The organism is Paraburkholderia humisilvae (genome assembly GCF_902859855.1).
Taxonomy (GTDB): Bacteria; Pseudomonadota; Gammaproteobacteria; order Burkholderiales; family Burkholderiaceae; genus Paraburkholderia; species Paraburkholderia humisilvae.
In genome coordinates, this window is sequence record NZ_CADIKH010000040.1 from 1 (window position 1) to 57,671 (window position 57,671).

A 57,671-nucleotide genomic window follows, 5' to 3' on the forward strand; every position below is an offset into this window, starting at 1 on the left:
CTGATCAACGTTCAGGTTGGCGCGAACGTCGGTCAGTCGGTTACGCTCGACCTGAGCCAGGGCGTGTCGGCGGCTTCGCTCGGCACCGGCTTCGTGCAGTCGGGCGACACGTTCGGCGCAATCACGGGCCTGAACCTGACGGCGAATGGCGCGGAAAATACGACTGGCAAGGCGGGGGCGATCACGCAGATCAACATTCAGTCGAACGGCACGGGCGGCTTCACATTCACCGACCAGAATGGCAACGCGCTCTCGACGGCTGCATCGGCGGCTCTGTTCGCGGTCACGGTCACCAACGGTGTCTCGAAACTGTCGCTGAACGGGGCCACAGGGAATCCGCTCACGCCAGCTGGCGACCTCAACTCGATCAGCACCGCAGTCACCGCCGGCCGCACTACGGCGACCACCGGCCAGGTGTTCGGCGTGATTTCGGGCATCAACATCGACGGCGCGACGGGTAAGGATGCAGCGGCAGGTGCTACGAACACGATCACGTCGGTCGCAGTGGAATCGGACGGCAAGGGCGGGCTCAAGTTTGTCGACCAGCACGGCAACCAGCTGTCGTCGGCCGCGAGTGCCGGCCTATTCAGCGGTGGTAGCACCACCCCTCTCGCATTCGTTACGGTCCCGACCAGCGCAATCGGCAGCGCATCGACGGCCGCTCAACCGAACGGCACGATCCTGGCAAGCATCAACACGCTGAACACGCCCACGTCGGTGTCGCAGATCGACATCAGCACGACGCAAGGCGCGAACAACGCGATCGAATCGATCGACAACGCGCTGGCCACGGTCGCCAACATCCAGGCGGCGCTCGGCGCCGCGCAAAACCGCTTCACGGCAATTTCGCAGTCGCAGCAAAACGAGTCGACCAACCTGGCGAGCGCGCAGTCGCAAATCACGGACGCGGACTTCGCGCAGGAAACGGCGAACCTGAGCAAGGCGCAGGTGCTGCAACAGGCGGGTATCTCGGTGCTCGCACAAGCGAACTCGCTACCGCAGGCCGTGATAAGGCTGTTGCCGCAGTAAGTGCGGAGATCAACCGGTAGCAGACCAAGATCTGCTACCGGTTTGTAGAAAGATCGAACGATTTTCAGACGTCCGAAGCGCTTCGCGTGATGCGGGAGTTGGAGCGACGCGATCGCGTCGCCGAAGTGGTCAAGCCGCTGAAGTCACGTACTTGAGGGGCTTTGGGAAGGCTACGGGGCGCCCGGCAGCGCCCCTTCCACTACTACGCCGCTACTGCCACCTCCCGGACTCTGTCGTGGACGCTGCGTGGCGCCGCTTGCCGCTGCGAGTCCGCGAGATAGTCATAGGCGACGTGACCCATACCCAGCGTAAGATCCGCGAGAATATGCGCGCCCGACACGATTTCGAGCACCGGCAGGTCTTTCACGGGAGCGAGTGCGTGAGAGCACAACTCGAGCCCGACCGGACCGCTCCATGCGCCTTTGATCTCAACGTCCTCGCAACGGTACTCGACGAGCTCAAGCGCGCGCAGACTGCCATCGACGTGCGGAGAGATTTTTAGCAGAAACCCGGGTGCTTCAAGGGTGGCTTTCGCGGCGGACTTGTCCAGCGATTCGAACTTGTAGCCCATCGTCGCGGTCGCGACCAATACTTTGCCGTAGCGAAGTTCGCCGACGATCGTATCAGCATCGACGGTCAAGCACGGATGTCCCATCTTTTTAGGGAAGCCCCAGATCTCACGACCACCCGCCGTTGGTGCGTGGTCGTCGAGATACATCGAGTGCACATAGGCGCCGCGGCGCCCCTGGAAAGTGACCGGAATCACCTGACCGGATTCGGTGTAGTCGCCGAATCCCGACGAATCCGGCATCCGGATGAATTCATATTTGACGAGCGGATTCTCCATATCGACTTCGAGCGGTTCCGGAACGAGGTCGCGCAGCTTCTTCGGGTCCGTGCGGTACGTCACGATCAGGAATTCCCGATTGATGAAGCGATACGGGCCACGCGAATAGGTCGGGCTCGTCAACGGTATGGAATGCGCGTTGTTTTTCACATCGTTGATATTCATGGTGGGTCCTTTAAACCTGCTATTTGGGAAAACGGGCTCATCACCCCGCACAGGCCTTTTCCGGAAATCACTCCGTGCGAGCGGAGCAAGCATCGGCTGGCGCTGCGAGTGACGGACTACAACGTCTCCCACCATGTCTTATCGTTAAATGCTAACCAGAGACTCAAGTGATCTATTTCGAAAGGCGTGAAAGACCGTTTATCGAAAGGAAACGGACCGGAGTATAAGGACGACCGCGCACACGATTTGACAACAATTGTGAACTCTCACCGCTCGCGTATCGCGATGAAGCGCGAGGACAAAAAACAGCTCGGGAAAATCGGGGACTTCCCCGCATGGCTATCAGGATCTGCGCGACCGTCCGCGGATTCGAGTAACAAGATCGTCACGCATGACCAAGACGCGCCTTGACGATGCCATGCATTCCCGCTGCATCAATCGCGCTAACAACAGTCGCCGCGGGGAAATTTGACAATTCTCACCCTGTGAAGCACCGTTATTGCTAACGGCGAATTCTCGAATTCAGAATGAATAGTCGTTGCGGTCAACAATCCGAGTCTTCCTCGAGCGGCCGCGGATCGACGCTTTCGTGAGGTCGCTCCCGGTTTTACGCGATCGTCCCTTCGTGCTTTTTCGGGGCGCTTACGCGGCGAATCGTTCTGGCGGTACAAGGAGGTCACGTGGCGATCAGGCTGACAGTTCGTGAGGCATCCTGTTCCCGGCCGGTTCAGACTGCCAGGATAGCGTGGGGAAAGCTCGCGTGCGTGGCGCTGGTTGCGGCCACGTTCGCAGGCTATCTGCCGGAGAGCGCCGCAGCCGTGTCGATTCTGCGCCCGCCGCGCGAAGCGAGATCGGATGAACCGCTGGTCGTGACCATCGTGTACGCCGGGGACGCGCCTTCCGGCACATCGTTCGACGTGCCGCGCACATTGAACATTACGCTGACCAATGGCGAGGCGTTGCCCGAGACTGTGCTGCTCACCCGCGACTCGGGTGCGCCGGAACATCTGCGGCTCGGGGCCGGCGAAATGAAGGCGGTCAGCTATAGCGCGGCGTGGCCGAAATCGGCGCGCGGTGCGCTTAGAATCGATGTGCCCGGTGTCGACGTTTCGCCTTCGGTCGTGCTGCTGACGCGCGTGCCGGGCAATGCAGTGACGCCGGCCGCGACCGCAAGCGCCGCACCGCCTGTGGTTGCATCGGCACCGGGCGCCACAGCCGCAGCCGCATCGACAACGGCATCGGCAACTTCAGCCGCATCAGCAACCACAGCCGAACAACCGGCGCCGGGCAATGCGGCGCTCGCAGCGGCGATGCCCCCGTCGACCGTGCATCCCTCGAATGATTTGATTCCCGACCTCGGGAGCTTCCTCAGAGGCCGGATTTCCGCCTACGAACCCACGTTCTTCGCCGACGGGTGGGATTCACACGGTGACAATCTCGCGAGGTTCCAGGTCAGCTTCATGTTCCGCTTCGTACTGCCAGACGATCCACGTTCAAGAGGTTTCCTCGACAATCTCTATTTCGCGTATACGCAGATCTCGCTATGGGACCTCGGCAAGTATTCCGCGCCGTTTCGCGATACGAGCTATATGCCCGCGCTGTTCTACTATCTGCCGGACACGGGATGGAAAAGCAAATGGTTCACCAGGATGGGCCTGATGGCGGGCTACGAGCACGAGTCGAACGGACGTGACGGAGACGAGTCGCGCGGCATTGACATCCTGTTCGTGAAGCCGATCTGGGAATTCGGCGACATCACCGCCAACCATTTCAAGGTCGAACCGAAAGTCTACTGGTACGAGCATATCGCCGGGGAGAACTCGAATATTGCAGACTATCGCGGCTATGTGGATCTGAAGGTGACATACGGCAGCCCGGATGGCTGGCAGCTCGCGACGACACTGAGAAAGGGCACGAAATCGACTTACGGGAGCGTCGACACGCAGTTTACCTATCCGCTCGCCAAGCTGTTCAGCAGTGCATGGGGCGGCTATCTGTTTGTGCAGTACTTCAACGGTTATGGCGAAGACATTCTCGATTACAACCAGCATCGCTGGGTCGCGCGCGTCGGCTTCAGCGTAGCGCGCTGATCGTCCGGGGTGCCCGCGGCGTCCACCTATGCGCGCTTGTATTTGAGGAGCCACGCACTATACTTCGGCGGTTGGCAGTGGAACACCGAATCTTGCTAGAACGTACATTTCGACAGGCACACATGTAAGTTGGATATAACGAGTCATGTGCAGTTACGTTCGAATATGAAAAAACAGGCAATTTTTCCCATTGCAAGCTCAAGTCTTCTCGTGATAGCGGGAATTGTCTGCATTGTTTTTCCACTGGTGACCCGCTCTTTTATCGGCACGATTTTTATCGCGCGGGTGCTGCTATTCTGCGGCTTCGTGCATGCGTTGAATCTCTTTGCAACGAGCGGCTGGAAATTCGTCAGGCGGATTCCGCCGGTCGTTGTGCCGATTCTCATCGGCATCCTGATGCTGTCAAATGACAGCGCGCGTGCGCAAGGCCTGACCGTGATGCTGATGATATTTTTCGTGCTCGACGGTTTCTTCAAGGTCATCGCGGCGATCGAGCAGCAGATGACGATCAACATCATGGGCCTTGTCAGCGCAGGGCTGTCATTCCTGCTCGCTGTCTATCTTGCCGCGCACTTTCCGAGTGTGCCGGTGCCCCTGCTCGCATTGTTTCTCGGCCTGGATCTGATTTCGATGGGCATCGCGCTGCGTGCCGGACGAGAGCGTACGAGCAGCCGTGCCTGACGCGTGCGGAGCGCATCGCGACGCTGCGACCGGGACCATCAAAAGAGACGCACTGTCGACCGTGCTCTTATAGCGTCAAGGAAGTTTCCTCACGCAACCGATGGAGAGCATCCATGATTTTAACAAATGGCTTCACGTTTTCCGGCTTCATTATCGATGTCTTTTCGATATTCATGTTCATATTGTGGTTCTGGCTGTTCATCACGATAACGGGAGACCTGTTCACTCGCCACGATATTTCAGGATTTCTAAAAGTCATATGGGTTATTTTTCTTATCGTTCTGCCTTATATCGGCATATTCGCCTATATCCTGACGCAAGGCAGAAACATGGCGGTCCGCAACCAGGAGCGGGCGCAAAAGGCCCGCGAGGAATTGCGCCACGTCGTCGGCTACAGTGTCGCGGACGAAATCGAGAAGCTCGACCGTCTGAAATCGACAGGATCACTGACGGAAGATGAGTACAAGCGTCTGCGCGCCAAGCTCGTCGATTGAAAAACGCACAGACAGGGCGTCCGCCCACGCTAGAACGAGCGTGCCGGCAAGCTGGCAAATCAGCGCGGGCGGCGTCGATAGCGTGGCCGAACCGATGTGAGATTGACAGGCGTGCTGCTGGGTGCTCCCTCACGCCGGCCGTCGATCGCTGTCACACTGTTATCACTCAGCGCCCGGAACGATTTTCGCTATCTTCCAGTTGCTTGTACGAACAAGCACGTAATCGCCGTTGACCCCGAGCCATTGCTGACCGCGCGCCGGGGCATCGAGATTGTGGGACTTCCAGTCTTTCATGACGAAATTGTAGTGCCGGTATTTCGACGGGACCTGCTGGCCCTCCTTCCAGTCGCGATGCGGCATGGTCGGCATCACTTGCTGGCGACCGGTGCCCTGGCTTTGATCAGGAGCGGATGCGTCTTGCGCGAACGCGGAAGAGGTAACACCGACAAGGAGTGCAGCGATGGCAGAAAGAACGAGTTTGCTTTTCATAGTCCGATCTCCTGAGGCAAGAAGATAATTGACGTCGCACATAACGTATGGTTTCTTCGGCCGTGAAACTACCCGAAAAGCTGTGTATCCCGACTGCGTGAACGTGCCCTTAGGAATGGTGGAAATGGCTCGAAATTCAGTAAATTTAGATATGCAAATTGTGTGAATTGTACGAAGTCTGCGAATTGTCTATCAATAGTAGTAGAGGGAATGGCGACTTCAAGAAGTTTTACGATCGACCACAGGCGCATACGCGTGCGTCACGCGGTCCTTTTCTTTCAGGACCATTCACACGTCAGTTCCGCTCAGACTCCACACTTCCAAGCGCATTAGCATCTTCCCCCACGACCTTGATCGTCTTGCCTGCCGGCGATACCAGCACCTCGGGGTCCCACGATCCGTGACCACTCATCACACGATGCTGCGCGACCAGCAGCGAGCCCAGATATTTGCCCTTGTTCACGACAGAAAGCATGTTGCCATCGGTCACGTATCGCTGCGGGCCGCCTGCGGTGGATACCGCATGAACCGCTGCCGACGACGCCGAAGCGGCGGTCAGGAAATAAACGGTCGCACCATCCGGTGAAAAAATCGGCTGGTCGATATCGGCAAGCACCCGTTCCGGTTTTTCATTGCCCTGCGGCTTGCCTGTAACGAGTCGAATCGCCTTGTGATCCTTCAGGTGAATGACCCACAGATCCCTAACCGCGGGACTGTCGTGCGCCTCGTCGACACCGCGTGTAAGCCTGGTGAAGGCTATCGTGTCGCCGGTCGGCGACAGCGCCGGTGCATCGTCCGCGCCCGTTTCGGTTAGCGCTTCGGTGGCGCCGCCAGGGGCGGTGTAGACGATGTTGCCCTCCTGTACCGCAACGGCGCCGAGCGGCGCGGCAGCCCATGATGCACGGGATGCGAACGCGACACAGCAAAGCGCAGCGATCCCGGAAAACGCTGGTTTCATGAAGGATTTCCTGTCTGATAGGCGGATGGTGAATTGCCGAAATTTCGATATCGGCTTATATCGGCCGGAGCGCCGTTCGCCTTGAGGGTGACAGGTGATTTTGTGCGAGCGTTGCTGTTTTTTTATGAGCGGCGACCCGGCGCGCGCCGGATCGCCCCATCGCACAACCTGAGTTATTTGACCGGAAATTCCTTATGCCCGCCAAACCCAAACCGCATCGCTGAAAGCATCCGTTCAGGAAATGCCTCGATATCGCGCGACCGGAAACGCGTGTAAAGCGCGGCCGACAGCACCTGCGCCGGCACCGCTTCTTCGATCGCGGCCTCAATCGTCCAGCGCCCTTCCCCGCTATCGGCAACTTCAGTCGAGAAATGCTGGAGCGAGCTGTCCTGCGCGAGCGCGCCGGCCGTCAGATCGAGCAGCCACGACGACACCACGCTGCCGCGCCGCCATACCTCCGCGACATCCGCAAGGTCGATCCGGTATCGCTGGTCTTCCGGCAGTTCGGCCATGTCCTTATGCTCGAGGATATGAAACCCTTCCGCGTACGCCTGCATCAGCCCGTACTCGATGCCGTTGTGCACCATCTTCACGAAATGTCCTGAGCCAACCGGACCCACGTGCATATAGCCCTTCTCGACGCGCGGGTCACGGCCGTCGCGATCCGGCGTGGCCGGAATATCGCCGCGGCCCGGCGCCAGCACCGACAGAACCGGATCGATGCGCCGCACAACATCGTCTTCGCCGCCAATCATCATGCAATAGCCACGCTCGAGCCCCCAGATGCCGCCCGATGTCCCGACATCGACATAGTGCAAACCCTGCTCGCGCAACTGCGCGGCACGACGGATATCGTCCTTGTAGAACGTGTTGCCGCCGTCGATCACCACGTCATCCTTGCCAAGCAGCTTGCGCAAATCATCCAGCGTGTCCTCGGTGATCTTGCCGGCCGGCAGCATCAGCCAGACCACGCGCGGCGCCGTCAGCTTCGCGACCAGATCGCCCAGGTCCTTCGCGCCGGTCGCGCCTTCGTTCGCAAGCGCTTCGGTCGCCTGAGGATTGTGGTCGTAGACGACGCACTTATGCCCGCCGCGCATCAGTCGCCGTCCGATATTGCCGCCCATGCGTCCCAACCCTACGATTCCAATCTGCATGATGTGTCACTCCTTGCCGTTGGATTTCACTCGCTCGATCTGTTTCTTCGCTTCATCGTAGACGCGCTCCGGCGTAAAGCCGAATTTCGTTTTCAGCGCCTTCAACGGTGCGGACGCGCCGAACGTATGCATCACGATTTGCGAGCCGAGGCGGCCGACGTAGCGGTCCCATCCAAGCGTCGCGGCCTGTTCGACGGCGACGCGTGCATGCACATCAGGTGGCAGCACGGAGTCCTTGTACGCCTGGTCCTGATTTTCGAAGATGTCCCAGGATGGCATCGACACGACGCGCGCCGCAATGCCTTCGGCCTTCAGCTTCTCGTACGCCTCGACGCATAGCGACACCTCGCTGCCAGTCGCAAGCAGCAACACCTGCGGCTTCTTGCCGCCTTCCGTATCGGCCAGCACGTACGCACCACGCCGCACGCCTGCGGCCGGCGCATATTTCTTGCGGTCAAAGGTCGGCAGCGGCTGGCGCGTCAACACGATGCAGGCCGGATTGTGCGGCCGCGATAGCGCGACCCGCCATGCTTCGCCCACTTCGTTCGCATCGGCCGGACGCAGCGTCGTCAGCCCCGGTACGCCGCGCAGCGACGCGAGTTGCTCGATCGGCTGGTGGGTCGGTCCGTCCTCGCCGAGCCCGATCGAATCGTGCGTGAACACGTAGATGACCGGCACTTCCATGATCGCCGACAGGCGAATCGGCGGCTTCATATAGTCGCTGAAAATCAGGAACGTCGACCCATAGGGTCGCAGGCCCGATACCGCGAGCCCATTCGCGACCGCGCCCATCCCGTGCTCGCGTATGCCGAAGTGCAGGTTGCGGCCGGCGTAGCTGTCGTGTTCGAAACTGCCTGCTCCTTCGAACTTGAGATTTGTTTTAGTCGACGGTGAAAGATCGGCCGCACCGCCAATCAGCCAGGGAACGCGCTGTGCGATTGCGTTCAACACTTTGCCCGACGATTCGCGCGTTGCAATACCCTTTGGATCAGCCTCGAACGTCGGAATATCCGCATCCCAGTTATCGGGCAACTTCGATTCAAGCATCAGCGTCAATTCTTTCGCGAGCTCCGGGTACTGCTTGCCGTATGCGTCAAAGCGCTTCGTCCATTCGTTATGTGCGGTCTTGCCGCGTGCGCCCATGCCTTGCGCGAGATGCTGCATCACGCCATCGGGAACGAGGAATTGCGCATCTTCCGGCCAGCCGTATGCGCGCTTGGCGAGTTTGATTTCCTCCACGCCGAGCGGCTCGCCGTGCGCATCCGACGTGTCCTGCTTATGCGGTGCGCCCCAGCCGATAATGCTCCTGACCACGATCAGCGTCGGTCGGTCCGTGGTCGACTTGGCCCGTTCGAACGCGGCCTCCAATGCCGCGCCGTCGTTCGCGTCATCGACGTGCATCGTGTTCCAGTTGTAGCCGCGAAAGCGCGCTTCGACTTCGTCGCTATAGGCGAGATCCGTGTGGCCTTCAATCGTCACGCGGTTGCTGTCGTAGATCCACGTCAGGTTCGACAGCTTCAGATGCCCCGCGAGCGACGCGGCTTCATGCGAGATGCCCTCCATCATGTCGCCGTCGCCGCACAGCGCGTAGACGCGGTAATCGAATAGCTGCGCATCGGGCTTGTTGAAGTGCGCCTCCTTCCACCGCGCCGCCATCGCCATGCCAACGCTATTGCCGACCCCCTGGCCGAGCGGGCCCGTGGTCGTCTCAACGCCGGTGGTCATACCGTACTCGGGGTGGCCCGGCGTTTTGCTATCGAGCTGGCGAAACTGCCTGATGTCGTCGAGCGACACCGCGGGCTTGCCGGTTGGCTTGCCATGCGCATCAAGCTCTTTCACGTCATACAGGTGTAACAGTGAATAAAGCAGCATCGACGCGTGCCCGACCGATAGCACGAAGCGGTCGCGGTTCGGCCAGTCGGGTGCGCCAGGGTCGTAGCGGAGATGGTTCTGCCACAGATGAAAGACGACCGGGGCAAGCGCCATCGGTGTGCCCGGGTGACCGGAGTTGGCTTTCTGGACGGCGTCCATCGATAGCGTGCGGATGGTATTGATCGCGAGGCGGTCCAGATCGGATGCGGAGGACATAAGCGACGACTCCTTCTGAAGAGTGGAGTGCAATGCGGCACACCAGATGCCGCGGCGGGCAACCAGGTCGATTGAGCAAGTGTAGTGCCTTCGTGGCGGCACTGCAGTTCTCGTACGCTGCGGCAGTCTCCATGGTCTGTTTCACGAGACTGTCCGGGTTCATTTGGCGCGTGGTATTCGCACATGCTGCTAACATTAGCCGCTTGAATCTCGCATGGACGTCCGCATTAGCCTGTGCTGAAGGCTGAATGCGGACGGGAAAATAGGGACATCAACGGAAATGGAACGCGAATTCACCGAATCAACGCGTGCGCGAGCGGAACTACTATGCTTTCTCGTCGCGATTGCGGCGGCATCGTATGCGCTCACGCAGGAATGGCGCGTCGATCATGTCGTGCAGTGCTGCCGGCAGTGGCTCGTCAGGAATGAAACGAAATTGCACTGGCTCGAGCGCGTGCGCACAGGACAGCTCGCGTTGAAAATTGCCCAGCACGATCTGGAGAGCGCGGGGATCGCCGTGCGTCTGTCGAGTGTGTCCGCGCTCTTCACGGCCGATATGGAACTCAACGAAGCGAGCACGATGGTGCAAAGAATGATGACGCTGTGTCACGACGCGCTGTGAATCACGTAGTCACAATTACATAATCAGGTCTGGTTTCAGATCGGCTGGAAAGCTGACAAAAACCTTCGGGGTAGGCCATGTATAAGATTGCACTGCTTGCTGTAACGGTATCCGCTCTGCTGAGCGGCTGCGACCGCCGTGTTGAAGATATCAAGGACTGTATCGCGGGGAAAACACAAACCATGGATGTCGATCAAGCCGTGTCCGTCGTCAAGGCGGCAGGCTTCGAAGTCACGCGGCCGGATAGCATCGCGACGCCTGCGCCGTCGACACCGGCGTCCTCCTCGTCGCCCTCTGTGACGTCCGCCCATCCGCCGTTTTCACTGCTGTGCAACACGACCGTGCAAGGACAGCGCGTTTCGCAAAGTCTGACGGTCGACCTCGACGCGGATACGGTCAACGGCGCGCGAGCCGAAGTCTCGGACAATGAAATCAAATGGACGACGCAGTCACGCGACCGCACCGGCGCGGCTTTCGCCGGACAGGTCCACACCCTTAACCGACTGAACGGCGATTACCGTTTCTACGACGAAGGCGCGATGTATGCGGCGCCCGTGCCGACCTATCAATGTACGCTCGCCGCGAAGCGCCTGTTCTGACCTGGCGCGTTACCGGTCCGGCGACGCCATCGCGGTATTCAGGGTGAACACGAACGTGCCGCCCCTGCCCGCCCGATCGGCCAGCGAAATCGCACTGCCGTGCAAGTGAAGGATCTGTTGCACGATCAACAGACCGAGCCCGCCGACACGCTGCGCGCCGCCTACGTTGACCGGGCGCAGGAAAAGACTGTCGCGCAGTTCGGGCGGAATGCCCGGCCCCGTATCGCTGAACGTGACCGTCACCTTGTTGCTGCGGAACGCCAGTTCGACTTCGATCATGCCGCCTTCGGGCGTATGGCGAATCGCATTGTCGAGAAGATTCGTCAGCACCCGCTCAATCATGCCCAGGTCCGCATGAACGTCCGGCAGACGGGGGGGAATGTCCGCACGCAAACTGATCCGGCGCGCTTGCGCGGCGAGCTCGAATTTCTCGAATACGTCCTGCAACAGGTCCGCAAGCGAAAAGGCTTCCGGCGACAGTTGCGTTTGGCCATGCTCCAGCCGCGCGAGCTCGAACAGCGATTGCGCAAGCCGTCCGACTTTCGCGCTTTGTCCGAGCGCGATGCTCAGATAGCGGCGGCGTTCCGGCTCACGCAGCATGTCGAATTTCAGCGACAGCGCTTCGAGGTAACCGTGCAATGACGTGAGCGGCGTGCGCAGGTCATGCGAAATATTCGCGATCAGTTCGCGACGTTCCTGGTCGCGGTAAGTTAGCTCGCGCCATTGCTGAGCAATCCGGTTCGACATCTGCACGAACGCGCGCTCAAGTATCGCGATTTCATCGCGCGCATGGCTGGGTGGCAGTGACGACAATTTCGCCCTGGCGCCGATCTCGTCGCCCGCGTCGAAATCGCGCACCGCCTCGGTCAGGCGGCCGAGCGGACGCGTAATCAGGCGAAACGCGATCAATCCTGCAATCAGGCTGCACAGCGCGACGAACGTCATCGACCAGAGCGTCGTACGCAGTACCGAGTTTCCGCCGATGCGCGCCGCCCACTGGTCATGCGCTTCGCCGAGCAATACCACGTAGACATAGCCGGCTGTCGTGCCGTTCGCACCGGGCAGCGCCGCTGCGCTGAATACTTTACGACCAGCGTCGCTGCGCGGGTCGTCGCCGAGAATCGGCAGCGTGTCGCCGGTAAGGAAGCGGCGTATCGGCCGAACATCGACATGATTGCGCTTCACATGACCGGGTGGCGCATCGTCGCCCTTGACCTGGCCGTTGGCATCGAGCAGATAAACCTCGACGCTCGGGTTCACCGCCATCAACTGGCTAAACAGCGCACGCAGCATATCGGCGCGCGGCCCGTGCGCATCGATCAGCGGACCATTCTGTGCGATATGGGACGCGAGGTCGCGCGACACGCTCTGGATCACTTCCTGGTCGTGAAGATCGCTCGCGCGAATCTGCAACCAGGCCGATACGGCGCAGCTCGCGAGCAGCAGTGCGGAAAACACTAATGAAAGGCGCTGAGACAGGTTCACGTATTTATCCTCTCGTCCCGGATCAGCCGGCCGGACCGCTTCGCGCCGCCGTCACGGGGTGCGCGTCGAACCGGTAGCCGCGTCCCCACACAGTGACGATGCGCACCGGCTCGGTCGGGTCCGCCTCGATCTTCGCGCGTAATCTGTTGATATGCGTGTTGACCGTGTGCTCGTAACCTTCATGCCGGTATCCCCACACCGTGTTCAACAGATCCATCCGTGAGAACACTTTTCCCGGATGGCTCGCGAAGTGATAGAGCAAGTCGAACTCCCTCGGGGTCAGCTCCACGCGCCGGCCGTCGATGCTGACGTCGCGAGTCAACGGATCGATCGACAGTCCGAACGAAGTCAGAATGCCCGCCTGCGTGCGCCAATCCTTCGCCATCGCGTCGACCCGCCGCAGCAGCGCTTTCAGACGGGCAATCAGCTCGAGGACCGAAAAGGGCTTTGAAAGGTAATCGTCAGCGCCGAGCTCGAGTCCGATGATCCGATGCACCTCGCTCGAACGGGCGCTGATGATGATGATCGGCGTATAGCTCGTCATGGCCCGTGCGCGCTTGCAGATCTCGAGGCCATCGACGCCCGGCAGCATCAGATCGAGCACCAGCGCGTCCCAGCCCCCCTGCGACAGCAGGCGCAACCCATCGTCGCCGTTCGCGCAGTGCACGACTTCGTACTGCTCGTCACGCAGATGCAGACCGAGCACGTTGGCAATATCGACGTCGTCTTCGACGATCAGAACGCGCTTCGGCTGAACCATGTGAACCTTGAAAAGGCAGTGTCAGTCAACACATTGTGCAGCGTTTCAGGCGAGTCAGTTGTCACGATAAATTTAACTTTCCGTGAGGACTTCGACATCGGGCACCCGTTAATCTGATTGCGTGTTCGGAACGGGGCGGCAAGCGGGAATTCGACGCCATCCTTACTGTTCGGAGACTTGACATGAAATTCCGTAGAAGGATGGTGCTGGCCGGAGCCGGCGCGCTCGCGGCGCTCGCCGCGTTGACGCAGTGGCGTGCGCTGGCCGCAAGCATTTCAGGCACGCCCGATAGCGCGGATGCCGCCGTGCCGGACGAGCACTTCGAAGTGGTACATACCGAAGCACAATGGCGTGCGCTTCTGACGCCCGCGCAATTCGCGGTGCTACGTGAAGCGGCGACCGAGCGGCCGTACTCGAGTCCACTGAATGACGAACACCGTACGGGCCTGTTCGTCTGCGCGGGTTGCAACGCGAGCCTGTTCTCATCGCACACGAAGTTCGACAGTCATACCGGCTGGCCAAGCTTCTACGCACCGCTCGATCACGCAATTGCGACGCACACGGACCATTCCTTTCATATGACGCGCACGGAGGTTCATTGCAGCCGGTGCGGCGGCCATCTGGGTCACGTGTTCGACGACGGTCCGCAACCGACCGGCCTTCGCTATTGCATGAACGGTTTCGCAATGAAATTCATGCCTCAGGCGGGTTGAATTTTCCCGCTACCGTGTGCGCATATGAACATCATGGGTAAACGTTATGTTCATTTTTCTGAAAGTTAGCAATGGTGTCAAAAATTGCCGATTTGATTAGAGCGTAATTACCGGTTACATGTACTGCCAGTCATAACTGGTAGCGCATACAGCGTGGCAATGCGAACCCACATGAAAAGAGGTGCTGAACGGTTCGCATAAAGCCTCATTGGGAGCGAGCCTGATGCAGCGGACCTGCGTGCAGGACTACTGCAATCGGATTGGCTCCTGGTTAAGATCGGCGACCGTACCCACTACGGTACGCCCAGTCCAACTCAATGGAGAGATGTCCATGTCTGCAAAGAAGACTGCTGTTAGTTCCGCCCTGCTCGCAAGCGCAGTGGCCACGCTGCTCGCAACGGCCGCGCAAGCTGCGCCGCTCACCAAGGCGGAAGTCAGTGCGGCAGTCGCCGCTCACAAGGAGAAGTGCTTTGGCGTTGCACTGAAAGGACAGAACGACTGCGCGGCCGGCCCCGGTACGACCTGTCAGGGCACGTCGACGATGGACTTCCAGGGTAACTCGTGGAAGTTCGTTCAGGGCGGCACATGCACGAACATCACGGTGCCAGGCGGCGGCCACGGCTCGCTCACGCCGATCAGCTCCTGATCAGACGTGTCAGGAACGGGGACTATGATGCGCGATTTCACCGGTTTCAGTGTGGCTTTCACCGCGACAAGCGCTGGCATGCGTCCCCGTCGCACGGCATCGGAAATAGCGGGATGCGTCGGCACCAGCTTCAAGCACGAGCATCTCGCCGCCATTCTGGCCGACGGCGTCAAGGATGGCTTTTTCGAAGTCCATGCGGAGAATTACATGGGCGCCGGTGGGCCGCCGCATCGCGCACTGGCGGCGATCCGCGAGTCGTATCCGTTGTCGATTCACGGCGTCTGTATGTCGATTGGCGGCACTGAGCCTTTGAACCGCCCCCACCTCGCGCGCTTTCGCGAGCTCGTCGCCCGCTATGAGCCGGCGCTCGTGTCCGAGCATCTTGCATGGTCCACGCACAGCGGAGCCTTCTTTAACGACCTGCTTCCGTTGCCGTACACCGACGACACGCTTGCGCGCGTGTGCCGGCACATCGACGAGGTGCAACTGGCGATTGCGCGTCCCATCCTGCTTGAAAATCCGTCGACCTATGTTTCCTTCTCGTCATCGACGATGAGTGAAGCCGAATTCATCACGGCAGTCGTGCGTCGCACCGGTTGCAGACTGCTGCTCGACGTCAACAACGTGTTCGTATCGGCGACGAATCACGGCTATTCCGCTTCGGCCTACCTCGATGCATTCCCGCTTGGCAGCGTCGACGAGATCCATCTGGCGGGGTACACCGAACAACGCGACGACGAAGACGCGCCATTGTTGATCGACAGTCACGACGGCGCCGTTGCCGACCCGGTATGGGCGCTTTATGAAAACGTCATCGAACGGATCGGACCGACCGCGACGCTAGTCGAGTGGGACAGCAAGCTGCCTGGCTGGCCCGTGCTACGCGCGCAGGCACTGGCTGCAAGGGAACGCATGGAAGCGCATCGGATGCCGGTTACGGACGGACCTCGGCGATGAAACCTGACAGCTGTCGGACTACGCCTGCAACGGGCTATGCGGCGGCATTCGCGCGGGGCTTGACGGACCCTTCAGTGCAAGCGCCAGCGGACCTGTCCGCGGCGGCGGGAAAAGGCGTGGTGAAGCGCTACAACGTGTATCGCAACAATGTGACGGTGGGCCTGATCGACGCGCTGGCCGCGATCTATCCGGCTGTGCTGCGCATAACCGGCAGTGATTTTTTCAGGGCAATGGCCCGCTTCCATATCCGGGCGACGCCGCCGGTGTCGCCGTTGCTATTCGAATACGGCCGCGACTTTCCGGACTTTATCGAGTCGTACGAGTACGCGCGGCCCATGCCCTGGCTGGCCGATACCGCACGCATCGAACGCGCGTGGCTGGACGCGTATCACGCGGCCGATCTGCCGGTCTTGCCCGCACGAATATTTGCAGGCATCGCGCCGGCACAACTGGCAGCGTTGCGCTTCACGCCGCATCCGGCGACACGCATTGTCCGGTCTGCGTATTCGGCCGTCGCGATCTTTGCGATGAACCGGCGTGACGGCCCGGTCGAACCGCTTCGTTCGAGCGACCGCGAAGACGCGCTGGTGACCCGACCGGAGCACGACGTGATCGTGTCGCGCTTGCCGGACGGCGGCGCGGCCTTCCTGAGCGCGTTGCTCGCCGGTGCGCCATTGGGCGCCGCGGTCGCCGCGGCGTTCGACGAATCGCGTTGTTTCGATCTCCCGATCAATCTGGCGGGAATGATCGAGTCAGGCGCATTCACCGCCCTTCAACCTGGAGATTGAGAACGATGTCCGACCTGCAAAACGTTAAACCTGCATTCGCCGCACGTGTGGCAACGACAATCGGCCAGGCGAGCGGGCTCGTTCAAAAACTGGCGACGCCGTGGCTCACGCAACTGGTATTGCGCATTGCGTTAGCCGTGCCGTTCTGGAAGTCAGGCATCCTTAAATGGCAAGGCTTCCTTCAGTTAAACGATACGGCAATCGACCTCTTCACCGACGAATTCAAATTGCATCTGCCGGGCGGCCCCTACCCGTTCCCGGCACCCGCTGTAATCGCATTTCTGTCGGCGTGCGGCGAGGTGGGTTTCCCGGTGTTGCTGGTGTTCGGCTTCGGCACCCGCTTTGCGGCGCTCGGACTGCTGCTGATGACCTGCATCATCGAACTGACCGTACCGGAAGGTTGGCCGATTCACATCACCTGGGCGGCGATGGCGCTAGGGATCGCGGCGTGGGGGCCAGGCGCGATTTCGATTGACCATCTGCTGTCGCGCGCGACAAACCGGTTGTGAACACGATGCGCGGACGGACCGCTCAATCCGCGCTGACTAGTGCCGATGCCGGTGATGAACGTCCGGAAAATGCGCATGCGAATGCGTGATTGGCGGATGGACATGCGCATGGGTATGCGGTTGGTCGCCGGAATACGGAAAGTCGTGCTCGTGCTGATGATGTTCGTCATGTACGTGCCGGTGCGTGTGTTCTATCCATTCATGCATGTGTTCGTGCTCGTGGCGCTCACGGATGTGCAATACGATGCCGATCGTCATCAGTACCGCGGCCACCCAGAAGGCCACCGTCGGCCATTCCGGCCATAGCAGGAATGCCAGCACGACGCCAAACAGCGGCGCGGCGGAGAAATAGGCGCCCGTGCGTGCGGTGCCGAGGTGCCGCAGTGCGACCACAAACAGCACGAGACTCACGCCATAGCCGGCAAGCCCGGTCAGCATCGCGGCGCCGAGTGTGCCGACAGCGGGCCACGACGCACCGCTCGCGAAGGCAATTGCAAGGTTCACCGGACCAGCGCACAGTCCTTTCAGGCACGCGATGACCATCGCATCGTTGGTCGCGACCTTGCGCGTCAGGTTATTGTCGATCGCCCAGCACGCGCACGCGCCGACAATCAGCAGCGCGCCGAGCGGCAGGTCGGCGTCGCCGGGATGCCATGACAGCACGACGCCCGCCGCGACAATCGCGACCATGCCGAGAAACAGCTGTACGTCGACGTTCTCGCGGAACGCTATCCAGGCGATCACCGCCGTCAAGACGCCTTCAAGATTGAGTAGCAGCGACGTGGTCGCCGCGGGCGTGCTCGACAGCCCGAGCATCAGCAGCGCGGGCCCTCCAACGCCGCCGGCGACGATCGCGCCGATCAGCCACGGCCACTCGGCACGGCTGATCCGATGCTGGCCGCTCGCGCCAGACGGTGCGCGCAGCCGCCTGATGACAAGCGCCGCGCCGAGTCCGATCCCGCTGCCAAGGTAAAACAGCCCGGCAACCATGAAAGGCGGCATCGCGCCAAGCAGCGCCTTGGCAACCGGAGTGGTCGCGCCGAACAGCGCGGCCGCGGCAAGCGCGGTCGATATCGCGCCGAATCTCGAGTTCATCACGGGGGGCGTTCGGGCAACTTGCGTTCAAAGCCACAGTGTATCGGCCACTGCCCCACAGTTTCCCAACAACCTGCCTTACGCAATGGTGGAATATCGACATGGGCAGAGCGGCACTTAGCAATCGGTCTTGCTGCGCGACGCACGGTGCAGTGCAAAATCGCGCGGCGTCATGCCATGGTGAGCCTTGAATACGCGGCTGAAGTGCGCGGCGCTCAGAAAGCCGCATCGCTCGGCGACCTCGCGAATCATCAGGTCCGGCGTATCCGAGAGCAGTCGGCCCGCGTGTGCGATGCGCAGCGCGTACGCATAGCGCATCGCCGATAGGCCCTCCGCCTTGAGCGCACGCGACAGGCGGCTCGTCGAGACATTGATCGCGGCCGCTACCGCCGACACATCGAGCGATGCATCGCCGATACGCCGCGCGATCGCCTGTTTGGCGAGTAACACGATCGTTGGACCGGAACGTCGGCTAGCCCCTAGGCCGTGCTTGCCGACAATCACGTCCATCAGATCGAGACACTGCGCGCTCATGCGCGCGAGCAGCGAGTCGCTTGCCTGACCCATGTGTCCTGTCAGGTTCAGCACGAACTCCCGGACCGCGGTGACGTCTGCGCCCATCGGTACGGGTTCAAACGCGCGATGAACGCGAGAGGCGAAGCCGCGATCGTGCAGCGACGACTTCGGCATGCGCACGAGCGACAATTGCGTCGGCTCGCGAAACGATTCGATGAAATGGAACGACGGGTCCGTCAGAATCAGGTCGCCCGCGTGCGCCTGCAGCGCATCGCCCTTCCGTTCGATCGACATGCTGCCCGACCGGATGATCAACAGCCGTATCTCCTCGCCTGCCCCGTGCCCAGCGCTATGCAAAATCGGCGAGATGGTCTGTCCGGCCAGTTCGAAACGGCCGATCAGCACCTCGCCCACGCGCCGATGCGCGGCCGTCGATTGGCCGGAAGACGACGAACTGAACCGGCAGGACAAACCGATCTTCGACATCTCGTCGATCCAGCCGCCCCGGTCGACGGGCGTGCCACACCATCTGTGTTGCCGAACCTGTAAGTCCACTGCAATGTCTCCTTTTCACCTTCTCCGACGGTGCGGACTGCCCGGTGCGATCGCGTGTTGCGTAGTGCAGACGAATCAGGGGCGTCATGTTGAAAATGGCAATCTTCACGTTTGACTAAGCATTCTTAACATTACAGAACGCCATCATCTGCGAATGGGTAGCAAGCCATGTTAAATATCGACGCGTTCGATGAACAGCCGGCAGAATGGGATGCATCCGTGCAGATTTGGCATGATTGGACCATTGAAGGAGCGCCGTGCCATTGAACTCCTCCGCCCTCACCGCCCCCGGCCGCCCCGCACTGCAGATCGACGGCGCCCGTCATACGTTCGGCAACGCGGCGATTGCGCTGCGCTGGGATATCGCCGGTCAGCGGCTGCGCGCTTTCGAGCTGGTCGATCGCGCCCATTTGCGCACACTGCCGGTCAGTGCGCCGTTCGCGTTGAGATTCGCGGATGGCCGCACGCTGCAGCTTGCCGAGCTGACGTTGAGCGCGCCGTTGCGCACCGACGCGCTTGCCGCCGACCCCGCCGCATCGTGCGTCGCGCAGACAGTGCCCGGCATGCGCCTCACCGCCCTGCTGCACGACCTGCATGAGCGTCTGCGAATCGAATGGAGCATCGAGCAACGCGACGGCTCGCCGTATTGGCGCATGTCGGTCGCGATCACCGCGACCGTGGAGCCGCTGCACGTCGTCGCAGTATCGCTACTCGAAACGCAAGCACCCGGCGCGCGTGTGGCCGGCACACTCGACGGACTGCCGGTGAGCGCCGGCAACGTCTACCTCGGCTGTGAGTATCCGCTGGCGCAAAGCGAAGTGACGCGCGAACCCGCGACCGTGCGCTTCCATGTGAAGCGTGCGCTGCCTGTCGCGCCAGGCAAGACGGTTGCATACTCAACGGTCGCGGGCGTCACGCGCGACGGGCAGTTGCGCCGCGATTTCGCGTTCTACGTCGAGCGCGAGCGCGCGCATCCGTCGCGCCCGTTTCTGCACTACAACTCGTGGTACGACATCGGCTACCTGACGCGCTACACGCAGGCGCAGGCGCTCGAACGGATCGCGGCGATCGGCCGCGCGCTGCATGACGAGCGGGGGGTGCAACTGGACGGCTTTCTGTTCGATGACGGTTGGGACGACTACAGCGGCAGGTGGAACTTCAGTGACGCGTTCCCGCACGGCTTCGAGCCGCTGCGCGATGCCGCCGCGCGCTACGGTGCGGCGCCGGGCGTCTGGCTATCGCCCTGGGGCGGCTATGGGCCGCCGCGCGACGAACGCGTCGCGCGCGGCGCCGCGGCGGGATTCGAGACGGCCGGTCGCGGCTTTGCGCTGTCCGGCCCACGCTACTACCGTCGCTTTCATCAGGTGACGATGGACCTGTTGCGGCGGCAAGGCATCCGCCACTTCAAGTTCGACGGCACCGGCAACGCCGACAGCGTATTTCCCGGGAGCCGCTTCGACAGCGACTGGGACGCCGCGATCGCGCTGATCGCTGAGATGCGCCGCGCAGCGCGCGACGTGTTGATCAACCTGTCGACCGGCACGCTGCCGTCGCCGTTCTGGCTGCGCCATGCGGATACGATCTGGCGCGGCGGCAACGACGACGGCTTCGCGGGCACCGGCAGCGACCGCGAGCGCTGGATCACGTATCGCGATACGCAGGTCTATCGCAACGTCGTGCTAGCGAGCCCGCTGTTCCCGCTGAACTCCTTGATGCTGCACGGCATCATCTGCGCGCAGCAGAACCGGCGACTGCAGGCGAGCGACGGTGAAGACTTTCTCCACGATATACATGCCTATTTCGGCAGCGGCACGCTATTGCAGGAGCTGTACATCACGCCGTCGCGGCTCGGCGCGCGCGCGTGGGACGCGCTCGCCACGTCCGCGAAATGGGCGCGCGGCGCGGCCGGCGTGCTGCGCGACAACCATTGGATCGGCGGCGCGCCAGACGAACTCGATGTCTATGGCTGGGCTGCGTGGACGCCATCAAAAGCGATCGTGACGCTGCGCAATCCTGACCGCCGTGCGCGCGATGCTGTGCTCGATCTGCGCGCGCAACTCGAGCTGCCCGCCGATGCGCCGACGCACTTCACCGCGCGTGCGCGGTGGGCCGAACACGGCCGCTCGCCCCTCATCGCGCGGCTTGACGTCGACACGCCGCAGACCGTTCAGCTTGCACCTTTCGAAGTGCTAACGCTTGAATTGCGGCCGATCGATCCGGCTGGTTCCCGAGCGGGGTCAAACTGACCATTCAGCTCAGCGTGCGCCGAAGTTCGACCGGTCGCGCGTCGGTCTGATGCAGATCGAAGATCGTAACGACGTTTTCGCCGGCATTGAGCCACGGCGCAGGACAAAAGAGCCGCGTTTGCGGGCCGATCCGCCAGTAGCGGCCGAGATTGCGCCCGTTGACCCAGACCACACCTTTGGTCCAGCCGCTCATGTCGAGATACGTGTCGCCACGCGTTTCCAGATGAAACGTTGCGCGAAAAAACAGGCCGCTTCGAAGCGGGTTCGAACAGACGCCGCGCAGATTCGCGATAAACGCGCTATCCATCGGCAACAGGAACACCTCCCAGCCGCTCAGCGCTCGCCGCGCGCCGGCCGAATCACGCAGTACGACATCGCCGACGATGCCCTTGCGGTCGAGCATCGCATCGCCGCTGCCGTAGTTGATGCGCCCCATCCCCTCGACGAGAATGTCCAGCACTGTTTCAGCACCGGCCGCGACGGACCGCACGTCGGTGCTCGTGGGCGGCAGCGGCAGCGGCACACCGTGCGCCACCGCCAGCGGCTGCGCGAGCGGCGCCGGCACGCGCGCGCGTGACACCGCGCCCATATAGCGTCCATCGACGAACACCGTTGCGTAATCGCGGATGCATCCGGTTTCAAGCGCGCCCTCGATCCGGCCGCCCCCATCGAAACGACGCAGCGTATGCCGATACAGCGCAAAGCCAAACGCCTGCCCGGCGGCTTCGAAGGTCGGCGCTTCGATGGTGTGCAACGCAGGCGGCGACGCAGGCAGATTGTCCCAGAGCGACGCGAAAAGCCCGGGCTGCAACGCCTCGCGCCCACGGCGTTCAATGGTCGGCAGCGGCGGCGGAACGTCGGGCAACGGCACGGGCAAATAACGCGCGATGATGTCGCGATACCGGAAGAACTTCGATGTCGCCACGCCCTGTTCGCTGATCGGCGCCGCGTAATCGTAGCTTGTGATATCGGGCTGATACTCGCCGCTCGCCGCGTCGACATTCGCGCCCGCGTAAAAGCCGAAACTCGTGCCGCCATGCGCGACATACAGGTTGAACGACATGCCGCGCCGCATCAGCACGTCCAGCGTACCCGAAAGATCGACCGCGGTCCCTTGCAGCGCCGCGTCGCCCCAATGCGTGAGCCAACCGGGATAAACCTCACCCGCCAGCACCGGTACGCCGGGAAATTCGCGTCGCGCGGCGTCGATCTGCGCGGCGTCGCCGTTACTGAGCGCAATCGCGCCGCCCGCGACGGTCGTGCGATTCTGCCGTAGCTGGAATAGACCGTCTTCGGTATAGAACGGTCCGTCGATGCCACAGTCGAGCCACAGCCGCCGGATTTCGTCGAGATAAGCCGGATTGCTCGCGTACGAGCCGAACTCGTTTTCGATCTGGATCATCAGGATCGGCCCACCGGCCGAGGCCATCAACGGCGCGATGGATGGCGCGAGTGCGCGGATGTAGCGCGCCACCGCCGCCATATAGCGCGGCTCGGTCGCGGAGTCGGTACGCAGTCGCATATCCGGATCGCGCAGCAGATACGACGGCAACCCGCCCAGGTCCCATTCAGCGCACACATATGGGCCCGGGCGCAGCACCACCCACATGCGTTCGATCTGACACGCGCGGATGAAGGCTGCGATATCGCGATTGTCATAGTTGTCAAGGTTGTCACCGTTACCACTGCTGAAATTGAACGCACCGTGGTCCATCTCGTGATAATTCCACATCACGTATAACGCGATCGTGTTCATGCCCATCGCTTTGGCCATCCGGACGCGATGCGTCCAGTAATCGGCCGGAATGCGCGCAGGGTGCATCTCCGCGCTGCGGATCTGAAAGGGCTGTCCGTCCAGCAGAAACCGCGTGCCGTCAGCGGCAAACGAAAAGGTCGACATAAGGGTTGCGTGCGCTGTCTTACCGGTGTTTCACCATTATCGTCGGTGCGCGGTATCGGATAAAACCCGGCGTATTTGACTAGGGGTCGCATCGCTTTGCGCGAGGCGGTCATCCGGCCGGATCGCGCGGGCGTGGCCGGAATAACCGCAAGCGCTCCGGTGTTTTCGAAGACACGCCACGCATCGATCGATGCGCGAACGCAATCAGGTCCCGGAGGAGCACACGTCATGTCAGAATTTATCCATCGCACGGTGAACGCGAACGGCATCAACATTCACGTTGTCGAACAGGGCGATGGCCCGGCTGTGCTGCTCTGCCACGGCTTTCCCGAGAGCTGGTACTCATGGCGCCATCAGATCCCGCTGCTCGCCGCAGAAGGCTTTCGCGCGATCGCCGTCGACATGCGCGGCTATGGCCGCACCGATCGTCCCCACGAGATCGAGCAATACACGATGCTGCATCTGGTGGGCGACATGATCGGCGTGCTCGACGCGCTCGAAGTCGGTAAGGCGGTGATCGTCGGGCACGACTGGGGCGCGCCGGTCGCCTGGCATGCGGCGCTGCTGCGGCCCGACCGCTTCTCGGGCGTCGTCGCGCTCAGCGTGCCGTTCCGACCGCGCGCAAAGGTGCATCCGTCGACGAAGTTTCCGCGCACCGATGACGAGATGTTCTATCAGTTGTACTTTCAGCAGCCAGGCGTCGCCGAGGCTGAGATCGAACGCGATGTGCGCCGCTTCGTGCGTAACGTGCTGTACACGTTAAGCGGCGACATGCGGAGCGCGCCGAGCGACGACGGCGCGCCGCGCCGCTTCGACATGGTGCCGCGTAACGGTGGGCTGGCGGCCGTGCTGCCGGACCCGCCGGTGCTGCCCGCGTGGCTCACCGATGAAGATATCGATTACTACGCGGAGCAGTTCTCGCACACCGGCTTTCGCGGCGGCCTGAACTGGTACAGGAACATCGATCGCAATCAGGAACTGCTCGCACCGTTCGACGGCTTGCAGATCACCGTGCCGGCGCTTTTCATCGCCGGCGAGCGCGACCTCGTGCTGCATTTCGACGGCATGAGCGAAGCGCTCGCGACGCTCGCGCAGCGTGTGCCGCTGCTGCGCCGCTCGCTGATCCTGTCAGGTTGCGGCCATTGGACCCAGCAGGAGCGGCCACGTGAAGTGAATACCGCGTTGATCGAATTTCTCGACGAATTGGGTTAACACGCGGGCTCCCCCTTGGACTAACACCCGGACTAACGATAGTCAGCAGGAACCGAGTGAGCGTCGAATTCCTGCGTGCTTCCTTCATGCGATGGTCAAATCACGGAGAATCACGATGCCATTGGTCACAGTCAAAGGAATTGAGGGTGTTTTTTCACCCGAGCAAAAACGGGAGATGATCAGAAAGCTGACCGATGTGATGGTCGAGTTCGAAGGTGAAAAAATGCGGCCCATCACCTGGGTGATTATCGAAGACGTCAAAGCCGGCGATTGGGGCATCGCCGGCCATGCGCTCGGTCTTGAAGACGTGCGAGCCGTGCAGTCCGGCGCCGTCGCGGTACGCGATGCGATCGGCGCTTAAATAATCAGCCGCGAAATTTTCGAGCCTTCGAGCGACACGCCGGCCATCAGGCCGGCGTTCGTCATCACGATCGCCTCGACTGGGCTCGTCGCGGTCGACGTATCGACATTGCCGTTGGCGCCGATCTTCACCACCGCGACCGTTGCATCGACGCCGGCGGCCCAGCCCTGGCTGTGGACGAACTCGTCCAGTGCCGGCTGCGTCATGAACAGCAGAACCACCGCTTTGGACTGCGCGCCGATTTGCAAGCCGAACGATGCGGCGGCAATGCTGTAGTAGCCGCTGGTCTGCGACCCGACGCGCAATGCGCCCTGCCCGTACTGTCCGCCGATCCAGAAGCCGGCCGAAATCACCGATGGGAACACCAGCACGCCGCGCGCCTCGCCGACCAGTTCGCGCGAACCATGCACGGTCTCGTACATGCGGGTCATCGTCGCGTCGACGTCCGCATCGATGGTCCGGCGGCGCCCGGCGTTCGCTTCGGGTGACGCATCCGACGCCGGGGGCGTGGTCGTGCACGCGGCGAGCGCAAGCGCGCCCGACGCGGCAAGCGCAGGGGTGACAGCGATAAATCGACGACGGTGCATGCGCCCTTTCCTCCTATGACACGGTTCAGAAGCCCGCTCGGGTTGTATTGACTTTTGACGACCAACCCGACTACTGACCCTCGCGCGCAGCGTAAGGTTCAAGTTACCGTGCACGTTACTTGAAGCACGTGATTGAAAGCAAGACTTACCGCGTGTCAAGCTGTTGTATTACGTCAACGTCAGCACACGGTTGCACCGGCCGGAACGCATGCGCATCCGATATCAGGCGTCCCACTTCGGCGCAAACGGCGGCGATACGTAGCGCTGGTCCTTTGGCAGCGCCGCAATCGCGCGACGGTCTTCGTCATCGAGGCGAACCTTGAGCGCACCGAGGTTCGATTGTTGACTTTCCTTATGCTGCGCTTTCGGAATCGCGATCACGCCGTCCTGATCGAGCAGCCACGCCAGGGCCACCTGCGCGGCGGTTGCGCCATGCTTTTCACCGATGCGCGCGAGCACCGGGTCTTTGGCCGCGCGGCCCTGCGCGAGCGGCGCATAGGCGACAAGCGGAATCTGCTTCGGCCGCAAAAAGTCGAGCAGACGCGCTTGCGACAGGAATGGATGATATTCAACCTGAACACAGGCAAGCGGCGCGCGCACGTCGTCAAGCGTGGTCTTCAGCATCGGCAGCGTGAAGTTGCAGACGCCAATCGCACGCGTCCGTCCTTCGTCCTTCAGCTTCTGCATCGCTTCAAGCACGGCGGGCAGGTCCATGTCGCGCGACGGCCAGTGCACCATGAACAGGTCCACGTAGTCGAGGCGCAGACGCTTGAGGCTGGTGTCGAACGAACGGTGCACGGCATCGGGTTGCAAGCTGTCGTGCCACACCTTCGTGGTGATATGCAGATCGCCGCGCGCCACGCCGGCACCGGCAAGCGCCGCGCCCACCGCGTCTTCGTTCTCATACATCGCCGCCGTATCGATATGGCGATAGCCGAGCGCAAGCGCGCTCTCGACGACCGGCTGGCATCCCATGCCCGGCATCCGGAACGTGCCAAAGCCAAGGCGCGGGATGCGAATGCCCTGAGTGTCGATCATTTCCATTGCTGCTCCTTCAGAAGGTCGAGGGGGCGGCGCGCCCCCCGCTCGCGACTTCCATGCGACGCACCTCTGACGTCGCAATCAGCAGCACAACTTCGGGGCCGGACCGCTACGCCTGCCACTGTCGCACTTCGGCACCTTTGAATAAAGTACGTGCCGCTCATATCAGCGATGCGTAAAATCACGAATCGGGTTAAACACGACGAGCCGGCTATGGGATTCGATGGAAAGCTGCTGTCAGGGGTCACGGTGCTTGCCGCGGTCGCGGAGACCGGCAGCTTCGTGCGCGCGGCCGACACGCTCGGGCTGTCGCCGTCCGGCGTGAGCCGTGCGATTGCAAGGCTCGAGAAGCGCATCGGCGTGCGCGTGCTCGATCGCACGACCCGCTCGCAAACCCTGACTGACGAGGGCCGGCGGCTTTATGAGGCGGCCGGTCCGCATCTGATCGGCATCGAGGAAGCCGCGATCGCCGCGTCAGGCGCGGCAAACGCGGTGCGCGGCAAACTGCGTGTCAATATCGACCCGTTCTTTTCGCGCACGGTGCTCGCGGCACGGCTACCCGAATGGCTGCGCCGCTATCCGGAGTTGTCGATCGAGCTGATCATGCGCGATGCGGTCGGCGATCTGGTTGCGGACGGTTTTGACCTCGCCGTCCGCTTCGGACAGCCGCCGACGGGCACGCTGGTCGCGCGCAAGCTGCTCGATACTCGGGTACTGACCGTCGCGGCGCCGCGCTACCTCGCCGAGCACGGCGTGCCGCAGCGGCCTGAAGACGTCGAACGGCATGAACGGATTCTCTTCTACAACCCGGTCACCGCGAAGCCGTTCGAATGGGTGTTTCAGCGTAACCGTCAAATCATTCAGATACCGGCAAGCGGACGACTGCTCGTTTCCGATGTCGACACCATGCTCGGCAGTTGCACTGCTGGCGCGGGCATTGCGCAGATCATGGACCTCGGTGTCGAACATCTGATGTCGGCGGGCGCCCTCGCCGAAGTATTGACCGACTGGCAGGACGAGCGCTTTCCGCTGTATGCGCTCTATCCGTCACGGCGGCATCAGGCGGCGAAGGTCGCGGCCTTTATCGATTTCTGTCTGGAAATGCTCGCGCCTGCTCTCGCGATGCATACGCGCGCGCCGTGCAAGCAGGCATCGCGGCCGGTGGCGGCCCGCAAGCGCTAAAAATTGTTGCGCGCGGCCGCTTGCCGCATTTCACTGCGCAAGTCCAATTTATTGGACTACCGCGTTCGTCGAGCAGTTTCTACGATGAAGACAACAGCCGTTGTACAGAACTAAATATTCTTCTCGCCAGAAATTTCAATAGCCAGAGGTTGCCAAAGTGCTGCTTGACGAATCTTTGATGGAAATTCCCTGGGCCGGCTCAATACCCGCGACGCGTTATCGAGCGAAAATCGATTTTGTTTCGCCGCCAACCCGGCGCGATACGTTTGAACTGGAGCGGGAGTGTTTTCTGGGTGTCAGCCTTGAAAACCGGAATTTCGAGCCGGCCCGATTCCACTCCCTGCTCGAATGGGTATCGCGACGTTTCACGAAATGCAAGATTCTGGTGGGTGACGGTATTCATCGCCTCACCCTCGAATCACGCACGCGCATGCCGGCCACTGAAGCCCGTGACAGAGCTCTCCGGTTAGGGCGTGAGTTCATGCGGGAAAATCGCGACATACTTGCCCTTTACCGTTCGATAACACAATTCGAATTTATCACCTGCTCTGAAATCCAGCAGACATCTGAATACTCGGCACACCATCAAGCGATCTCGGATTATTTTCTCGACACGCCCGAGTTTCGCGAATCGGTCGAGCGTTTTGGACTTCGATATCACCGCGGCGACCGGAATACGCTCAGCGAAGCGGAACAAAATTATCGATTGAACATCTCGTCAAGTTACTTCATCGAAGAGTTTTCCGTATTCGCCTGCCTCGTGAACCGGGGCATTACGGTCATGGTGTATCCAGGCTCTTTCAGCACGCTGGCCGAGATTGCCGACAACAGATTCCCAGGGGTATCGAAGGCACTGGAATCACTGTGTGTCGTCTCCCTTCATTTCAAGAAACGATAGATATGACTCAAGCAACGGCGCATGGCGAATGGAAGCTGGATCCGGGCAGAATCTACCAGCGCGAACTGCGCAAACGTGTCGACGAGCGGCCCGCCGAATCGGCTGCGGTCCTTCAGCGCGCGAGCCTGGATGGCTCGGAACTCGTTTTCGATTCGTCCGTCACGCGCGATCGCGCACTCGATGACGGCGTTTTCCTGCTGACGATCCCGGATTCGATCGATTTCACGGCCTGCGACAGGTTCGCCCGTCAGTTCTACACAGGAAACACGGGCCTGCGCTATGGTCACTATCGCTATATCGACGGCGAACGCTTTGGCGATGCGCTGCTCGGCTACCACGAGCGCATCAATCAGATCGAGCAATTCCTGCTTGAGCGCCGCCTCTGGCAAGCAGTCTATCCCGCCGAAGTCAGCGCATGCGGTATTGCGCTTACCGTCATCGCGGCCCACGTGTTGCGCGCGGTGCTGAAACTCACCGACATTGCGCGGCGCGATTGGGACCAGGCGACCGGCGGCTGCGCGACTGAATCCGGCTCTTACCATCTGACGTTCAATCACTATCGGCCGGCGCTACCCGGCATCGGTCTGTCGTCACACAAGGACGACGGCTTCATGACAATCCTGCGCACGTCCTCGCCTGGACTCGAAATCCACCGCGGCGATCGATGGGAAGCCGTCGTGCCTGATGCCGCGTGCTTCGTGGTCAATTTCGGGCTGTCGATGGAAATCCTGACGAGGCGATCGTCGCGGCCGGTTAGCGCGATCATGCACCGCGTGCAGCATCAAACGATGGACCGCTTCAGCTTCGGCCATTTCAGTTCGAGCCTCTGCAAGCCGGGCGCGGAGGCCGGCATCCATAGCTACGACAGCGCGCGCGGCCTGCGACATATCTGCTCGTCTCGCGAGCTGATCGATGCCAACGATGTCGAGATCTATCACGGCACACGAAGCGACGGAGCCACATGATGAGCCTGAAAGCGTTTCGCCCGTGCGTCGCGGAGCTCGACGGAAAAATCCTGAGATTCAAGTCCGGATCGCTAACGCAAGCGATCAGCGACGGCTGTTTCGCGCTCGCGATCCCCAGCGACCTCGATGTCGCACCCGGCATCCGCCTCGCGAACGAGTTCTATCTCGACCGGACGGATTCACGCTGCGACGAAGCAGCACGCTATCGCGGCTTCCGATCGCGCGATGATATCTATTTCGACCGGGATCATTACCAGACCGAGCATATTCTGATCGACGCGGCGCGCCGTAGCGTCGAATTTCCCGATGCCGCGAACGTGATGTGCGAACGAATGTCGGCGATTGGCCGCATCGTTCTGCGGACCATGCTGTGCGCCGCCGGCATTCCGGCCGTGCTCTGGCCTCGCTCCACCGACCAATGCTCAGCCGACGGTGGCGTGCAGTGGTTCGCAGTCAGCCATTACCGGCCCGGCAAAGACGCGCCCGGGGCGCCGGCGCACAAGGACACCGGATTCGTCACGGTCCTCTATGTCGAGCAGTCGGGGCTCGAGGCATTCGTCGATAACGACTGGTACGACCTGCCGCCCGTGCCCGGCCACTTTCTGATCCATTTCGGCGGTGCACTTGAGGCCCTGACCGCTCGGCTGCCCATTCGCGTCGGCGCGATCCTGCATCGCGTCCGTCAGTGCGGGCTGAACGCCGATACGGGCGGCGACCGGTTTTCGTTTGCCGCATTTCTCAATCCGGCTGCGACGAGCGAAGCGTTCCAGGTATCGCCTGACCGCCGCAGTCTCGTGTCGCTCGGTTCGGTCGATGCGTTTCTTCGCGACTTCAACCGCGCGACGTGGCGCGATAGGTACGCCGATTTCGGCATCGCCTGATTTCCCGAAACATGAGCCGCATCATCGTGATTTCGACTTCGCCAACCCGCGCAAAGGCTATGCGCCCGGCTCCGTTTCCGGGACTGATTGCCCATGCGCCAGGGCCCGACCCCGTCACCGGACATGGCGCCGCGTTTCATGCGGCAGTCGTCGAACATGGACAGGACGCGTCGGCCTATTTCGCCGCGTCCGGGGTCGCCGAACTGGCAAGCCGTTCCGGCGGCCTCTGCACGCTATGGATCGGCGAGGATCTCGCCGTCTATCAGAACACGAATGAGCCGCTCGTCGACGACAACGACCTGATGCCGTCCATCCATACCAACGCGAGCCTGTTCGGCTCGTTCATGGGCGGACTCGACGCAAACGATCCGTCGCGCGCGGCGAAACGGGAATTCGTTGAACGGATCCTGGGCAACGCGCGGTTTGTCGACGGCCTGTCCGGTGAGATCACGGCCGCGACTGGGACGTATCTGCGCTTGCACCGGACCTGGGATGCGCCGCTCGACACGTTTTGCCTGAATCTGACTGCCTATGTCGACAGCGTGATTCCCGGTGTCCTCGACCTGCGGGCACGACCGATCACCGACTATCTCGCGGACAAGACCTTCGGCAGAATTGCGACCAGCTTCTTCGAGATTGCGTCCGAAGCGATCAGCAAGCTCAACGTTGCCGCGATCCGGGATAGCGGTCTGATCGTCGATCTGACAACCCGGATCCTGCTCGACAATAGCGAATCGATCGCACATGCGCCGGCAACCAACCTCATCCGTGCGCAGTTCGATCATTTCGGCATGCCGTTTTCGCGCACCGCCATTTCGACGCTGACCGACGCGCAACTGAAGGAACTCGGCACGCTGATCGTGGCGACCTACGACACGACGGCGCTGAGTCTTCTATGGACAATCGCGTATCTGGAAACAACGCCTGACGTGCGGTCGCGATTTCTCGCGTCGCTGGGTGACGACGCGCTCGCGCAGCAGACCTCGACCTTGATCGTGCTCGAGGCGATACGGTTCGCCGGCAGCAACCCGACGGCGCTCTGGCGCAGCGCCCGGCGTCCGCTGACGATCCGCCATCGCGCCCAATGCATCGACATCCCGCCGGGGACGATGTTCTGGCTGGATCGCCGGCTCGCGAATCGCGACCCACGACAGTTCGCGCGCCCCGACACCTTCGATCCCGCCAACATCGAGGGCCTCGCGACATGTCGTGCCGTCAACGTCGCGTCGCTGCTCGCGCGCAACCGCTACGAGATCAATTCGTTTTCGATGATCAATACCGTGCGCAACCCGCGCAAATGCCCCGGACGCATCTTTTCCGTGCGGGCGCAAACCCTGATGCTGATTGCGTTGTACCGCGGCCACGAGATCGCCGTCGACGGCGTCTCGACCGGATTGATGCCGGCCAGCGCGATGCCGCGTCCCGACCGCCCCGGTTTCATCCGCATCGCGCCCCGTCCCGCCTCCCGTCGATGAATCAGGCAACGCCATGAATGCTCTTCTTCCCGTCGCGCAACTCCAGGATCGTGCATTGCACTTCGTCGAATCGGACGGGTATGAGCGCGCGACGTCGTTAGGCGCGTTCCATCTCCGCCATCCTGGAGACTTCGATTTCCGCGCCGGCGTCGAACTCGCACGTCAATACTATCTGCCCGCCGATGTGGGCCCCGACGCCGCGTTTCGCGGCTACCGCACGCGAGATCTGTCCCGCTCGCTGCTCGGTTACTCGCGAACGGGCCACGACCAGGACGAACTGCTGCAGATCGAGGCCAATCTGTGGCGCGAGTATTTGCCGCGCGATGCCGCGATGCTGCTCTGGCGGATGAACGACCTCAGCCGCGCCGTCCTGACTGACCTGTTCATCCGCGCGGGGGTCGCACCGCGCGATATCGATACCGTGGCGGGCGGCCTGTCAAAGAATCAGGCTTTGCAATATTGCATCTTCAATCACTATCGTCCGGAAGCCGATCAGCCCATCGGCCTGACCGCCCATAAGGACAGCGGCTTCATCACGACGCTGTACACGGTGGAGCCGGGCCTCGAATCGCTGCATGGGCAGCAATGGATTCCGTTCGATCCGCTTGCCGGCCATTTCACCGTCGTGCTCGGACATTCGCTCGAAATACTGACCGCACGGCTGAAAAATCCAGTGACGGCGAGCTATCACCGCGTGCGCAGAATGACAAAGCGCAGCGCGGCGACACCGGACCGCTTCACGTTCGGCGTCTATATCGGACCGCGCTGGGACCAGCGGCTCTATCAATACGACGTCGCCGGCCAGCTCTCGGATGTCGGCACCTTCGTCGACTTTCAGCGTGCCAAGGCCGCGGAAATGGAATATGAATTTCATCCGCGCGTCGATTCAGCACTGCGCCAGAGTACCGATTCGCCTTGCACGGATCGCGGTCTGTCAGGCCTTTCATCCCCGACCCTCCGGCGCACCATCACGCTTCCGCCGATGCCGGACGAACACGAGGCGAGCCGGCTGTATCCCGCCTGGGACATGGTTCGCGCGCGGTTTGAGTGCGACGCCTTGAGGTTCGACGACGCGCATGATTTCGATCGCGCGCTGAACGACGGATTCTTCCTGCTGAAGATCCCGGACGGTGTCGCGCTCGACGCCAGTGACCGCTTCGTCCGTCATTGCTTCGAGCCGCGCGTCGACGGCGAGCTCGCGCGCTACACCGGATACCGCGATTGCATCGTGCCCGGCGACTACCAGGGATATTTCGACCGCGAGCACGACCAGTGGGAGAACTTTTACGTCGAGCGCAATAACTGGCCTATGCTGCCCGACCAAGTGGCTCAGGCTGGAGAAGCGATGGCTGAGATCGGTATCGGCATTCTGCGCGCCACGCTTGGCCACCTCGGCATTTCCGCCGCCGAATGGGACACGTTGACGGGCGGATTGACTGCGAAACGCGGTCACCAGATGCTCGCCTTCAATCATTTCCGTTCCGGCAAGCGCGTGCGCGGCTCGAAGTTCCACCGGGACTCCGGCTGGGTCACGGTGCTTCGCTCGACCACCCCCGGACTGCTCGCGTATATCGACGGCGGGCTTCGCTGCATCAATCCGGAACCCGGCTATTTCGTCATCAATTTCGGCAGCGCTCTCGAGGTGTTGACCGAACATCTGCCCCATCCCGTGCGAGCCAACATTCATGGCGTGGCGGAAACGATCCGCTGCGCGGCCCGGCACGACCGCTTGTCCTATGTCGTCTTTCTCGACAGCGATCTTCACGGCGACCTCTACCAGTACCACGATGGTGTCCCGGTCAAGGTGCAGACGGTGAAGGAGTTCGCGACACAGGAGGTCTCGCGCACCTACGACAGCGATGGGCATCTGCTGTGATCCGAACGCCGGGAGAAACGAACATGAACGTTGCGGACGCGTATGAATGGGCAAGCGCACGGTTAGACGGCGGGACCCTGATGTTCGACACGCAGGATGGATTCGAGCAGGCGCTCGCCGATGGTTTCTTCTTCGTGCAGAGGCCAGCCGGGTTCGATCTGACCGCGGGCGATCGCTTCGCCGCCCATTTTTACCTCGACGGCCGCGGCGACGACGAATATCGCGGTTTCGGCAAATGGAATGCCGCGCGGCTCGCCGAACGCGAGGGATACTTCAGCCGCGAGGCCGACCAGGTCGAACAGTTTTTTCTCGAGAGCCGGTTCTGGGATAACGTGTTTCCGGATGCCCTGTCGCGCCAGGCGCGCGAGATGCGCGACTTTTCAGTCGCAGTCGCCAGATCGATCCTCCAGAGGCTCGATCTTCCGGCAGAATGCCTCGACAAGGCAACGGGCGGTATTCTGTCGGGACGCGGAACCTACCATCTGACGTTCAACCATTTCCGGCCACAGGTCCGGGCGCGAGGCCTCAATATTCATAAGGACTCTGGATGGATAACAATGCTGCGCTCGCTGGAGCGCGGCCTGGAAGTTTTGCGTGGAGAGCAATGGCTGCCGATCGTGCCGAGGCAGGATGCGTTCGTCATGAATTTCGGCTGTGCGATCGAAATCCTGACGAAGGACACGCGCACGCCTGTTGCAGCCGTCGCGCATCGTGTCGTTGAACAGCAGTCTCGACCCGACGGCGCGCCGGACCGGTTTTCCTATGCGATGTTCGTGGACAGCAGTCTCGATACCACTCAATGCGAGGGACTATACCGGTTCGATCCGCACGTTGGCCTCGTGCTGGCGGCCGATTTCAACACGTTCCTTAACAGAATCCTCGCCAATACCTATGATCGCGATACGGAGGGGCTCTACTGAGTTTGACTCGCTGTTCGTTCGTTTCGCCTGGTGCGACCGCACCAGCACCGCCCCGACAAACCGTTTTCATCGGCGGTCCGATTCTCTCATTCCCACGTTCCTTCAATTTCACCTTGACATGAACAAAGGCGTGTCGTCTTCAGAAACCATTTGCAATGCGAATAATGATAAAACGCTGTTGCTCGTTCTCGCGATGTCGGTGTTTTTCGTCGGCGCGAGCGAGTTCATGCTCTCGGCCATGCTCGATCCGCTCAGTACCGCATTTAGAACCGACCCGGTTCGAATCGCCTGGCTGATCTCAAGCTACGCGTTCGCCTACGCGATCACGGCCCCGCTGCTCGGCTATCTGTCCGACCGGATCAACCGTGGCCGTCTGCTGCGGATTGCGCTGCTGTCGTTCGCGATCGACGGCTTCGGCATCGCTTTTTCGCCGACGCTCGAAATCGCCATCGCACTGCGAATTTTTGGCGGTCTTGCGTCGGCGGTCATCATTCCGACCTCGTTCGCGCTGATTTCCGAAGTCGTTCCGCGCGCGCGCCATGCGTCCGCGATGGGGGCGGTCATGCTGGGCATGACGCTTGGTATCGCGCTCGGCCCCGCGCTCGCGGGCCTGCTGACCACATGGGCCGGTTGGCGAGCTCCGTTCCTCCTGACGTCGACCGGTTGCATCGTCGCGCTGCTAATCGGCACGATAGCGATGCCGAAGCGGCCAATCGCCGTCGCGCCGCGCGAAACGCACGGACTCCGGTGGCTGCGCGACGTGACTGTCACGCGGCCGTTGCTCGCAAAAGGCTTATGGAACGGCACGGGCGTGTCAGCGTTTCTGCTGTCGGGAGAAGTGTTGCGCGCGCGCTATCACCTCGACGTCGCCCATGTTGGGATCAGCGTGACCGCGTTCGGCATCGGACTTGGGATCGGCAATCTGTCGGCCGGCAAGTTGCGACGCGTGACCGGCGCCGAGGAACGCTCGCTGGTCGTCGTGACAGGTCTGCTGATCGCTTCCATCACGACTTTCTATCTGTTGCCGCTCCCGCTGTTCGGCGCGCTCGGCTGTCTCGCGGCGTGGGGCGCCGCCCTCGGAGCGGGCGCCCCGTCGGCGACAACCGTGTTGGCAGAACGTTCGGGGCACGATACAGGTGTGGTCCTCGCAACCGCCGAGACACTCAACAACGTCGTGATTCTGTTGATCGTCCCGCTCGCATCGATGACGCTCGCCCGCGGACTGATCGCCACGGGGACAGCGGTCTTCGCGACAGGCCTCGGCATCGGCGCTGCGCTGACGCTGTACGACGCGCAGGTTGCCCGGGCGCGAAACCCGTGTAAGCGCAACCTACCCGGCAGCTAGCCAATACCGCTCGTTCGATCCACGATGGCGTGCGCAAGCAGTCGCAGTCCGCACTGCGCTGGGAATGGGAGCTATAGCGATGTCGAACCAATCAGGCGACGGAAAAACGAGGTCGGCATCTTTTGGTGAACCCGCATTTCCACGAGCATGTCGCGAAGACGGGTTGGGTGGCAATCAAGTTTCGCGCAGATCCGGTTCCGGCATTTATAGATCGTATCCTGACTTCTTGGTTTGGGTGTTGGATGATGTGTGTTCATGAAGTGAGCGATCTGTGCGCAGTCCCAATTCATCGCGAGCAGAAAACCGACCTCATGTTCATAGCTGGTGAGATTAAAGCTTTCTATATCCAGTGACCCACTGACACCCTCAATGCTGCATCCGATACCAAACTCGCGAATGTAATCGGGCGCCAGAGATAGAAATTTCGATATCCCGATTCTGCTCGCCGTGTAGATGATTCCAACAATGGAATCGGAGACATGGTGTTTTAACAGGTACTTTTCAAAAATCAGTGCATCGATTCCGTGGCTGTACTCGTGAACGTTGAGAACCGCTTTTTTTCGATTGAAATCCGGGTGATGCAGCAGTTCCTGGTCCTCCCGCACATAGCAATCGGCAAATTGCACCGTACCGTCGCACGGCATATCGCGATCGAGGCGGTCCGTTACGTCTGTTCCGTGGAGAAGGCCGACGAGTCTCGCGTAGGCGTCGGTTGCGATGACATGCCGCGAGCGGATGTCTTTGATACCCAATACCAGATCGGTCTGCGACGAAATGAAGTTCACGGAATCTTTGACTGATTCGATAAACCTTTTCTGGCTTGAACTGAAATTCTCCTGGGACACCAGTTTCACGATTTGCTCCCATTGAGCATGCGTTGCTGGATCAGGTCGTTTGAAGTCCTTGCTGCAAAAACCACTCGATGGTAATGGGCGGCCGATATCGAGACGATGAGACAACTCTCAAAACGACAATGAATGTCTGCGCCGAACGCTACCCGACCGCTTCCAGTCCGAGACAACACTTCGTGCCGGGACCAGCCGGGATCAACGCGTGCCAGCGCGGATGTTTAAAAAGCTTGTCGATTCGAGCGAGGATGTACAACCCGTGGCCGACCGGGCGCGGAAACGAGCAACGAGAAGTCCGGTGTCTTGTCCAACTGCATCGTTGGTTTCCCGTCAAACCGAAGCGGTCCCTTTGTTTCTCTGCATGCCCGCGCGATGCATGTCGGTCTTGCCGCTCGCGGCAGCCTGCGCATGTGCCCTGTCGCGCAAATCCTTGTCGATCCCGGCACGGATTTCCGGTTCGACGAGCGGCGCCTGCGCGACGCGCAACGCCTGCTCCGACAGCGCCGCTGCACGCCGTTGCGCGTCGTCTTCGTGCGTATCGCCGCCGGTGTAGAGGGTCGCGAGCACCTCGGGCGTCGTGTGATATTGCAGCGCGAGCCACGCGATACCCGGCGAGAGTTCACGCCAGAAGCAGATGAACACAAGCAGCACGGCGAACATGGCGAACACGGCGACAGTGATATACATGGCGAAATCCGAACCACCGAAAGATGCCCATCGGTTAGCGGTTGCGGCGTTGTGTCGCGCCGCCCTCATCACGCTTAACGCTTGACGGGGGGCGATATTCCGCGTGAGCGGCACGCTGGAGACCAGCAGGGCAAGCGCTCGAACAAAGGCACGGCGCGTGTTCGCAATTGACGAATGGGTATTCTCGAATAACAGCGATGAACTGCAGCGCGCCGCGTATCGCGATCGTGCGTCCGATTTTGCGTTTGACGTTGCGTGATCACGCAACAACGCGTTCGTTCGATAGACAAGCGAAGCGCAATTCAGAAAAACGCAGCGGCGAAGGTCTCCGCGCCCGCCCGTCAGCCGACCCTCGCCAAACGGTGGCCGTCAGTCGACCAGCTTGCGCGCACGCAACCAGTCGAGCACGAGCGCGGCGATCTCGTCGCTGTTATCGTCGGCCATCAGCGCGTGGCTGTTGCCGTTGATACCGCGCGCCGGCAAATCGACCCACCCGGCGTCGCCGCCCGCCGCCGCGAGCGCATCGCACCAGCGCCGCGCCTGCGGCAGCGAGTGCACCCAGAACGTGTGCTGATCGAGATAGTCGCCCCAGACGAACAGATGCGGCACACCGTTGAGCCGCGCGGGATCGTAACGGGCCGGGTCCGGCGCACCCGATGGTTCGAGCGAGACGACCGCCGCGACCTTGTCGGGCGCGTTCACCGCCGCGGTGAGCCCAAAGTTGCCGCCCTGGCTGTGCGTAATCACAATGCTGCGTGGCAAATGGGCGATCAGCGCGTCATACGCGTGCTGCGTGCGCGTGTCGTTGGTGGCCCAACGCGGCGCGAACTGATTCATAAACGCTTCCATCCGCGCGACCGGAAAACGCAGATCACGATGAGGATTGCGCAATAACGGGTCGGCGTGCCACGAGCCCGCTGGACCGAAGCGGAAGGTCTCTTCCCACGCTTCCTTCGCGGTGCGGAAGTACGGCGCTTCGTCATACACCTCGGGGTACGGCGCCCACGACGCGCGCCCGCGTTCGACCGCATCCGATACATACACATCGAAACCGGCACGCAGAAAGAACATCTGCCAACCCGGCCGCCCATCGGGCGTCGTCTCCCAGTTCACGCCGGTCATGCCGCCGCCGTGCCACAGCAGCAGCGGGCACGCGCTGCGCGGCGCCGCGAGCCGCACGTACTGCACGTACATCTGACCCGCGATGATCTCGCCATTCGGGTCAATCGGATGAAGCGGCCCCTGCACCGTGCTGACCCGCTGCCGCGGCGGCATGCCGGACAGCGTGACCCGATCGCCGCCGATATGAAAACTGCCGATGTCGCGTACTTCGATGGTACGCGGCGTTGCTTCGGTAACCGGTGCGGCGGACGTTGCGCGGACGTTCATGGCAAGGCTCCGGAGAGGACGGCCGGTGCATTTTACGCTCGCGCCCCATCGAAAAATGGCGCATGCCGCGCGCCCGATACAGTCGACTGTCGGGACATGACATACCGATTGTTCTTGTACGATGACATATATAGACGGCTCTATTCAAATTGACTGGCCGGCCGCGCAAATCCCGTTAGAAACCAACAATCGCGGCCATATGCGCGGGTTAACCCGGTGATTTCTTTTCCCTTCCAACAAACGATAATAACCCGCGTTGTACGATGACTTATCACCAAGCGCGAATAAGGAGACATGAGTGGAGCACATCGATCAGGCCAGACGCTCGTCAACCGATACGCCTGCGGGCCACTCATTGGAAGCGCCCGCCGCCATCGCCGGGCTGAACGGCGGGCCGGCAGTCAGCGCCGCCGCGCGCGACGCACGACGGTCACACGTGCGCTGGTTCATCCTGTTCATGCTGTTCTTTATCACCACGATCAACTATGCGGATCGCGCCAGCCTGTCGATCGCGGGCAGCGCGATGCAGCACACGCTCGGTCTGACGCCGGTTGCGATGGGCTATATCTTTTCCGCGTTTGCGTGGGCATACGTGCTCGGTCAGCTGCCAGGCGGCCGCCTGCTCGACCGCTTCGGCACGAAGCGCGTCTATGCGTTCAGCCTGCTCGCGTGGTCGATTTTCACGCTGTCGCAAGGACTGGTCGTGGGGCTCGCCGCCGGCGCGGCGGTCACTGTGATGTTCGTCTTACGCTTCGCAATGGGTCTTGCCGAAGCACCGGCGTTTCCGGGCAACAGCCGTCTGACATCGTCGTGGTTTCCGCGCGCCGAGCGCGGCACGGCCGCGGCGATCTTCAACGCAGCGCAGTATTTCGCCGCCGTGCTGTTCACGCCGATCATGGGCTGGATCGTGCACCGGTTCGGCTGGCCGTATGTGTTTGTCGCGATGGGGGTACTGGGCATCCTGATGACCGGCGTATGGCTGAAGACTGTCTACGCGCCGAAGGATCACCCGCGCGTGAGCCGCGCCGAACTGAGCTACATCGAGGAAGGCGGCGCGCTCGTCGATCTTGAAACGCGCGAGCGAGATAGCGCATCGGGCGCCGCGCAAGCGAACCAGCCCGCCAAAGTGCCGATGGGCGCATCGATTCGTGAGATGCTCGCCAGCCGCATGCTGCTCGGTATCTTTATCGCGCAGTACTGCATCAACGCCCTCACCTACTTCTTCCTCACCTGGTTTCCGATCTATCTGGTCCAGCAGCGCCATATGTCGATCCTGAAGGCCGGCTTCGTCGCATCGATTCCGGCCGTCTGCGGGTTTCTGGGCGGCGTGCTCGGCGGCGTGATCTCCGATGCGCTGCTCAAGCGCGGCCACAGCGCGAGCTTCGCGCGCAAGACGCCGATCGTGCTCGGCATGCTGCTGTCGACCTGCATGATCGCCTGCAACTACGTCAACTCGGAATTCCTGGTCGTCGCGATCATGGCGGCGGCCTTCTTCGGCAAGGGTATCGGCGCGCTCGGCTGGGCCGTCGTGTCGGACACCGCGCCGCTCGAAGCGGGCGGCGTCTGCGCGTCGCTCTTCAATGCGTTCGGCAATGTGGCCGGTATCACGACGCCGATTGTGATCGGCTATCTGGTGCAGGGCTCGGGTTCGTTCAATTCGGCGCTGGTGTTTATCGGCGCGAATGCGGTGGTCGCGGTGCTCTGCTACCTGTTCGTGGTCGGCGATATCAAACGGATGGTGCTGACACGCTCGGTCGCGTCGCGCTGAGTTCGCCGCGCAGGTTCAATCACGAAACAAGGAAACCACGATGATGAAAAAGCTGTTGATGGTGGTCGCGGCGGGACTCGCCTGCTCCGGCGCATGGGCGAGCAGCGCCGACGAAACCGCGGTGAACGATGCAATGAACCGCCTGTCGGCGGCGATGATCGCCGGCAACGCGCAGCAGATGCAGGCGCTGACCACCGACACGCTCACCTACGGCCATTCCAGCGGGAAGGTGCAAAACCAGGCCGAGTTTATCGACACGATTGCGAGCGGCCAGACGCGCTACAAGCGGATCGATCTGACGAAGACGGTGACGACAATCACCGGCAGCGATGCGGTGATACGCGATCATTTCAACGGCACGACCGAGTCGGGCGGCAAGCTCGCGGACGTTGATTTCGACGTGCTGACGGTATGGCAAAAGCAAAGCGACGGCGCGTGGAAGCTGCTGGCGCGCCAGGGATACAAGCACTGAAGTCGAGCGCGGCCTGCGGTGCAATGCGACCGGTTGCGCCCTTCGGCACCCGCCGCGTGGGCACGAAAAAAACGCGCGCCGCAACGCATGCGAAACGCGCGCCAATTGGGACAGTCGGGTACATAGCCGGGGCTACGCGTGACTTTCAGCGCACCAGCGCCGGCCGTTTGTTGTCGAATGTCCAGTTCGGCATCAGGTATTGCATCGCGATGGCGTCGTCGCGCGCGCCGAGGCCGTGTTTCAGATACAGCTGATGCGCTTCTTCAAGACGCGCCAGATCCACTTCGATACCCAGCCCAGGCCTTGGCGGCAGCGCGATCTCGCCATGTTCGATCAGCAGCGGCTCGCGCGTCAGACGCTGACCATCCTGCCAGATCCAGTGCGTGTCGATCGCGGTGATGCGGCCGGGCGCCGCGGCCGCGACGTGCGTGAACATCGCAAGCGAGATGTCGAAATGGTTGTTCGAATGCGAGCCCCATGTGAGCCCCCAGTCCGCGCAGGTTTGCGCGACCCGCACCGAGCCGCGCAGGGTCCAGAAGTGCGGGTCCGCGAGCGGAATGTCGACCGCGTTCAGACGCAGCGCATGCGTGAATTGCCGCCAGTCGGTGGCGATCATATTGGTCGCCGTCGGCAGGTTCGTCGCACGGCGGAACTCGGCCATCACTTCGCGGCCCGAAAAGCCGTGCTCCGCGCCGCAGGGGTCTTCCGCGTAAGCGAGCACGTGATGTTGGTCGCGGCACAGCCGGATCGCTTCGGCAAGCGACCATGCGCCGTTCGGATCGAGTGTGATCCGCGCGGTCGGGAAACGCTCCGCCAGCGCGGTGACCGCTTCGATCTCCGCGTCGCCTTGCAACACCCCGCCCTTCAGCTTGAAATCGTTGAAGCCGTAACGCTCGTGTGCCGCTTCGGCTAAACGGACGATCGCCGCGGGCGTCAGCGCTTCATTGCGGCGCACGGCTTGCCACGCATCGCGCGGGTCCGCCTCACGCAGATAGGGCAAGTCGGTTTTGCCGGGGTCGCCAATGTAGAACAGGTAGCCGAGCACCGGCACCGAGCGGCGCTGAATGCCCACGCCTAGCAGCGCGGCAACCGGCACGCCGAGAAATTGCCCGAGCAGATCGAGCAGTGCCGCTTCGATCGCGGTGACCGCATGGACGCCGACGCGCAAATCGAAGGTTTGCAGGCCGCGGCCGCCATCATCGATGCTCGACAGTTGTGCGCGCACCGATTCGAGCACCGTGTTGTACGCGCCGAGCGGCTGACCGATCACCCGCGCACGCGACTGTTCGAGCGCCGCGCGGATCTTTTCGCCGCCGGGCACTTCGCCGACGCCGGTGTGCCCGGCGCTGTCCTTGATCAGCACGACATTGCGCGTAAAGAACGGACCGTGTGCGCCGCTCAGGTTGAGCAGCATGCTGTCGTGGCCGGCGACCGGCACCACGGTCAGCTCGGTCACGACAGGCGTTTCCGCAGGTTGGGACGGCAGGTTCATTGCAGTGGTCTTCCGCGTAGTAGTCTTCCGTTTACTGTGCGCCGACTTTCTTGATCAGGGTGTCAAGCATGTCGAGCTCGGCGTCGGTGAGATCGGTCAGCGGTGCGCGCACCGGGCCCGCATCGCGGCCCACCAGCTTCGCGCCCGCCTTCACGATACTGACCGCATAGCCCGCACGACGGTTGCGGATTTCGAGGTACGGCAGGAAGAACGTATCGAGCAGCTGGCCGATCGTCGCGTGATCGTCGGCGGCGAGTGCGCGATAAAACTGCATCGCGGTCTTCGGAATGAAGTTGAACACCGCCGACGAATACACCGGCACGCCCAGCGCCTTGTACGCAGCCGCATACACTTCCGCGGTCGGCAGGCCGCCGAGGTACGAGAAGCGCTCGCCAAGCTTGCGGCGAATCTGCACCATCGCCTCGATGTCGCCGACACCGTCCTTGAAACCGATCAGGTTCGGGCAACGGTCCGCGAGGCGCGCCAGCGAATCCGCATTGAGCTTCGAGTTCCCACGGTTATAGACGATCACGCCGATGTCGACCTCCCTGCACACCTGCTCGACGTGCGCGGCAATGCCCTCCTGGCTCGCTTCGGTCAGGTAGTGCGGCATCAGCAGCACGCCCTTCGCGCCGACGCGCTGCGCTTCCTTCGCGTACGCGATCGCGGTGCGCGTCGGGCCGCCGGCGCCCGCCAGAATCGGCACCTTGCCCGCACAGGTTTCGACGGCCGTGCGCACCACGTCCGTGTACTCGGCCGACGTCAGCGAAAAGAACTCGCCGGTGCCGCCGGCTGCGAACAACGCCGTCGCACCATACGGCGCGAGCCATTCGAGGCGCTCCGCATAGGTCTTCGCGTTGAAATTGCCGTCGCGGTCGAAGTCCGTGACGGGGAACGACAGCAGGCCCTCGGAGACGATCTGTTTCAGTTCTTGTGGCGCGGTCATGATGATGGTGTCCTGTGGGCGCGGGTCAATCGCGCCCGACTGAATTGGCATGGAGGATTGGCAAGACGACGCATACCGGCGACTCCGGTGCGCTCTTGTTATATGTCATCGTACAACGTACGTCAGAGCGGATCAAGTAGGCGATGTGCGGAGCTCGGGAGCGTCATCCGCCAAAGAAGGGGCCGCCCCGCTGCTCAAGCCTGCGCGTGGCGCGCCGCCCTTGCTCCACGGCACGTCACACGCGCTCTGCCCACCGTGCGTGATGCACGGCTATCAAGCCGTCTGCGGCGTCGGGTCGGCCGCTTCCTGCGCGCGGCGCAGCCGCTCGCGGCTGTTCGACAGATGCATGCGCATCGCCGCGCGCGCCGATTCCGGATCGCGCCGCGCGATCGCATCGTAGATGTCTTCGTGTTCGCGATTCACGCGGTCGAGGTACGTCTCGGGGTCGTTATGCGCGAGCGCCGCCGAATTGACGCGCGTGCGCGGAATGATCGTATTGCCGAGCTGACTCAGGATGCTGTGGAAATAGCGGTTGCCCGTGGCCTTCGCGAGTTCGAGGTGAAACGCGACGTCGGCGGCCACTGCATTGCCGGTGCGCTGTGCGACATGTTGCTGGAACTCGTCGAGCGCGCGGCGCATTTCCTTCAGGTTCTCGTCGGTGCGGCGCTGTGCGGCAAGACCCGCCGCTTCGGCTTCGAGGCTGATGCGCAATTCGAGAATCGCCATCACGTCGAGCACCGTCAATTCACTCGCCGCGCCAAGAAAGCTCTGCTGCGCCTGCGGCTCGAGCACAAACGTGCCGATCCCGTGGCGCGTCTGCACGAGCCGCGCGGCCTGCAGGCGCGAAATCGCCTCACGCACGACGGTACGGCTGACGCCGAGCTGATTCATGATCTCCGACTCGGTCGGCATCTTGTCGCCGGGTCGCAGCGCACCGCCGCGGATGCGCTCCGACAGGTCGGCCACGACTTCCTCGGTCAGATTGCGGGAGCGGCGTAGCGAACGTGCTTCGGGAGCTTGAGCCATTGCGAAGGCCAATGTCTGGCGAGCGGTTTCGGGAGTCCCCATTATAGAGGCGGATACGCCCTTGTACGATGACTTCGATACCCCGCTATCGCGTTCCCTGTGACGCCCGCAGCTCTCGATAGCACGCGCTGAAGCGCCGCCAAGCCCGACGTCACACCATGCGTGGACCCCCTGGGGTTAGCCCGGATTGGTGCTTGCACCGGTCCCGCGCACACTGATGTACGACAACATATAACTGGTGACCGTTCGGAAGCGCCGCTCAATCGCTCGCGGCGGCGCGCATCGCGTGTTTCCGGCGTTGCCTCGCTTGACGGAGATGCGCTGTGCCCCTCGCCCCTCACGCTTCCAGTCCCGCGACGCTCGAACGCGCGGTCAGCAAGGCGAAACACCACCTGTTCCCGCTGCTGCTCGTGATGTTCATCGCGAACTACATCGATCGCGTGAACCTGGGTTTTGTCGCGTCGCATCTGAAGGTCGATCTCGGCATTGGCGCGGCCGCGTTCGGTCTGGGCAGCGGACTCTTCTTCGTTGGCTACGCGATCTTCGAAGTGCCGTCGAACATGCTGATGCAGAAGTTCGGCGCGCGCGCATGGCTCACGCGAATCATGTTCACATGGGGCTTTGTCGCCGCGGCGATGGCGTTTATTCAGGGGCCCGCGTCGTTCTATATGCTGCGCTTTCTGCTTGGTATTGCCGAAGCGGGTTTCTTCCCGGGCGTTGTCTACTACTTCACGCAGTGGTTTCCGCGCCGCCATCGCGGCGAAGCGGTCGCGGTGTTTCTCGCCGGCTCCGCGTTTGCGTCTGTGCTGTCGGGACCGATTACCGGCGCGTTGCTGTCGGTGCGCGGATTCGGCCTCGCGGGCTGGCAGTGGATGTTCCTGATCGAAGGGCTGTTCTCGGTCGCGTTGTGCGCGCTGTGCTGGTTCATGCTGAAGTCGCGGCCATCCGAGGCGACGTGGCTCACGCGCGATGAACAGCAGTCGCTCGAAGCGGCGATCGCAGCCGAGCAGGACGAGCGCGAAGCGGCCCGCGGCGGCAAGCTGCCGGTTGGCGCACTGCTGCGCGACCCGCAACTGATTCTGTTCTGCCTGCTCTACTTCGCGATCCAGCTGACCATCTACGCGGCAACGTTCTGGCTTCCGACCATCATCCGCAAGATGGGCAGCCTGAGCGACTTCCAGGTGGGCCTGCTGAACGCCATACCGTGGCTGCTTGCGATCGGCGGCATGTATGGTTTCGCGATACTGTCGCGGCGTTGGCGTCGTCAGCAGGCATGGCTTGCGACCGCGCTGATCGTCGCCGCGGTGGGGCTGTTCGCGTCGACCAAAGGCGGTCCGGTGTTCGCGTTCGTCGGCATCTGCTTCTCGGCGCTCGGGTTCAAGGCGGCCGCGTCGCTCTTCTGGCCGATTCCGCAAGATTATCTCGACGTGCGGATTGCGGCGGGCGTGATTGCGTTGATCAATTCGCTCGGCAATCTCGGTGGCTTTTTTGCGCCTGCCGCGTTCGGATATTTGCAGGAACACACCGGGTCGATTACCGGCGGGCTGTACGGGCTCGGCGTGACGTCGGTGCTCGCCGCGCTCGCGACCTTCCTCGCCCGCGATGTGCCGTCGAAGCGCACGCCGGGGCACGATGCGAATGGCGCACCGCGCTCGGTTGGCTGACCCGTCGGTGCCCTTTGCGACGCATCCGGTGCGCGCGGGAAGCCGTTCTATCGCGAACCGCGGCAACCACGGCAACGCGAGCTCGGGCACTTCAGGTATCAGACGCAACGCACCACGTTGAGTTGGCGCCCGCCCAAGGTCGAGAAGGAAAATCCGCACAGCAGAAGAGCTTCCACGTGAAACTGCCGCTGCGCGATATCGCCGACATCAAACCGGCTGGCACATCGGCGCCGCAGCTTCCGGTCTGCGATGATGCGCCTGCCACCCCACTCCACGAAGAAGCTCAGCCTGATGGCGGCGAAGAGTGCGCAGGCAACCAGGCTCGGCCATCTCGCCGCCTCAAGGACCTGCGACATTCCATCTCCCCTGCTGGACAAAACGCACCGCCCGTACTGCCCCCTTGCCACGCCACGGTCGGCCAATGACCCGGCCGCCAGGCTCATCGTGCGCGTCTCGCGGGACGCTTGCATATACGGATTTGAGTGGCTAACGGAATAGGTTCTCACTTCAAGCTGTTTTTCTCGGTAACCGGCGTGGCGCCTCGGTTTGACAGGACACGCTCAAGCAGGTGCGAACACCGCTTCGTCCATTGCCGGCTCTGAACCGTCCGCATGCTGGAGCCTATCTCAATGCAATACAGCGACTTTTCTACTGCCGAATTCTACGAGAATCCCTATCGTCTTTATGACGAGATGCGGCGCGCCGGACCGCTGGTCAAGCTCTCCCCCGGGCTCTTCGTGACCGGCCGCTACGCGGTGGCTGATCGCCTGGTGACAGATCCACGTTTCGGCAAGGGGGTTGAAGCAAGCGTGAGAGCCCGCTATGGCGACAGCGCCATAGACCAACCGGTCTTCCGGTTCGCGTACCAGATGCTGCTCAGCCTGAACCCGCCGAAGCACACCCGCTTGCGCAGCCTGCTGATGAAGTCGTTCAACGCACGCCAGATCGAGCGCTTTCGACAGGTGTCGCAGGACATCTCGAATCGTCTCGCCGACGCGGTGGAACAGAAAGGACAAGCCGACCTCGTTCGCGATTTCACCTTTCCGCTGCCCATCCAGATCATCTGCACCATCCTTGAGATTCCGCTCGAAGACGGCAAGTTGTTCAGGCAGGCGGCCGACGATCTGACCAAGGTGCTCGACGTCGGCAAGATGAACCCCGAACAGCTCGAGCAAGGCAATCGCTCTGCCCTCGAACTGGAACGTTACTTCTCAGCGTTGCTTGAGAAGCGCAGACGAAACACCGGCGACGATCTGCTCTCGCAAATGATCGCCGCCGAAGAAGCGGGCCAGCACCTCACCGACGAAGAGATCGTCGCGAACCTCATTCTGCTATTCGTGGCCGGTCATGAAACAACCACGAACATGATCGGCAATTCGCTGATCTCTCTTCATCGGTTTCCGGACCAGTTGCGGCTGGCGATCGCGAATCCGGACAGGCTGCCGAACGTCGTCAAGGAGTGCATGCGCTATGAAACCTCGGTCCAGTCGTTTATGCGTGTCGCGCTCGAAGACACGCAAGCCGAGGGCACGTCCATCTCGCGCGGCGACGTGGTATTCGTCTGGGCGGGGGCGGCGAATCGCGATCCGGAAATGTTCGACGATCCCGACACGTTAAAGGTTGACCGGTCATTCAAAGATATCAAAACGCTGTCGTTTGGCGGCGGTCCGCATTTTTGCCTGGGTGCCCGCCTTGCGACGATGCAGATCGAAGCCGCACTGAGCACGCTGTTCACCCGCATGCCCGATATGCGCATTGCCAACCTCAACGATCTTCACTGGCATCAGCGCGCGCAATTGCGCGGAGTCGAATCATTAATCGTAGACCGCTCCTGACGGTCGTCAGAGCACGGCCGATCGGGTTGCATCTGTTGCTGTACCGGCCAAAGCGTGGGGATATTCGATCGTCCGCTTGGCCGCGTGGCGAACCGTGGTTTAAGATTGCCGCTCCTAAAAATTGGAAACGGCTGGACCATGAACGGACCGGATCATGAATACGTCAACGAAATCGCCTACACCTACGGCTATTGCGATGAACTGAATCCGCTTCGCGCAAGGTTGCCGCTCGTCAATGCCGGCTTCGAATTTCCGCTGATACACAACGCCTGCGAGTTGGGGTTCGGTCAGGGCGTCAGCGTCAACATTCACGCCGCGGGTTCGCCGATTCAGTGGTATGGCGTCGATGCCGACCCGCGACACACCGGCTTTGCGCGTCAACTGGCCGATGACGCGCAAACGCGTCCTCAACTGTGGTCACAGCGTTTTTCCGAGTTCTGCCGGCGCGACGACCTGCCGGATTTCGAGTTCATCGGCCTGCATGGCGTCTGGAGCTGGATTTCCGATGACGACCGCGCGACAGTCGCCGATTTCGTTGCACGGAAACTGAAGACCGGCGGCGTGTTATACGTGAGCTACAACACGCAGCCCGGTTGGGCCGCGATGATGCCGGTGCGTGAATTGATGCATGGCCACTTCATCGCGAGCGGCAAGCGCGATGGCGGCGCGGAACCCGACGAGCGGGAGGCTGCCGGGCGCATCCAGGCGGCGATCGGCTTCGCGCAAAAAGTCATGGCGGCGCAGCCCGGCTACGCGGTGGTCAATCCTTCAGTCAGCGCGCGCGTGAACAGCCTGTCGGAAGAGAGCCCGAGCTATGTTGCGCACGAATACTTTGCGCGCAACTGGCATCCGACGTCGTTTCTTCAGGTTGCGGGCGCGCTGGAGCCGGCGGGGCTGACGTATCTCGGCTCGGCGGACTACCGCGATCATATCGACAGGATCAATCTGCAACCCGCGCAGCGCGAGTTGCTGGCCGGCATCGATGACGTGACTCTGCGCGAGGTCGCGCGGGATCTCTGTATGAATCGGTCATTCCGGCGCGACTATTGGGTCAAGCAGCCGCGCGCGCTCGATGCGCACGAACGGCGTGCCGCGCTGTGCGCCCATCGCGTGATGCTCGCGATGCCCGAACAAGCGGTTTCGTTGAAGGTGCGCGGCGCATTGGGTGAAGCGACCTTGCCCGAAGCGTTGTACCGGCCGGTTTTGCGCGCGCTGTCGGGGGGGCGTGTGACAACGCTGGGTGAGATCGAACACGGCGTGAGTGCGTTGGGGTTCACGCTTGAACAGGTTGTCGAGGCTGTCACGCTGTTGATTGGAGCTGGCCCTGTGCTCAATGCGCAGGACGATCAGCAGATACAGCAGGCGCTCGCATCCGCCAGCCGGCTCAATACGGCGATTTGCGAGCGCGCTTACGACACCCATGCGCTTCAGTTTCTGGTGAGTCCGGTGTCAGGCTCGGCAGTGTCGATTCCACGTGTCGCCCAACTGTTTTTGCTGGCCGCGAAACGCGGCTTCGCACGGCCTCAGCAGTGGGCGGAGTTCGCGCGCGCAGCGTTAGGCCGGACGGGTGCGCCGGAACGCACGGGGCACGCGCTGGTTCCATTGGCTTTTGCCGACCCTGATCTGGTGGACAGAGCCATTCGATTTGCCGATGTTTACCTGCCGGTATTGCGGATGCTCGGAATCGATGCGGGTTAAGGCGGCGCTCAGATGCAACCATCCAGCCCCGCCTTGAACACATCAACCGGCAATTGCTTGCCGATGAATACCATTTTCGTCTCCGGGACTTCGTCCGTGCCCCAAGGCTTGCCATGGTCGGTGCCGAAGATCATGTGTACGCCCTGAAATACGACGCGTCGGCTAACACCCGTAATATGCAACACGCCCTTGTATCGCAACATCGACGCGCCATAGATCGCAACGGTCGCACTGAAAAACGCTTCGAGCCTGTCGCGATCGAAAGGCCGGGTATTGCGATAGACGAACGATGACACGTCGTCGTCATGTTCGTGCGATACGTCGTCGAGAAAGTCCGGCTCGATCTCGACGATCGCATCCAGGTCGAAGCTTCGAATATCCAGTAATTGAGCAATATCGGTTTCACCGAAATGAGCCGACCTGATCGGTGCTCGCGGATTCATCTGGCGTAGACGGCGCATCAGTTGTTCCGTGCGCGCCTCGCCAGCGAGGTCCACCTTCGACACGAGAATACGATCCGCGAAACCGACCTGCTCCTGCGCCTCATGGTGCTCGTCCAGTTGCCCGGCGCCGTGATGGGCATCGACCACCGTGACGATCGCATCGAGCAGGTAGCGCTCGTGAATGACATCGTCGACAAAAAAGGTTTGCGCAACCGGCGCCGGGTCGGCAAGCCCGGTCGTTTCGATAATCACCCGGTCGAACTTCAGTTCGCCCGCGTCCCGCCGTTGCGCGAGTGTGGCCAGAATGCGGACGAGATCGCCGCGCACGGTGCAGCAGATGCATCCGTTATTCATCTCGATGATCTGCTCGTTGCCTTCCTGAACCAGCAGTTCATTGTCGATACCCGCTTCACCGAATTCGTTCTCGATCACGGCAATCCGGCCGCCATGCTGCTCCGTGAGAATGCGGTTGAGCAGCGTGGTTTTTCCGGCCCCCAGAAAACCCGTGAGAATCGTGGTTGGGATGAGCGACGGCTCGTCCAGATATGGCATGGCGTTCCCCTGCAAATAGAAGTCGTTCGAACTACCGCAATCAGGTCATCGGCATAGGCACGGTAGGTGTCACGTGAAAAATATCTCCCGCGTGAATGTTATAATATAACATTGTTACGACAGGTCAATCGAAGCATTGGGTCGGTTTGCGTGATCCATTGCCTGTCCAGCCGCCCATGCCGATCGGCGCGACACAGGTACAATCGCGGACGCAAAGCTTGGAAGCTGGTGTAAATCCAGCGCGGTCGCGCCACTGTGACCGGTTACGTCGTCGCGTTTGTCGTTGCTTCGTCGTCACCGGAAGTCAGACCTGGGCCTTTGCTTTCCTCTTCAATCTTCTTTTGGGGCGCGAAACCCCCGGGGACCTCACCATGACTGAACGCAGTCAGCAATGCGCTCGCCCCCGCTTCGCATCGCCGATACCGCATCCACTCCATCTGTCGCAGCACGCTCGCCGTGACTGTCGGGCAGCCCATTGGGCCCATTGGGCACGCGTGATGTAGCGACGGCCTGGCGGCCTCCCAAACACAAGTCCTTGTCCTGCCGGTCGAGTCGATTCGTATCGACTCGGGCGCATTCGCACGCGTTGCTGCTGTTCGAATGTAATGCGCGAACGCAATGCACAAACGGCGCGCGGGACAGAAGTCTCCATCAGACCCGCTATAACGACGAATGAATACCTCCGTTTCACTTCCACGTGCGGCACGACGCGACGCGCGGCGCCGCCGTCCACGCGGCGGCGCACTGGCTTGCGCATCGCTGATGTACACCTTGCCGGCACTGGCCGATACCGGCGCGACGCCCATTCAACCGGGCGCCACGGCCACGGCGACAGTCGACAGCACCTTGCCCGCGGTACACATTCAGGCGAGCGCGCGCGATGACACAACGGACACGCCGGACTTGAGCACACCGATCAGCGCGGGCAGCCGGCTCGGTCTGTCCAGCCTCGATACACCGGCCAGCGTCGAAGCGATCAGCAGCGGCCAGATCGAGGAACGGGGCGACAGGAGCGTGACGCAGGCCGTCACGCGCGCCACCGGATTCGCCAGCGACGCCGCGCCGGGCAACGGCGGCACATCCGTTTCGGTGCGCGGCTTCAGCGGCCCCGAATCGATCACGACACTGTACGACGGCGTGCGCATGTTCCCCGGCGCCGGAACGGTGACGTTTCCGTTCGACACATGGTCGGTCGAGCGCATCGAGGTACTGCGAGGCCCGGCGTCCGTGCTGTACGGCGAAGGTGGGATCGGCGGCGTGATCAACATCGTGCCGAAAGCACCGCAGCGCGACGATGCAACGACCATCCAGCTCGGCGCCGGTTCGCGTGGAGAAAAGCGCGTCGCGCTCGACACGACGGGTGCGCTCGGGCCAATGCTCTCGTATCGGTTTTACGTGAGTGATGACCGTTCTAACGGCTGGGTGCCGCGCGGCGACACCCATACCACCGCGCTCGGCGGCGCGCTGCGTCTGGACGTCAACCCGACGTTGTCGTTCACGCTCGACTACGACTACGGCCGGCAAAAGCCCGCGCGCTATTTCGGCGTGCCGGTTGAGAACGGACAGTTAAACCCCGCGTTGCGCTTTCAGAACTACAACGTCGGCGCTGCGGATATCGCCTATTACGACCAGTGGACGCGTCTGAACACGACGTGGCGCGCGACGCCGGGCATCACCGTGCACAACCAGCTCTACTATCTGCTCACCAACCGGCACTGGCACGACAGCGAGAGTTACTCGCTGTTGCCCGACGGCAATGTGCTACGCAGCGACTACATCGAAATCCTGCATCACGAGAAACAGATCGGCGACACGCTCGATGCGACCGTCGAAGGCAACCTGTGGGGTCATCAGAACCGCCTTGTCGTCGGTGCGGATTTCAACGAGATATCGTTCCTCGATACCAGCAATTCGCCGTTCGACGGGTCGTCGATCGTGCCCGCGTTCAACTTCGATCCGGGCGTGTTCATGAGCCCGGACCCCACAGTACCGGCATTTCGCACGACCACCCATCAGGTGTCGGTATTCGCCGAAGACCGCGTCGAACTGACCGACCGGCTCGCGTGGATCAGCGGGCTACGCTACGACCACATCGATTTTCATCGCGATACATTCGCGACCGCGACCACCGCCGCTTCGTCGTTCGACAAGACCTTTGCGCACACCGGTTGGCGCACCGGCCTGGTTTTCTCGCTGACGCCCGATCTGTCCGTCTACGCGCAGTACACGACGGGCACTGACGGCGTCAGTTCGCTGATCACGCTGTCGCAGTCGAGTAGCGCGTTCACCCTATCGACCGGACAGCAATGGGAAGCGGGCATCAAGCAGCAACTGCTGGGTGGCCGCGCATCGTGGACGCTCGCGTTCTATCAGATCGTCAAGCGCAATCTGCTCAGCGCCGATCCGCTGAATCCGGACCTCAGCGAACAGGTCGGCAAACAATCGTCGCGTGGCGTCGAGTGGTCGGGCGCGATGCGGTTGTGGGGAGGATGGTCAGTCGAGGCGAATGCCGCGCTATTGCGCGCGCGCTTCGATGACTTCGACGAGGAAGTGAACGGACAAAGTGTGTCGCGTGCGGGAAACGTGCCGTTCGACATTCCAGAGCAGACCGCGAACGTGTGGCTCGACTGGGCATTCGCGCCGGGCTGGAAAGCCGGCGTCGGCGTGCAATATGTCGGGCGGCGCTTCGGCGATAACGCGAATACGGTGCCCATCCCCTCCTACACGTTGTTCGACGCGTCCGCGTCGTGGCGGGCAACCCGCAACCTGACGCTGGCTCTGTATCTGCGCAACCTGACGAACCGGGTCTACGCGGTATCGACGCAGAACAACGGCACAGAGTGGTTGCTCGGCGCACCGCGTTCGGGCTGGGTGACGGCAACCGTCAATTTCTGAAGCTGGCGACTCAGGAGTGGCCCCGATGACGTCTTTGCATATCGATGAATTGAGCTGGTCGCCGCACAACGACAGCCGCCGCGCCGGTCGCGACGGGGACCTGCTGCGGCGCGTCGTACTGGAAGCGCGAACCGGCGAGTTCGTCGGCCTGATCGGACCGAATGGCAGCGGTAAAACCAGCCTGCTGCGCTGTGCTTTCCGCTATGCGAAGCCGCGGCTCGGCACGGTCACGCTCGACGCTCACGACGTCTGGGCGCACTCGGTGCGCTGGGCTGCGCAACGCATCGCCGTGCTGCTGCAGGACGCGTCGGATGATTTCGGTCTGACCGTCGCGCAGGTCGTCGCAATGGGCCGCACGCCGCACAAAGGTCTGCTCGATGGCGACACGGCCGATGACGCGGCTGTGATCGCACGCGCGCTGCGCGATGTTGAACTTGACGCATCGCGCGACCGGTTGTTCGCTTCGCTGTCCGGCGGCGAAAAGCAGCGCGCGCTGCTGGCGCGCGCGCTCGCCCAGCAGCCGCGCATTTTGATGCTCGATGAACCGACCAATCATCTTGACCCGCGTCATCAGATCGAATTGCTCGCGCTGGTGAAGCGCCAGCAGATCACGACCATCGCCACGATTCACGATCTGAACCTGGCCGCCGCGTTTTGTGACCGGATCTATGTAATCGCGGATGGAGAGATAGTCGCTTGCGGCACGCCTCGCGAGGTACTGACCGAAGACATGATGCGAACCGTCTATGGCGTCGACGCACTGGTCGACCGTCATCCGGTAACGGGACGCCCGCGCATCACGCTGGTCGCCGGTCACGGCCATGGAGGCACACCGCAATGATCGCTGAACTTGCTCGCGCGCTGATGGCGGTCGCTCTGGTGAGCGTCACCTGCAATGCGCACGCCGCGCATTATCCGGTTACCGTGCGCAGCTGCAACCGCGAGGTCACGTTTTCGCGCGCGCCGACACGAGCGGTCAGCAACGACGTGAACCTCACGGAAATGATGCTGCGTCTGGGATTGCGTTCGAGCATGGCGGGCTATACCGGCATCGGCGGCTGGAAAACCGCGCAGCCGTCCGTGCGCGCCGAACTGAACGGATTGCCCGAACTGGCGCTTCGCTATCCGTCGCTGGAAATGCTGGTGGCCTCCGGTGCGGATTTATATGTCGCAGGCTGGAATTACGGCATGCGGGTCGGTGGGCCCGTTACCCCTGCGACGTTGGCGCGCTTCGGTATCGCCGCCTATGAGTTGACCGAATCCTGCGCCCACGTGATGCCGCGTCCGCCGGCCTCGCTGGACGATGTCTATAGCGATCTGCGCAATCTCGGCGCGATCTTCGATGTCGAAGCACGTGCGCATGCGCTCATTGCCGCGATGCAGTCGCAGGTGGATGCCATTTCGCGAGCGCTCGGGCCAAAGATCGAACGCACCCGTGTATTCGTCTACGACAGCGGCGAAGACAAGCCGTTTACCGCTGCCGCGCTGGCGATGCCGACCGCACTGATCCGCGCGGCCGGTGGCAGGAACGTGATGGACGACGTCCGGCAAAGCTGGACGCAGGTGAGCTGGGAGAGCGTGATCGCACGCAATCCGCAGGCGATCGTGATCGTCGATTACGGCGCGGTGACCGCGGACCAGAAAATACGCTTCTTAACCGGCAACCCGGCCTTGGCGAATGTCGACGCGATACGGTTACGCCGTTTCATCGTCGTGCCCTACGATGCCGCGACGCCAGGTGTGCGCAATATCGATGCGATCGCAACGATCGCGCGCGGGTTACATCCGGCGCTGTTTGCGCCGGGCAATGCCCTACGCACCGAGGGTCCGTGATGGAAACGATCGGGACCTCCGCGTCGATCGCGCAAACGCGCCGCAAAACCTGCCTTCCTATTGCCCTTCTAACGTTACTGCTGCTTGTTTCAATCGTCGTGGCGACCGGACTAGGACCCGTATCGATCCGGCCTGCCGTGACAGCACGCATTGTGTTCGAGCACCTGTCGGGCGCTTCGGCTGTCGCCGGCGCGCAGGACAACATTGTCTGGCTGATCCGGCTGCCGCGCGTGCTGCTCGGTGCACTGGTGGGCGCTACGCTCGCGGTCGCCGGGATGGTGCTGCAGGCTGCGACCGGCAATCGTCTCGCCGATCCGCATCTGCTGGGTGTGAGCTCGGGCGCGAGTGTCGGCGCCGTTGCAGCGACCTTGTGGATCGGCGCCGCACTGGGACCGTTTACGCTGTCCGCGCTCGCCTTCGCCGGCGCACTCGCGGCGACGTCGCTTGTGATCGCGCTTGGCGCGCGCGGCCGCAGGCTCGATTCGCAACGGCTGCTGCTGTCGGGCATTGCGGTGTCGTTCGTCATGATGGCGTGCGCGAATCTGCTGCTCTACCTGGGCGACCAGCGCGCCGCGGCGTCGGTGCTGTTCTGGATGCTAGGCGGACTTGGCCTTGCGAGCTGGGACATGCTGGGCGTGCCGGGCTCGTTCGCGGCAGGTGGCCTGTTGCTGCTGGTCGGCAGGCGACGCGAACTCAATGCGTTGATGAGCGGCGATATCGTCGCCACGACACTCGGCGTGAATGTCGCACGGATCCGCGGCGAGTTGTTTGCCGTCAGTTCGCTACTCACGGCCGCGATGGTCGCGGTCAGCGGAACGATCGGCTTCGTCGGGCTCGTCGCACCGCATGTATGCCGACGCCTTGTCGGCGCGGATCACAACCGTTTGTTGCCGGCCTCCGCGCTGTTCGGTGCGATCATGCTCATCTGGGCCGACGTGGCGGCGCGCATGCTGGTCGCACCGGACGAATTGCCGATCGGCGTGATCACGGCACTTCTGGGTGGCGCGTTCTTTGTTGCGATCATGCAAGTGCGACGGTGAACACCGATGGCTAGCCGCCGATCACCGACCCGGTCGTCAAGCTTATCTGGGCGACGGGATGACTCGCTCGACGATCGCCGCCATATGCGCCCCGGCCGGGTCCGCGAGGTCGGTCAGGATCGTGAAGTGCCGCCGCTCCGGAATCGGCAGAAAGGCCACGCTCTCACCCCTTGCTTCACACGCGCTCGCATAGCTCCGCGATTGGCGAATCAATTCCGGAAGCTCAGCCATGCCAACGGACACCACGGTGGGCGCACCGCGATCGATCTGATGCAACGGGCTAAATCGCGAAATCTCCTGCTCCGTTAGCTGCAGCTTGTCGTTCAGCCATGACAGGGAGATCGGCTCCAGATCGAATAGCGCGCTCACGCATACGGTCAGCGTGATGCCTGGGTGATTGCGATAAAGCGCAGCAAGCTGCCCTCCCGCCGAATGACCGCAGACACAAACGGGACGGCCACCAAAACCTGCGTCGCTTGTATCCGACTGCAAAAACTTGAGCAGCAACCCGATTTCACTGACGATTTCGGTCATCGATGCTTCGGGAGCAAGCGTATATTCCGCCAGCACCACGTTGAATCCGCGCTCGAGCGGTCCGCGCGCGATAAACGCCAGATCGTCCTTTGCGTAGTTCTGCCAGTAACCGCCGTGGATGAAAACAAAAGTCGGCGCCGCTTCCTTGCCGCATGAAAGCCAGTCAAAACGTTGGCGCGGCCGGCCGCCGTAGGGAATGTCGCGCTTCACTTCCACGCTGCGATAGACGACTTCGCTCTGCGCCTTGAATCGACCCATGATCGCCTGATAGTCGGGCTCATCCCGAACATTGTTGTAGGCAACATCAAGCGCCGCACGATCCATTCCGCGATAGACGGGGTTCGTCATGTCTTCAACCTTTAATCGTTGTGAGCAAGGCTTGGGCATCACTCATCGATGAGATGTACGGTGTCCGTTTCG

Annotated in this window: 52 protein-coding genes and 1 riboswitch; of the genes, 31 read left to right on the forward strand and 21 right to left on the reverse strand. The window is 61.9% G+C overall.

The window, feature by feature from the left end; all coding sequences use genetic code 11:
- Nucleotides 1-1,029, forward strand: a 1,029-nt coding sequence (locus HV796_RS29715) for a flagellin (RefSeq protein WP_175230762.1), incomplete at its 5' end; no start/stop codon positions are given.
- 202 nt (nt 1,030-1,231) lie between these two features.
- Here HV796_RS29715 and HV796_RS29720 read toward each other — a convergent pair.
- Nucleotides 1,232-2,041: an acetoacetate decarboxylase gene (locus HV796_RS29720; RefSeq protein WP_175230765.1), complete on the reverse strand. Its 810-nt coding sequence runs from the start codon at nt 2,039-2,041 to the stop codon at nt 1,232-1,234.
- Between the two features lie 680 nt (nt 2,042-2,721).
- Here HV796_RS29720 and HV796_RS29725 point away from each other — a divergent pair.
- The 3 genes from HV796_RS29725 to HV796_RS29735 all read left to right on the forward strand — a co-directional run bounded on the left by HV796_RS29725 (nt 2,722) and on the right by HV796_RS29735 (nt 5,306).
- Nucleotides 2,722-4,131 (forward strand): phospholipase A, encoded by a 1,410-nt coding sequence (locus HV796_RS29725; protein ID WP_175230768.1) that lies wholly within the window; start codon nt 2,722-2,724, stop codon nt 4,129-4,131.
- 165 nt (nt 4,132-4,296) lie between these two features.
- Nucleotides 4,297-4,812, forward strand: coding sequence for a DUF308 domain-containing protein (locus HV796_RS29730; RefSeq protein WP_175230771.1), 516 nt, complete (start codon nt 4,297-4,299; stop codon nt 4,810-4,812).
- Between the two features lie 113 nt (nt 4,813-4,925).
- Complete coding sequence (locus HV796_RS29735; RefSeq protein WP_175230774.1) at nt 4,926-5,306, forward strand: SHOCT domain-containing protein; 381 nt, start codon at nt 4,926-4,928, stop codon at nt 5,304-5,306.
- 162 nt (nt 5,307-5,468) lie between these two features.
- Here the strand turns inward: HV796_RS29735 and HV796_RS29740 are convergent, their stop codons facing one another.
- The 4 genes from HV796_RS29740 to tkt all read right to left on the reverse strand — a co-directional run bounded on the left by HV796_RS29740 (nt 5,469) and on the right by tkt (nt 9,995).
- Entirely contained in the window at nt 5,469-5,795 is a 327-nt protein-coding gene (locus HV796_RS29740) for an RcnB family protein (RefSeq protein ID WP_175230777.1), read from the reverse strand.
- Between the two features lie 295 nt (nt 5,796-6,090).
- Nucleotides 6,091-6,753: a PD40 domain-containing protein gene (locus HV796_RS29745; RefSeq protein ID WP_175230780.1), complete on the reverse strand. Its 663-nt coding sequence runs from the start codon at nt 6,751-6,753 to the stop codon at nt 6,091-6,093.
- Nucleotides 6,754-6,926: 173 nt separating this feature from the next.
- The gene (gene gnd, locus HV796_RS29750) at nt 6,927-7,907 is read right to left on the reverse strand and encodes a phosphogluconate dehydrogenase (NAD(+)-dependent, decarboxylating) (protein ID WP_175230783.1); all 981 of its coding nucleotides are present in this window, start codon (nt 7,905-7,907) and stop codon (nt 6,927-6,929) included.
- A 6-nt stretch (nt 7,908-7,913) separates the two neighbouring features.
- A complete protein-coding gene (tkt, locus tag HV796_RS29755; protein ID WP_175230786.1) occupies nt 7,914-9,995 on the reverse strand; it encodes a transketolase in 2,082 nt (693 codons plus the stop codon).
- Nucleotides 9,996-10,275: 280 nt separating this feature from the next.
- Here tkt and HV796_RS29760 point away from each other — a divergent pair, with 280 nt between their 5' ends.
- On the forward strand, nt 10,276-10,617 hold the full coding sequence (locus tag HV796_RS29760; RefSeq protein WP_175230789.1) for a hypothetical protein: 342 nt from the start codon (nt 10,276-10,278) through the stop codon (nt 10,615-10,617).
- Between the two features lie 77 nt (nt 10,618-10,694).
- Nucleotides 10,695-11,216, forward strand: coding sequence for a hypothetical protein (locus tag HV796_RS29765; RefSeq protein ID WP_175230793.1), 522 nt, complete (start codon nt 10,695-10,697; stop codon nt 11,214-11,216).
- Between the two features lie 9 nt (nt 11,217-11,225).
- Here the strand turns inward: HV796_RS29765 and HV796_RS29770 are convergent, their stop codons facing one another.
- Nucleotides 11,226-12,701: a sensor histidine kinase gene (locus tag HV796_RS29770; protein WP_175230797.1), complete on the reverse strand. Its 1,476-nt coding sequence runs from the start codon at nt 12,699-12,701 to the stop codon at nt 11,226-11,228.
- Between the two features lie 22 nt (nt 12,702-12,723).
- The gene (locus HV796_RS29775) at nt 12,724-13,461 is read right to left on the reverse strand and encodes a response regulator transcription factor (protein WP_175230800.1); all 738 of its coding nucleotides are present in this window, start codon (nt 13,459-13,461) and stop codon (nt 12,724-12,726) included.
- Between the two features lie 182 nt (nt 13,462-13,643).
- Between HV796_RS29775 and msrB the strand changes: the two genes are divergently transcribed.
- From msrB to HV796_RS29800, 5 genes are all read left to right on the forward strand, one after another.
- Nucleotides 13,644-14,174, forward strand: coding sequence for a peptide-methionine (R)-S-oxide reductase MsrB (gene msrB / locus HV796_RS29780; RefSeq protein ID WP_175230803.1), 531 nt, complete (start codon nt 13,644-13,646; stop codon nt 14,172-14,174).
- A 331-nt stretch (nt 14,175-14,505) separates the two neighbouring features.
- The gene (locus HV796_RS29785; protein ID WP_175230806.1) at nt 14,506-14,820 is read left to right on the forward strand and encodes a BufA1 family periplasmic bufferin-type metallophore; all 315 of its coding nucleotides are present in this window, start codon (nt 14,506-14,508) and stop codon (nt 14,818-14,820) included.
- 78 nt (nt 14,821-14,898) lie between these two features.
- The gene (gene bufB / locus HV796_RS29790; protein ID WP_175230808.1) at nt 14,899-15,777 is read left to right on the forward strand and encodes an MNIO family bufferin maturase; all 879 of its coding nucleotides are present in this window, start codon (nt 14,899-14,901) and stop codon (nt 15,775-15,777) included.
- A complete protein-coding gene (locus HV796_RS29795; RefSeq protein WP_175230811.1) occupies nt 15,774-16,565 on the forward strand; it encodes an HvfC/BufC N-terminal domain-containing protein in 792 nt (263 codons plus the stop codon). The genes bufB and HV796_RS29795 overlap by 4 nt, the downstream gene beginning before the upstream one ends.
- A 5-nt stretch (nt 16,566-16,570) precedes the next feature.
- The gene (locus HV796_RS29800; protein ID WP_175230814.1) at nt 16,571-17,074 is read left to right on the forward strand and encodes a DoxX family protein; all 504 of its coding nucleotides are present in this window, start codon (nt 16,571-16,573) and stop codon (nt 17,072-17,074) included.
- A 36-nt stretch (nt 17,075-17,110) separates the two neighbouring features.
- On the opposite strand, the gene HV796_RS29805 is transcribed toward HV796_RS29800, so the two are convergent.
- Together HV796_RS29805 and HV796_RS29810 are read right to left on the reverse strand one after the other, a co-directional pair.
- Nucleotides 17,111-18,169 carry a DMT family transporter gene (locus HV796_RS29805; protein ID WP_175230817.1) on the reverse strand — a complete coding sequence of 353 codons (1,059 nt, stop codon included), beginning with the start codon at nt 18,167-18,169 and terminating at the stop codon, nt 17,111-17,113.
- Nucleotides 18,170-18,286: 117 nt separating this feature from the next.
- Complete coding sequence (locus HV796_RS29810) at nt 18,287-19,240, reverse strand: helix-turn-helix transcriptional regulator (protein WP_175230822.1); 954 nt, start codon at nt 19,238-19,240, stop codon at nt 18,287-18,289.
- A gap of 257 nt (nt 19,241-19,497) precedes the next feature.
- Between HV796_RS29810 and HV796_RS29815 the strand changes: the two genes are divergently transcribed.
- Nucleotides 19,498-21,486, forward strand: a complete 1,989-nt coding sequence (locus HV796_RS29815) for an alpha-galactosidase (protein WP_343053004.1) — start codon at nt 19,498-19,500, stop codon at nt 21,484-21,486.
- A 4-nt stretch (nt 21,487-21,490) separates the two neighbouring features.
- Here the strand turns inward: HV796_RS29815 and HV796_RS29820 are convergent, their stop codons facing one another.
- Nucleotides 21,491-23,386, reverse strand: coding sequence for a beta-galactosidase (locus tag HV796_RS29820; protein WP_175230828.1), 1,896 nt, complete (start codon nt 23,384-23,386; stop codon nt 21,491-21,493).
- A 228-nt stretch (nt 23,387-23,614) separates the two neighbouring features.
- Between HV796_RS29820 and HV796_RS29825 the strand changes: the two genes are divergently transcribed.
- On the forward strand, nt 23,615-24,598 hold the full coding sequence (locus HV796_RS29825; RefSeq protein ID WP_175230831.1) for an alpha/beta fold hydrolase: 984 nt from the start codon (nt 23,615-23,617) through the stop codon (nt 24,596-24,598).
- A 115-nt stretch (nt 24,599-24,713) separates the two neighbouring features.
- Entirely contained in the window at nt 24,714-24,959 is a 246-nt protein-coding gene (locus tag HV796_RS29830) for a tautomerase family protein (protein WP_175230834.1), read from the forward strand.
- Here HV796_RS29830 and HV796_RS29835 read toward each other — a convergent pair.
- Nucleotides 24,956-25,546 (reverse strand): BPSL1445 family SYLF domain-containing lipoprotein, encoded by a 591-nt coding sequence (locus HV796_RS29835; protein ID WP_175230837.1) that lies wholly within the window; start codon nt 25,544-25,546, stop codon nt 24,956-24,958. The two genes, HV796_RS29830 and HV796_RS29835, sit on opposite strands and share 4 nt — an antisense overlap.
- Before the next feature lie 222 nt (nt 25,547-25,768).
- Nucleotides 25,769-26,590, reverse strand: coding sequence for an aldo/keto reductase (locus HV796_RS29840; RefSeq protein ID WP_175230839.1), 822 nt, complete (start codon nt 26,588-26,590; stop codon nt 25,769-25,771).
- Between the two features lie 210 nt (nt 26,591-26,800).
- Here HV796_RS29840 and HV796_RS29845 point away from each other — a divergent pair, with 210 nt between their 5' ends.
- From HV796_RS29845 to HV796_RS29880, 8 genes are all read left to right on the forward strand, one after another.
- On the forward strand, nt 26,801-27,769 hold the full coding sequence (locus HV796_RS29845) for a LysR family transcriptional regulator (protein ID WP_175230843.1): 969 nt from the start codon (nt 26,801-26,803) through the stop codon (nt 27,767-27,769).
- A gap of 178 nt (nt 27,770-27,947) precedes the next feature.
- Nucleotides 27,948-28,667, forward strand: a complete 720-nt coding sequence (locus HV796_RS29850; protein ID WP_175230846.1) for a tRNA-dependent cyclodipeptide synthase — start codon at nt 27,948-27,950, stop codon at nt 28,665-28,667.
- A gap of 2 nt (nt 28,668-28,669) precedes the next feature.
- Nucleotides 28,670-29,632, forward strand: coding sequence for a 2OG-Fe(II) oxygenase family protein (locus tag HV796_RS29855; protein WP_175230849.1), 963 nt, complete (start codon nt 28,670-28,672; stop codon nt 29,630-29,632).
- Nucleotides 29,629-30,513 (forward strand): 2OG-Fe(II) oxygenase family protein, encoded by an 885-nt coding sequence (locus tag HV796_RS29860; RefSeq protein WP_175230851.1) that lies wholly within the window; start codon nt 29,629-29,631, stop codon nt 30,511-30,513. Before HV796_RS29855 ends, HV796_RS29860 begins: the two co-directional genes overlap by 4 nt.
- Nucleotides 30,514-30,524: 11 nt before the next feature.
- Nucleotides 30,525-31,988, forward strand: coding sequence for a cytochrome P450 (locus HV796_RS29865; RefSeq protein ID WP_175230853.1), 1,464 nt, complete (start codon nt 30,525-30,527; stop codon nt 31,986-31,988).
- A gap of 13 nt (nt 31,989-32,001) precedes the next feature.
- Nucleotides 32,002-33,864: a 2OG-Fe(II) oxygenase family protein gene (locus HV796_RS29870; protein WP_175230856.1), complete on the forward strand. Its 1,863-nt coding sequence runs from the start codon at nt 32,002-32,004 to the stop codon at nt 33,862-33,864.
- Nucleotides 33,865-33,887: 23 nt separating this feature from the next.
- A complete protein-coding gene (locus tag HV796_RS29875; RefSeq protein ID WP_175230859.1) occupies nt 33,888-34,784 on the forward strand; it encodes an isopenicillin N synthase family oxygenase in 897 nt (298 codons plus the stop codon).
- A gap of 130 nt (nt 34,785-34,914) precedes the next feature.
- Nucleotides 34,915-36,129, forward strand: coding sequence for an MFS transporter (locus tag HV796_RS29880; protein ID WP_217478034.1), 1,215 nt, complete (start codon nt 34,915-34,917; stop codon nt 36,127-36,129).
- 71 nt (nt 36,130-36,200) lie between these two features.
- Here HV796_RS29880 and HV796_RS29885 read toward each other — a convergent pair whose 3' ends face one another.
- From HV796_RS29885 to HV796_RS29895, 3 genes are all read right to left on the reverse strand, one after another.
- Nucleotides 36,201-36,983: a helix-turn-helix transcriptional regulator gene (locus HV796_RS29885; protein WP_175230866.1), complete on the reverse strand. Its 783-nt coding sequence runs from the start codon at nt 36,981-36,983 to the stop codon at nt 36,201-36,203.
- A gap of 324 nt (nt 36,984-37,307) precedes the next feature.
- A complete protein-coding gene (locus tag HV796_RS29890; RefSeq protein ID WP_175230869.1) occupies nt 37,308-37,664 on the reverse strand; it encodes a hypothetical protein in 357 nt (118 codons plus the stop codon).
- Nucleotides 37,665-38,033: 369 nt separating this feature from the next.
- Nucleotides 38,034-39,053: an alpha/beta hydrolase gene (locus HV796_RS29895; protein WP_175230872.1), complete on the reverse strand. Its 1,020-nt coding sequence runs from the start codon at nt 39,051-39,053 to the stop codon at nt 38,034-38,036.
- Nucleotides 39,054-39,510: 457 nt separating this feature from the next.
- On the opposite strand from HV796_RS29895, the gene HV796_RS29900 reads away from it, so the two are divergent.
- Nucleotides 39,511-40,821, forward strand: coding sequence for an MFS transporter (locus tag HV796_RS29900; RefSeq protein WP_175230925.1), 1,311 nt, complete (start codon nt 39,511-39,513; stop codon nt 40,819-40,821).
- Nucleotides 40,822-40,861: 40 nt separating this feature from the next.
- Nucleotides 40,862-41,293: a nuclear transport factor 2 family protein gene (locus tag HV796_RS29905; protein WP_175230875.1), complete on the forward strand. Its 432-nt coding sequence runs from the start codon at nt 40,862-40,864 to the stop codon at nt 41,291-41,293.
- A gap of 145 nt (nt 41,294-41,438) precedes the next feature.
- Here HV796_RS29905 and HV796_RS29910 read toward each other — a convergent pair whose 3' ends face one another.
- The 3 genes from HV796_RS29910 to HV796_RS29920 form a co-directional block, all read right to left on the reverse strand.
- Nucleotides 41,439-42,785: an enolase C-terminal domain-like protein gene (locus HV796_RS29910; protein WP_175230879.1), complete on the reverse strand. Its 1,347-nt coding sequence runs from the start codon at nt 42,783-42,785 to the stop codon at nt 41,439-41,441.
- A 31-nt stretch (nt 42,786-42,816) separates the two neighbouring features.
- Nucleotides 42,817-43,731, reverse strand: a complete 915-nt coding sequence (gene kdgD, locus HV796_RS29915; protein ID WP_175230882.1) for a 5-dehydro-4-deoxyglucarate dehydratase — start codon at nt 43,729-43,731, stop codon at nt 42,817-42,819.
- Nucleotides 43,732-44,004: 273 nt separating this feature from the next.
- Nucleotides 44,005-44,757, reverse strand: a complete 753-nt coding sequence (locus tag HV796_RS29920; protein WP_175230885.1) for a FadR/GntR family transcriptional regulator — start codon at nt 44,755-44,757, stop codon at nt 44,005-44,007.
- A gap of 413 nt (nt 44,758-45,170) precedes the next feature.
- Here HV796_RS29920 and HV796_RS29925 point away from each other — a divergent pair, with 413 nt between their 5' ends.
- The gene (locus tag HV796_RS29925; RefSeq protein ID WP_175230929.1) at nt 45,171-46,421 is read left to right on the forward strand and encodes an MFS transporter; all 1,251 of its coding nucleotides are present in this window, start codon (nt 45,171-45,173) and stop codon (nt 46,419-46,421) included.
- Nucleotides 46,422-46,519: 98 nt separating this feature from the next.
- On the opposite strand, the gene HV796_RS29930 is transcribed toward HV796_RS29925, so the two are convergent.
- Complete coding sequence (locus tag HV796_RS29930) at nt 46,520-46,777, reverse strand: hypothetical protein (RefSeq protein ID WP_175230888.1); 258 nt, start codon at nt 46,775-46,777, stop codon at nt 46,520-46,522.
- 273 nt (nt 46,778-47,050) lie between these two features.
- Here HV796_RS29930 and HV796_RS29935 point away from each other — a divergent pair, with 273 nt between their 5' ends.
- Both HV796_RS29935 and HV796_RS29940 read left to right on the forward strand, forming a co-directional pair.
- Nucleotides 47,051-48,256: a cytochrome P450 gene (locus HV796_RS29935; RefSeq protein WP_175230890.1), complete on the forward strand. Its 1,206-nt coding sequence runs from the start codon at nt 47,051-47,053 to the stop codon at nt 48,254-48,256.
- Nucleotides 48,257-48,394: 138 nt separating this feature from the next.
- Nucleotides 48,395-49,954 carry a class I SAM-dependent methyltransferase gene (locus tag HV796_RS29940; protein WP_175230893.1) on the forward strand — a complete coding sequence of 520 codons (1,560 nt, stop codon included), beginning with the start codon at nt 48,395-48,397 and terminating at the stop codon, nt 49,952-49,954.
- An 8-nt stretch (nt 49,955-49,962) separates the two neighbouring features.
- Here HV796_RS29940 and HV796_RS29945 read toward each other — a convergent pair whose 3' ends face one another.
- Nucleotides 49,963-50,949: a CobW family GTP-binding protein gene (locus HV796_RS29945; protein WP_175230896.1), complete on the reverse strand. Its 987-nt coding sequence runs from the start codon at nt 50,947-50,949 to the stop codon at nt 49,963-49,965.
- A gap of 178 nt (nt 50,950-51,127) precedes the next feature.
- Nucleotides 51,128-51,283: riboswitch (cobalamin riboswitch) on the forward strand.
- Between the two features lie 338 nt (nt 51,284-51,621).
- Between HV796_RS29945 and HV796_RS29950 the strand changes: the two genes are divergently transcribed.
- Genes HV796_RS29950 through HV796_RS29965 form a run of 4 tightly spaced genes read left to right on the forward strand, consistent with a single transcriptional unit; the run spans nt 51,622 to nt 56,717 of the window.
- The gene (locus HV796_RS29950; protein WP_175230898.1) at nt 51,622-53,844 is read left to right on the forward strand and encodes a TonB-dependent receptor; all 2,223 of its coding nucleotides are present in this window, start codon (nt 51,622-51,624) and stop codon (nt 53,842-53,844) included.
- A gap of 25 nt (nt 53,845-53,869) precedes the next feature.
- Nucleotides 53,870-54,685, forward strand: a complete 816-nt coding sequence (locus HV796_RS29955; RefSeq protein WP_175230901.1) for an ABC transporter ATP-binding protein — start codon at nt 53,870-53,872, stop codon at nt 54,683-54,685.
- Nucleotides 54,682-55,677, forward strand: a complete 996-nt coding sequence (locus HV796_RS29960; RefSeq protein ID WP_175230905.1) for an ABC transporter substrate-binding protein — start codon at nt 54,682-54,684, stop codon at nt 55,675-55,677. Before HV796_RS29955 ends, HV796_RS29960 begins: the two co-directional genes overlap by 4 nt.
- Nucleotides 55,677-56,717 (forward strand): FecCD family ABC transporter permease, encoded by a 1,041-nt coding sequence (locus HV796_RS29965; protein WP_175230908.1) that lies wholly within the window; start codon nt 55,677-55,679, stop codon nt 56,715-56,717. Before HV796_RS29960 ends, HV796_RS29965 begins: the two co-directional genes overlap by 1 nt.
- 42 nt (nt 56,718-56,759) lie before the next feature.
- Here the strand turns inward: HV796_RS29965 and HV796_RS29970 are convergent, their stop codons facing one another.
- On the reverse strand, nt 56,760-57,599 hold the full coding sequence (locus tag HV796_RS29970) for an alpha/beta hydrolase (RefSeq protein WP_175230911.1): 840 nt from the start codon (nt 57,597-57,599) through the stop codon (nt 56,760-56,762).
- Between the last annotated feature and the right edge of the window lie 72 nt (nt 57,600-57,671).

Coding starts and splice junctions, on each gene's coding strand:
- HV796_RS29720 (WP_175230765.1), bottom strand. CDS start 2,041: ATGAATATCAACGATGTGAAAAACAACGCGCATTCCATACCGTTGACG.
- HV796_RS29730 (WP_175230771.1), top strand. CDS start 4,297: ATGAAAAAACAGGCAATTTTTCCCATTGCAAGCTCAAGTCTTCTCGTG.
- HV796_RS29735 (WP_175230774.1), top strand. CDS start 4,926: ATGATTTTAACAAATGGCTTCACGTTTTCCGGCTTCATTATCGATGTC.
- HV796_RS29740 (WP_175230777.1), bottom strand. CDS start 5,795: ATGAAAAGCAAACTCGTTCTTTCTGCCATCGCTGCACTCCTTGTCGGT.
- HV796_RS29745 (WP_175230780.1), bottom strand. CDS start 6,753: ATGAAACCAGCGTTTTCCGGGATCGCTGCGCTTTGCTGTGTCGCGTTC.
- gnd (WP_175230783.1), bottom strand. CDS start 7,907: ATGCAGATTGGAATCGTAGGGTTGGGACGCATGGGCGGCAATATCGGA.
- tkt (WP_175230786.1), bottom strand. CDS start 9,995: ATGTCCTCCGCATCCGATCTGGACCGCCTCGCGATCAATACCATCCGC.
- HV796_RS29760 (WP_175230789.1), top strand. CDS start 10,276: ATGGAACGCGAATTCACCGAATCAACGCGTGCGCGAGCGGAACTACTA.
- HV796_RS29765 (WP_175230793.1), top strand. CDS start 10,695: ATGTATAAGATTGCACTGCTTGCTGTAACGGTATCCGCTCTGCTGAGC.
- HV796_RS29775 (WP_175230800.1), bottom strand. CDS start 13,461: ATGGTTCAGCCGAAGCGCGTTCTGATCGTCGAAGACGACGTCGATATT.
- msrB (WP_175230803.1), top strand. CDS start 13,644: ATGAAATTCCGTAGAAGGATGGTGCTGGCCGGAGCCGGCGCGCTCGCG.
- HV796_RS29785 (WP_175230806.1), top strand. CDS start 14,506: ATGTCTGCAAAGAAGACTGCTGTTAGTTCCGCCCTGCTCGCAAGCGCA.
- bufB (WP_175230808.1), top strand. CDS start 14,899: ATGCGTCCCCGTCGCACGGCATCGGAAATAGCGGGATGCGTCGGCACC.
- HV796_RS29795 (WP_175230811.1), top strand. CDS start 15,774: ATGAAACCTGACAGCTGTCGGACTACGCCTGCAACGGGCTATGCGGCG.
- HV796_RS29800 (WP_175230814.1), top strand. CDS start 16,571: ATGTCCGACCTGCAAAACGTTAAACCTGCATTCGCCGCACGTGTGGCA.
- HV796_RS29805 (WP_175230817.1), bottom strand. CDS start 18,169: ATGAACTCGAGATTCGGCGCGATATCGACCGCGCTTGCCGCGGCCGCG.
- HV796_RS29820 (WP_175230828.1), bottom strand. CDS start 23,386: ATGTCGACCTTTTCGTTTGCCGCTGACGGCACGCGGTTTCTGCTGGAC.
- HV796_RS29825 (WP_175230831.1), top strand. CDS start 23,615: ATGTCAGAATTTATCCATCGCACGGTGAACGCGAACGGCATCAACATT.
- HV796_RS29830 (WP_175230834.1), top strand. CDS start 24,714: ATGCCATTGGTCACAGTCAAAGGAATTGAGGGTGTTTTTTCACCCGAG.
- HV796_RS29835 (WP_175230837.1), bottom strand. CDS start 25,546: ATGCACCGTCGTCGATTTATCGCTGTCACCCCTGCGCTTGCCGCGTCG.
- HV796_RS29840 (WP_175230839.1), bottom strand. CDS start 26,590: ATGGAAATGATCGACACTCAGGGCATTCGCATCCCGCGCCTTGGCTTT.
- HV796_RS29845 (WP_175230843.1), top strand. CDS start 26,801: ATGGGATTCGATGGAAAGCTGCTGTCAGGGGTCACGGTGCTTGCCGCG.
- HV796_RS29850 (WP_175230846.1), top strand. CDS start 27,948: ATGGAAATTCCCTGGGCCGGCTCAATACCCGCGACGCGTTATCGAGCG.
- HV796_RS29855 (WP_175230849.1), top strand. CDS start 28,670: ATGACTCAAGCAACGGCGCATGGCGAATGGAAGCTGGATCCGGGCAGA.
- HV796_RS29860 (WP_175230851.1), top strand. CDS start 29,629: ATGATGAGCCTGAAAGCGTTTCGCCCGTGCGTCGCGGAGCTCGACGGA.
- HV796_RS29865 (WP_175230853.1), top strand. CDS start 30,525: ATGAGCCGCATCATCGTGATTTCGACTTCGCCAACCCGCGCAAAGGCT.
- HV796_RS29870 (WP_175230856.1), top strand. CDS start 32,002: ATGAATGCTCTTCTTCCCGTCGCGCAACTCCAGGATCGTGCATTGCAC.
- HV796_RS29875 (WP_175230859.1), top strand. CDS start 33,888: ATGAACGTTGCGGACGCGTATGAATGGGCAAGCGCACGGTTAGACGGC.
- HV796_RS29890 (WP_175230869.1), bottom strand. CDS start 37,664: ATGTATATCACTGTCGCCGTGTTCGCCATGTTCGCCGTGCTGCTTGTG.
- HV796_RS29895 (WP_175230872.1), bottom strand. CDS start 39,053: ATGAACGTCCGCGCAACGTCCGCCGCACCGGTTACCGAAGCAACGCCG.
- HV796_RS29900 (WP_175230925.1), top strand. CDS start 39,511: ATGCTGTTCTTTATCACCACGATCAACTATGCGGATCGCGCCAGCCTG.
- HV796_RS29905 (WP_175230875.1), top strand. CDS start 40,862: ATGATGAAAAAGCTGTTGATGGTGGTCGCGGCGGGACTCGCCTGCTCC.
- HV796_RS29910 (WP_175230879.1), bottom strand. CDS start 42,785: ATGAACCTGCCGTCCCAACCTGCGGAAACGCCTGTCGTGACCGAGCTG.
- kdgD (WP_175230882.1), bottom strand. CDS start 43,731: ATGACCGCGCCACAAGAACTGAAACAGATCGTCTCCGAGGGCCTGCTG.
- HV796_RS29920 (WP_175230885.1), bottom strand. CDS start 44,757: ATGGCTCAAGCTCCCGAAGCACGTTCGCTACGCCGCTCCCGCAATCTG.
- HV796_RS29925 (WP_175230929.1), top strand. CDS start 45,171: ATGTTCATCGCGAACTACATCGATCGCGTGAACCTGGGTTTTGTCGCG.
- HV796_RS29930 (WP_175230888.1), bottom strand. CDS start 46,777: ATGTCGCAGGTCCTTGAGGCGGCGAGATGGCCGAGCCTGGTTGCCTGC.
- HV796_RS29935 (WP_175230890.1), top strand. CDS start 47,051: ATGCAATACAGCGACTTTTCTACTGCCGAATTCTACGAGAATCCCTAT.
- HV796_RS29940 (WP_175230893.1), top strand. CDS start 48,395: ATGAACGGACCGGATCATGAATACGTCAACGAAATCGCCTACACCTAC.
- HV796_RS29945 (WP_175230896.1), bottom strand. CDS start 50,949: ATGCCATATCTGGACGAGCCGTCGCTCATCCCAACCACGATTCTCACG.
- HV796_RS29950 (WP_175230898.1), top strand. CDS start 51,622: ATGAATACCTCCGTTTCACTTCCACGTGCGGCACGACGCGACGCGCGG.
- HV796_RS29955 (WP_175230901.1), top strand. CDS start 53,870: ATGACGTCTTTGCATATCGATGAATTGAGCTGGTCGCCGCACAACGAC.
- HV796_RS29960 (WP_175230905.1), top strand. CDS start 54,682: ATGATCGCTGAACTTGCTCGCGCGCTGATGGCGGTCGCTCTGGTGAGC.
- HV796_RS29965 (WP_175230908.1), top strand. CDS start 55,677: ATGGAAACGATCGGGACCTCCGCGTCGATCGCGCAAACGCGCCGCAAA.
- HV796_RS29970 (WP_175230911.1), bottom strand. CDS start 57,599: ATGACGAACCCCGTCTATCGCGGAATGGATCGTGCGGCGCTTGATGTT.